Here is a 57,435-nt window from a genome sequence, read left to right as displayed (position 1 = left end):
TTTGCTGCTCAAGAACTCGTCAATTGTTCGGCCCCTGAGGGGTCGTAGTGGTGGCCCCGGCCTCACAGGACACGAGGTGCGCGTCTTCCGGTATAGGTTGGCGCTGCGTCAGTCGGTCTTGGTGACGCGGTAGAGGACTACCTGGTCGGGGTGGATCCTCGGGGATGCGACGCCGACCTTTGACAGGACGTTGCCGGGGAAGGTGGCTCCGGGGAAAGTCAGGTCATCCTGAGTGGTTCCCCGCAGGGACGTGCGTTCGATCGCCCGGCCGGAGGCCGCCGGCTGGCCCCACCATTCGGGCGGCAGAAGCCCGGAGGGTGTTGTCCCGGGGAAGACGGGTTCCACCCGGTACGTTGCGTCCGGGTCGAGTCCGCGGAGCTTCAGGCGGCCGGCAGGATCCGGGTAAAGGCTGTCGAGTGCCACAGCCGCGAAAATCGCGCGCGACCTGTCCCTGCTGACAACGCCGTGAAACAGGGCGTTGGAATCGTGACCGTCCATGCGGACGACGTCCCCGGTGAGCAGGAGGCTACGTTCCTGCTTGTAGAAGGCGATCCACCGGCGCAGGCCTGATATCTCCTCGGGTGAGGCCTTGGCAAGGTCCCACTCGACACCGAGGTGTCCGAAGATGGCGGTGCCTGCCCGGAACGCCAGGTCGTGCTGGCGGCCGGTGGTGTGGGAGCGCCCCGAAGCGATGTGGGAGCCCATGTACTCCGGCGGCAGCAGTTGCGTGGTCCAGCGCAGCATGGTCTGCCGGTCGTGGGGATCGATGTTGTCCGACACCCAGACCCGGTCCGTGTGTTCCAGGACGCCCAGGTCGACCCGGGCGCCGCCCGATGAGCACGATTCGATCTCCAACTCCGGGTGCAGTGACCGGATTTCCTCAAGCAGGGCGTAGAACGCGAGGGTCTGGGCGTGAACGCCCGGGCGGCCTGCTTCGAGCTGGTTTCCGGCTTCGATGAGGTCGCGGTTGTGGTCCCATTTGATGTAGTCGATCCGGTACTCCGCCAGGAGCGCGAGGATCTGCTTTTTGACGTGCTCGTAGGCTTCGGGGATGCCGAGGTTGAGGACCTGCTGGTGGCGTGACTCCACCGGCCATTCGGTGCGGGCGGCCATGATCCATTCCGGGTGGGCACGGGCGACGTCGCTGTCGGGGTTGACCATCTCGGGTTCGAACCACAGGCCGAACTGCATACCAAGAGCGTGGACGCGGTCCACCAGGGGGTGGAGTCCGGTCGGCCACACGTCCGGTGAGACCACCCAGTCGCCCAGCCCGGAGGTGTCGTCGCGGCGTGAACCGAACCATCCGTCGTCAAGGACGTAGCGTTCGACGCCGATGGCGGCGGCGCGCTCGGCCAGGTCGATGAGTTTGTCCTCGTCGTGGCCGAAGTAGACGGCTTCCCAGACGTTGAGCGTCACCGGCCGCTCAGCCGAGACCTGGGGGCTGCGGCTGCGCACGTGGGTGTGGAAGCGGTGCGCGACCTCGTCGAGTCCGGTCCCATAGGAGGCGTAGATCCAGGGGCTTGTGTAGCTGTCGCCGCGGCCCAGCCGGATTTCGCCGGGCAGGAGTAGTTCCCCGCCGCCGAGCAGTTGCTCGCCGGTGAAGACGCGTTCGGCGTAGTGCTGGTGATTTCCGCTCCAGGCCGTGTGGACGGCCCAGACTTCGCCGTGGCCGAATCCGAATCCGGGGGTTCCTGCGTGCAGGATGTACGCGCTGTCGGCGCCGGTGCGGCCCTTGCGGTTCTCGCGCAGGTGCGTGCCGGTCCGCAGCGTGCCCCGCTGGGGGATGCGTTCGTAGTTGTGGTTGCCTGCGAAGTCCAGCAGTTCCGTGGCTTCCGCGGGAATCGGGAAGGACAGTGCGAGGTCTTCGACCGTGTACTTTTCGTCGCAGAGGTTGGTCAGTTGTGCCCGGCTGCGCAGCAGGCCGCCGGGAAGCAGCTCCAGTGTCAGGTCCAGGCGCAGCCGTTCGGTGTCGTCGAGGGCGCTGATTTCAAGGAGTCCGGGACCGGAGGAGGTGGATGCTGTGACCGGGGTGCCGTTCAGCGCGACGGTTTGGGTGCGGAACTTGGGTGACCAGCCGATGCCATCGAAGGAGCCGCGCAATCCCGGACGTCCCGTCCAGCCGCTGTAGTGCCCGGGCAGCAGACCCGGCCGGGGCGGCAGGTCGACGGTGTTGGAGCTGGTCACCGGGACACTGGCCCCAACCAGGGTTTCGGCCTGTTGGGCGGTCAAGGCTGGAAGTCCGGCTCCCCAGTGGACGATGGCGGGCAGTTGGCCGCCCGTGGCGCCTATCAGCACGGACACTCCGGCGGCTGTCAGTTGCAGGATCGCGTCCCGGCTATCGGTTGGCATGGAACTCCTCATGCGTTGGTGCGGTCAGGTTCGTCACGGGCTAACGCCCGGTTTCGATGCTGGTTTGTGGTGCCATCGCGGTCAGGCCGCCGCGTTCCGGGTCCCGGTGGACCGGCAGTGGGTCCGAGATGACGCCTTCGAAGGAGCCGTCGCTGTTGGCGTCATGGCAGGCCATCATCATCCATTGGCCGGCCCGGTCCTGGATGAGGCGCCCGCTGTAGAGCGGCGCAGTGGTGACGATCGCCGCGGATGCGACTTCGTAAGGTCCGCTGGTTTGATCCGTTTCCAGGCTCCAGATCCCACCGCCGCCGAATCCTTCTGCCTTCTTGGCCGCGAGCGTGTCCACTCCGCAGGAGAACAACAGGACGGTCCGGTCGTCCATCACGGTGGTCTGGGGGACTTCGAGGTGTCCAAAGCCGGCTCCGGGCCGGCTCAGGGGCGGTCGTACCTCCCAGGTCTCCAGGTCCGGCGATACGGCATGGCCGATGACGCCGCGGTTGTCGACGTCACCGGTGTTGGCCCTGGCTGTGATCAGCATGTGCCACCCGTTGCCGGCCGGGTCGGCAAACACCCAGGGGTCCCGCCAGGCCTCTTCCGGCCAGGTCGAATCGCCGTATTTTTCGTACCAGCGTCCGTCGGCTTCGATCACGGTGGCCGGGTGTTTGGTCCAGGTGTGGAGGTCCGGGGAGGTTGCGACGCCGATGGCTTCGATGTTGTGGGTTTCGTAGAATCTGGCTCCGGTGTAGAACATCCGCCAGATGCCGTCAGGGCCCTGGAGCACGCTTCCGGTCCAGGTCGAGGTTGCATCAAAGGCACCGGGGTTATCGGGCTGAAGGACGACGCCGAGCGGGACCCAATTGATCAAGTCCTGCGAGGTTGCATGCCCGATCCGGGCGTTGCGGTGTCGGAGCGCCGGATCGCCCAGGCTCTTGGGAGCGTGGAGAAAGTACATGTGGAAGGTGGAGCCGTCGTCGGCAAGCCAGAAGTCCCACACCCATGAGTCCTTGAGACTGAAAACCAATTGAAATCACCTTTTCTGTTGGTGGCGGCCCGCCCGGGCGGGGCCGCGGTGGGGAAGCGCTAGCCCTTGACTGCGGAGCTGCTGATGCTGGCGACGAACCAGCGTTGGAAGATCAGGAAGACCGCCAGGACGGGGACGATGAACATCGTTCCGAAGGCCAGTACCTGGCCCCACTCGGGTGGCTGCTGGTTTTGGAAGATGCTGATTGCCAGCGGCAACGGCCGCACGGTCGGGTCCGAGACCATGAGGACCGGCCACAGGTACGAGCCCCACTGGGCCAGGAAGGTCAGGATGGCGACGGTGGCAAAGGCCGGCTTGGTGATGGGAACCACGACCTGGAAGAACGTTCGGAATGGCCCGGCGCCGTCAAGGCGTGCTGCCTCTTCGATCTCGCCGGGGACGTCGAGGAAGAAGGTGTAGAACAGGAAGATCGAGAACGCGTTGGCAATGAACGGGATCGCCTGGATGTAAACGGTGTCACGCTGGCTGGAGAACATGAAGTACAGGGGCAGGGCGACGGCTTCGAACGGGATGATGGTCAGGACAATCACCAGCAGGAAGAGGACCTTTTTTCCCCTCCATTGCATCCGGGCGAAGGAGTAGGCCGCCATCGAGTTCACGACCAGGCTACCGGCAACGACCACGGTGGTAACGATGATGGAGACGGCCGCGAACTGTCCGAAGTACCCGGTGGCCTCTGAACTGAGGTGCTCGAAGACACCTGTGTAGTTGTCGAAGGACAGGTTCGTGGGGACGAAGCCGCTGATACCGCTGAGGACCTCGGCGGAGGGGCGGAAGCTTCCGACGATCAGGTAGTAGACGGGCAGGAAGAAGAACAGCGAGACCGCGGTCAATATCAGGTAGTGAAGTGCGGTTTGCCAACGTCGTGTGCGTTTCATGCTGCCGCCCCGCCGCCCTGACTTCAAACTCTTTGAAATCGTCATCAGACGCCTCCTCGCTGGCGCACCGCGGCGCGTTGAATGATTGCGATCACGGTGATGATCAGCATGAATATGACGGTCATGGCGGCGGCCTGACCCACGTTGTTGTTGTCGAAGCCGGTATTGATGATTTGGGTCATCACCGTCTCGGTCGAGGCGCGGTCGACGCTCCCGGACCGGCTCAGGAGATACACCTGGTCGAAGAGCCGGAAGGAGAAGATCGTGGTGATGAGAGCGACGAAGATCAGGGTGTTTCTGATGCCAGGCACCGTGACATTGAGGAATTGAGCCCATTTGTTGGCACGGTCGAGCGATGCCGCCTCGTAGAGTTCGGTCGGTACGCTTTGCAGCGCCGCGAGAACGATGATCATCTGGAAGCTGACGCTTTGCCAGATCGACATGACGATGATCGATCCGAGTGCTGTCGAGGGATCGCCGAGCCAGTCGTGGCCGGTATATGAGCCGCCGCTGAAGAGACCCAGGATGGCGTTGAGGAGTCCTTGGTCTCCCCTGGAGTAGATGAGCCGCCAGATCACGGCTGTCAAGGCCAGCGGGAAGACCAGGGGCATGAAGATGAATGTCCGGAAGATCACCATGCCGCGCAGTTTGCGGTTGACGAGGACGGCCAGTGCCAGTGCCAAAACGGTCTGCACAGGTACGACGATGAGGGCGAATGTGAAGTTGTTCAGCAGCGCCTGGCCGAAAGCTGCAGCCAGGTCAGGATCAGTGAACAAGCGCGTGTACTGTTCGAATCCGACGAAACGCGCCGGACGCGGGCTGTTGAGCTGCACCCGGTAGAAGGACAGCACGAGTGCGAGTACGAAAGGTGCGACAAGGAAGATAGCGAGTCCGAGCAGGGCCGGGCTGGCGAAGAGCGGGCCCGCGAGCCGGTGCCCGGAAAGACCGGCGGCCGACCGGCGCCTTGCCGGCACCGTGGTGGCCTGGATCTGGTGCGTTCGAGTTTGAGTGGTCATGATGGAGGCTTTCGCTGGGAGCGAGTCCGGAGAGGCCCGGCCGGCCGCCTTGGATGCGGCGGCCGGACGACTGCCGGAGGTCTATTTCTTGTATCCGTCGTTATCGGCGAAGTTTTGGTCGATGGCGCGGGCGGCGGCGCTCAGGGCCGCTTTGGCGTCCTTGCCCGCGTAGATGGCTGCCTCGGCTTTGCCCACCTGATCCGTGACGACGGGGTAGCCTGCCGTCACCGGCCGGGTGACGCTGACGCAGGTGTCGCTGATCTGGTCCTCGGTGCCGCAGGCCTTGCTCAGCTGATCGCCGAGGAGCTGCAGCTGCTTTCCGGGGCCGTAGAGAGTGGATGCGGCCAGCGCGGTCTTGGTGGCGGGAGGGGCGCCATTGGCGTCGGTGTAGGTGCTGACGCTCTGGTCAGTCATCAGGAAGTCCAGGAACTTCCCGGCCGCGGCGCCGTTCTTGGTGGTGGCGCCCATGCCCCAGGCGAAGGTTCCGGATGCGGTCTTGGTGCCCTTGCCGAAGTTCGGCAGGGGGATGGAGACGAGATCGCTGCCCAGGGCTTTGTATGTCGGGTAGGTCCAGTGTCCGACCCAGCTCAAAGCGACGCGTCCGCTCGTGAAGGCGAGTCCGTCTGCGTTCGGGTCAGTGTATTTCTTCCAGCTGGCGAACTGTGTCAGGGACTTCACGTTGGCATCTGAGTCCAGCGCTCCGGATGCCTTGTTGTCCTTGAGCATGGTGCCGCCGCCGGACCAGATGACCGGGCCCGCCGAACAGCAGGTTCCCCATTCGCCGGCAAAGCCGTACTGCTCCGAAAGATCCAGCGGCTTGCCGCCCGGAACCACCGTGGCTAGCTTGTCCAGGACTCCCGTGAACTCGTCAGCGGTCCAGGCCTTTTCAGGAGTGGTGGGGTAGGCAACGCCGGCGGCGTCCAGGAGTTTCTTGTTGCCCCACAGTGCAAGGCCGGCATTCATCATGCCGACGCCGTAGACGGCATCATCGACAGTGTTCTGCGATTTGATGGAGTCGGTCTGGTTCGACAGCGTCGCGTCGGACACGGACCCTTTCAGCGGGGCCATCTTGCCGTTGTACACGAAGCTGGCCAAGGTGGGCCCGTCGAAGTCAAGAACATCCGGCAAATCACCCGGCGCTGCAGAGTTCACGGCTTTGGTGTACTGGTCGGAGGGAAAGAGTTTGAGATTCACTTTGATCTTGCTCTGGGAGCTCTCGAAGTTCGAGATAATCTTCTTCAACGCGTCGTTCTCGGCCGCCTGGCCGTCGACCGCCCAAACATTAATCGTGCCCTCGCCCGAGCCAGCCGTGACGGCGGCTCCGGTACTGCCGGTGCTGCTGGTTCCCGGCCCGCCGCAGCCGGTGAGCGCCAAGGCCGCGATAGAGACAGCGGCAGCCGCGGCGAGGATCCGCGCCCCGCTCGGTGATTTCGGAATGGTCATCATTGATCCCTTCGGAGAAGCTGAGATTTTCTGGAATGCGTGCAAAATGCCTGGATATCGTCAGGCGAGAAACGTGAGGAGGATCACTGCTCATGGGCTCAAAAGTGAGTCTACCCGGGTAGACTCAGTCCCGCAAGCGGTTCATTGAGGCCAGGAAATGCGGGTCAAGTTCGGCAAGAAAGCCGGTCAACGCGGGTAGACTACTGAGAACAAGGGAGTGGAAGGTGGTCTACATGGCAAATCCGCAGGTACAGGCCGGAACCGGACGGGTAACGCGAACCGATGTTGCCCGCTATGCGGGGGTCAGCACGGCAGTTGTCAGCTACGTCATCAACGGCGGACCCAAGCCGGTCGCGGCAACAACTGCGGCCCGGGTGCGCGAAGCTATCAAGGCGCTCCATTACCAGCCCAACGCGACCGCCCGCGCCCTGACCATCGGTTCCGCGCGGCTGTTGGGGATGATCGTCCCCGACAGCACCAACCCCTATTTCGCTGAGCTCACTGACGCCATCGCTCAGGCGGCCGGCTCCCGCGGGTACGCACTCCTGGCCGCCAACTCCCGCACGGACGCCGACACCGAGCGCCAAAATACCCTCAACCTGGTATCACGCCAGGTCGACGCGATCATCCTCGCCACCGTACTCAGCCCAAGCGAAGTCGCCGCCATGCCGGTCCAAGGAATTCGGAGGGTCCTGATTGACCAGTCCAGCGCCGCGCACGGTATCCCCACGATCAGTACCGACTTTGAACAGGGAGCCGCAATCGGCGTGCAGCACCTGATCGGCCACGGCTACAAGGACATTGCCATTCTGGTCGGCAAAGACATCGACCCCTCCCGCGTGGACCCACGACACAACGGCTGGAAGAAGGCGCTGCGCGAGGCAGGCCTGCCCGAGGGGCCCGCGGAATTCACCGACTTCACCAGGCAGGGCGGCTACGAAGCCACCCGTCGACTGCTTGATCTGCCGAAGCTGCCCACGGCCATCTTCGCTAGCTCCGACCTGCTGGCAGTAGGCGCACTGCGTGCCATCCACGAAGCCGGCCTGTCCATTCCAAATGACATCGCCGTCGTCTCGTTCGACGGAACCTCGGAATCCGAATTCAGCTGGCCCCAGCTCACGACCGTCCGGCAGCCCATCAACCGAATCGCCGATGCAGTCCTCGAAGCAGCCCTCTCGCCCAACGACACGGACGGGAAGATCCAACTCCTGCCCACGGAGCTCATCATCCGCCGCTCCTGTGGCTGCTGACGAGCCCGACGAGCGTCATCGCCGCTGCGCAGCACGGTGAGGATCAGCTGGGTCTCGTGCAGCACAAACACTCATCGCTCCGCAGCTTGGCGTTGGCATCACGGAGCACAAGCTGACCGGATCACCCCGTACGGGCTGGCCATAGTCCGTTGGCAACTGGACGGCGAAGACCTCACGGTCCACGCGGATGTTCCGGATGGATCCACCCCAGCGCTCCGCCTGCCCGGGATGCCCGATGCGACTACAGGTCCCGGGAACCACAAGCTGGCTTCAGCACTTGTCGGGTAGTAGCCCGGCGACAAGATCGTTGCTGAATAGTGCCTGCCGATCCACGACCGCAGGCGGCCGGCGGAAATCCGGACGTCGGTGCGAGCGCTTGCTGTTCGGGCGGACCGCCCGGGCCGGCGTCGGGTCGCTGTTCCGCAGAGGGGGCCCTTAAGCCGGCAAGCGCCCGGAGACTGCCTTGCCGACGGCGTCAGCGAGACAGCAGCACGCCGACCTGGGCCCGGATGTCCCGAACAATATCGTCGATGCTCAAGGCGGCGTTCACGCTCGCCGCCATGCTGAGGAACATGATCGCGGTGACGATGCGGGCCATCGTTGCGGCATCACCCGCACCGGCCTGCTCGTGCCTGCCCAGGACGGCAGCGGTGGCCTCCTCGGTCTGCGCGACGATGGACAGAGCTTCGCTGTGTCGAGGCTCCTCGGGATCGCCGAAGACCATCTCCCGCAGGTAAGTGCGTCCGTTGTCGACCTGGATGCGGTTGCATTCCACGATCGGCTGGACGATGGCCATCACCGCATTGAGGACATCCGATATGGTTTCGGCATCCGCCCGACCCCGCTGGAGTGCTTCGGCGTAGTGTGCGTTCTGCACGAGCAGCAGGAGTTCACCTTTGGACTTGGCGTAGAGAAACAGGGTCCCGGTGCCGATGTCCGCCTTGTCGGCGATCTGCTGGGTCGTGACATCCTCGATGCCGTGCTCGGCGAACAGCTCGCTGGCTGCCGCGGTGATGCGGTCCAGCTTTTGTTGCTTGTTCCGCTCACGCCGTCCGACCGGCTGGGAGGCGAGAGACATGATGGATCCTCCGGGAATATATTCTGACTGCACTCAGTTATGAGTATAGTCATTACTGTAACGGGTTGAACTCTTCGCTAATTCTCCCACGCCGTTGGCGGGCTACAACGATCCGCCCGGGTGGTAATGGCCGATTACCCATCAACGCAAAGGACTATGCACTCATGACCACGTCATCTACGCTCTGGCAGCCATTCACTCTCGGCGGGGTGGAACTTTCCCACCGGCTTGCCTTGGCCCCGCTGACCCGAAGCCGTGCGAACCCGGACGGCACCCCCGGGGAACTGGCCGCGGAGTACTATGGCCAGCGCGCCTCGCTCGGGCTGATCATCACCGAGGGCACACAGCCGTCCGAGGACGGCCAGGGCTATTTGAACACCCCCGGCATCTACACTCCCGAACACATCGAGGGATGGCGAAAGATCGCCGACACGGTGCATGCCGGCGGCGGAGCGCTGTTCATCCAACTGATGCACGTCGGCCGCATGTCGCACCCGGATAACACCCCGCACCACCGCCGGCCTGTAGGCCGTCGGCGATCTCGGCTGATCAGGACATGTTCACTCCAACGGGCCCGCAGAAGACGCCGGTGCCGCGTGAGTTGAGCGCCAACGACATCCAGGCCACCATCGCCGGGTTCCGCCACGCCGCAGCCTCCGCTATTGCAGCGGGAGCGGACGGCGTGGAGATCCACGGCGCGAACGGGTACCTGCTGCACCAGTTTCTCTCGCCGAACTCGAATCACCGCACGGACGAATACGGCGGATCGGTGGAGAACCGGTCCCGGTTCGTCGTCGCGGTCGCCCGCGCGGTGGCCGAGGAGATCGGGGCAGAGCGGACCGGCATCCGCATTTCACCGGCGTTCCCGCTGGGCGGAATCAACGAAGGGGACCCCGCGGACGTCCGGACACAGTACCGCCACCTGGTCGGCGAACTCGCCACCCTGGACCTTGCGTACCTGCACGTACATCACCTCGGTGACGACGAACTGCTTCGGTCCTTCCGCGACACGTGGCCTGCTGCCATCCTCGTCGTCCGGTATGGGCGCGAACGCGAGCAGATCGCCGACGACATCGACGCCGGGCTCGCGGACATCGCGCCGCTGGGCCGATTCGCCCTGGCGAACCCCGACATTGTTCAGCGCCTGCGCACCGGCGCACCGCTGAACGAGCTGGACCCGGGCACCCTGTACGGCGGCGGCGCGGCCGGGTACACCGACTACCCGGCCCTGGCACACGCCTAATCGTCTGCCGCGGGCCGTCCGCCACCGACCTCACCCAACCCACACCCCTCAGAAAGAAGAAAAAGCCATGCCATCACTCAACGGAGCAGTCGTCCTCATCACGGGAGCCAACGGCGGAATCGGCACGCAGTTCGTGCACGAAGCCCTCGCCCGGGGAGCTGCAAAGGTTTATGCCTCCGCCCGCACCCCCCGCACTTGGAACGACGAACGCATCGTTCCACTCGCCCTGGACGTCACCGACTCCGCCTCGATCCAGGCAGCGGTCGAGGCGGCACCGGACGTGACCGTGCTGATCAACAACGCCGGCGCGTCGGTTCCCAGTGCCGGGATCCTCACCCACACGGACGAGGAGATCCGCCGGAGCGTCGAGACGAACTTCCTCGGACCTCTCTTCGTCGCCCGCGCGTTCGCTCCGGTCCTGTCGGCGAAGGACGAAGCGACGATCATCGACATCCACTCGGCCCTGAGCTGGTACGCCGTCGCCGGCATCTACAGCGCCACCAAAGCCGCCCTCTGGTCAGCGACCAACTCCCTCCGCCTCGAACTCGCCCCCGCCGGCGTGCACGTCGTCGGCGTCCACGTCGCATACGTCGACACCGCGATGGCCGCGCACGCCACCAGCTCGAAGCTCGACCCGGCCGTGCTGGTGCGCACCGTGTTCGACGCCACCGAGGCAGGGGAGTACGAAGTCCTCGCCGACGACACGTCAGTCCAGCTCAAGGCCGGACTCAGCGCCCCCCTCGAAGCGGTCTACCCGCAGTTGGTGGACACGAACGCATAAGCGAACATCCGGCGCCACCGCGTTCACCAAAAGTGGGCGCGGTGGCACCACACCTGCCAGAGGATGCCGCGGTCCACGATGCCCCCAACAAGAGACGACAGAACGGGTGGGGAGTGTCTGAACGACGGTGGATCCGGGGTTGGCCTGACATCCCGGGGCAGCCACCAGCCAGAGGCCGCGTCAGGGGTGGCGATACTTTTGATCACCCTGCTGACGCGTTTGTGCGGCCCCTGTTCGAGCTGGCCAGCGCGACGAGGCCTCACGCCAATGGCTCTGCCCGCCCGTATTCACGGGCGGGCAGAGCCACGGTGCCTCTCTGCTCTGTTAGCGGGATCCTGTCAGGTGCGTGCTGTTCAGTGGGCGAGGAATTCTACGGCGACGGGGGAGAACCTGTCATGGAATTGGAAGATGCCGCCGTGGCCCGAGTCGGGGTAGATGATCAGCTCGGATCCCTTGATGCGCCGGTGCAGGTCCTCGGACAGGATCGACGGCACCATGCGGTCGTTGTCGCCGTTGGCGATGAGGGTGGGATGAGTGAGCTTCGACAGGTCCGACGGCGCGGAGCGGCCGAACTTCTGGATTGCCTTCAGCTGCGTCTGGAAGGCTTTGGTGCTGATCGGCTTGTCGCGGTCGACCGTGCGCTCCTGCAGGCGCTTGATGAACGCCTTCGCGGCCCGCTTGCCGGTGGCGTTGCGGTTAAAGAACAGGAACTCCTTCGGGTCCGCGCGCGTCAGGGTCGCGCGAAGGAGGTCCCAGTAGGTCGTGCTGACCACCTTGTCGATGTCCTTGCCGCCCCGCGGCCCGGTACCGGCCAGCACGAGCTTGCGGACAAGGTCGGGATGCTTGAGAACCAGGTCCTGGGCGATCATGCTGCCCATTGAGAAGGAGAAGATGTCGATCGTGTCGAACCCGAGGGCCTTGATGAAGGTATAGGCGTCATCGGCCATCGCCTCGATGCTGTCGGGAACCTTTCCGGTGGAGGCCCCGACACCGCGTTGGTCGAAGGTGATGACGTGGCGGTTCTTCGCGATGGGCTCGATGATGCGGGGGTCCCAGTTGTCCAGGGTCGCGGCAAGGTGCACGAAGAACACGACGGGGATGCCGGCCTTGGGCCCCAGCTCCCGGTAGGCGTAGGTGACGCCACCGGCGGTGATGGTGCGTGTGGCCGCCTTCGCGTACGAGGTGTCGACGGAGCCGTTCGGGGTGTCGGTGCTGCTCATGCTGGTTGTTCTCCTGGGTGGTCTGTGAGGGGTCTGGCTGCCGGTGGCTCAGGAGGGAAGGGTGACGACGGCTTTGCCGCGGAGGCCGCCCTTGGCCAGCGACTCGAGCGCCTGTGGGGTCTGGGCGAAGTCGAAGACCTGTCCCACGACCGGGCGCAGCACGCCGTCGTCAACCAGGGCGGTGATCTGGCGCAACTGGTCTCCGCTGGCACGCATGAAGAGGAACTCGTAGCTGACGCCGAGCTTCTTCGCCTGCCGCCGGATCCTGCTGCTGAGCCCCGCGATGGCCAGGCGCAGCACAGGGTTCAGGCTGGCTTTGCGCGCGAACGCCGGGTCCGGCGGACCGGCGATTCCGATCGCCTTCCCGCCGGGCTTCAGGATGCGCAGTGACTTCACGAGGTTCTCCCCGCCGAGGCTGTCGAGCACCAGATCGTACCCGGCGAGGACCTGCTCGAAGTCCTGCGTACGGTAGTCGATCACCGTGTCCGCGCCGAGGTCGCGCACGAAGTCGGCGTTGGAGGCGCTTGCAGTGGTCGCGACGGTGGCGCCGAGGTGCCTGGCGAGTTGGATCGCGATCGACCCGACCCCGCCGGCCCCGGCGTGAATGAGAACTTTCTGCCCCGGCCGCACGTTGCCTTGCTCAACGAGGGCCTGCCACGCCGTAAGTGCAACCAGCGGCAGCGAGCCGGCCTCCTCCATGCTGATCGATGCGGGTTTCAGTGCCAGATCGGCCTCGGTGATGGCGATGCGCTCGGCGAACGTGCCGATGCGGTCTTTGTCGGGGCGGGCGTAGACCTCGTCACCGGGCTTGAATCCGCGCACCTTCGCCCCGACACGGATCACTGTGCCGGCGACATCGTTGCCGAGGATCAGCTCGAGCTTGTACGGGAGGATCTGCTTGAACTCACCCAGGCGGATCTTTTCGTCCAATTGGTTGAGGCCAGCTGCCTGGACCTGGACCAGCACATCGCGGTCGCCGACGGTCGGCTCAGGGACGTCTGCTGCGCGCAGCGGCTCCTTGTACTTGGTGACGACGAATGCCCTCATGGCGTGCTGCTCCTCTATGACGTGCGAAAGGATAAAAGTGAGCTTACTCAATAGTGAGCATACTCAGAAACATTGTCAAGTAGGGCCGTTAGGTGCGCGCGTTCATCTAAATGTTCCCGAGGACGCGCGACAGGGTGTTTCTCCAGTCAAGCGTCCCTTCGCCCTCGCGGCCGTTGAATGGCCGGACCTGAATGCGCTCTTCCGGGGGCGCATAATTGTTGAAGACCGCATAGACGATGCAAATGTCCGTGTTCCCGACAAGCTTTCGGTGGCGGGTTTCGACAACATCTTTATTAGCTCCCTGGCGCCAATCTCCATGACCACAGTCGAACACTCCCGCCTCGACATGGGCGTCGCGGCCGGCTGGACAGAGCCGGTGCACATGGTGATTCAGCCAGCCCTAGTTTCGCGGAAGACCACCGCAGGACCGTGGCCTTCATTCGCTCAAGGAAACAGGAGCGCCTAGTCTGTCGAGGTGCTTCGGCGAGCACCGCCCTGGCGGCTGGCGCCGGTCGTGGTTCCAGAATTCCTTGCCCTGCGGTGGATATCGGTACCAGGTGGCCACTCGAGTCTGACTCCGCAAGGGCTCATGTCACGACGTCAGTCAAGCGTTCGTGCGTATCCCACGTATTTATCGGGAGACGCATTGATTTAGGGTCTTTGTATCTCCTGCGCGGCGGCGACGATCTGTAGGCGTATCGTCCCGTTGCTCACGTCGCATGCTAGCGATAGGCGCGCTGCGTGCGTGGAGGATTCAGGCCCGCGGAACCGGGTTGTGAGCTACCGCGGGGCTTGTTGCGGCAGCTGGTGCGGGCTTGTCAGGCTGCCAGGGCTAGTGATGGGGCCGCGGACGTCGCGTGGTCCGGCGTCAGGATGCTGATCCGATAGTCCTGCTGAAGCGGGTCGACGTGCACCGGCAGGTGATGCGACTTTGCGCACGCGTGAAGCTCTCCCATGGCGTCGGGTTCAATTTGTGCACGGGTCACGTCGAGTTCCAGCGCCAGTCCGGAGGCGAGTGAGCTGGCGCGCTTGACCACGTCATACAGGCCATGGACGCTCTGAACCGTCACGTGGCCCTGGACCCTGACGTGGGCCTTGGCGCCGTCGAGGTCCACGCGGACCAGCACCCGAAGCTTCTCGTTCACAAAGTTCTCCGCTCTAAATCGGGGCCACCACGCTGTGGCCCCCGACAACGATAGACGCAATGTGACTTGGATAACAACACCATCCCTGAGGTGGGGCGCAACAGTGCTGGCGCATGCCCACACGCAGGGCGATCATGCCTACTTCCAGACAGCCGATTTTTGTCGGTACTAAAAGGCAAGCGGCGCCCCTGCGATGTGGGGGCGGTAGTCGGGTGGAGGGGAGTTGGGACGGCGAAATTAGGGTGTGTACATTGTGCGCACCCTGGCCCGCGGATCGGGTTGTTGCGTCTTGTTCTTGACGGTCATGGCCGAATCGGCCATGGGAATGCTCTGGCGCATCCTCAGCCGTGGGTATCAATGGTGCTGGGCGGCGCGATTGACCGGAAGTCAGGGCTCCGGTCGCCGTCGTCGGTGATTCCCGGCGTCGGACGGCCCGAGCCTCGGAAAGGGTCGACATGCTGTCGGCGTTCTTCGAGTTTGATTGACGCCGACCCGGTGTTTGACGGGATGATGCTGATCGCTGAACCGTGGACCGCGGCCCTGGCGGCTACCAGACGATCCGCCTCGCCATGGCTTCCAGGGGCGCAGGAGGCGCCGGCCCTCGCTGGCATCCCTTCCGGACACGGTGCCGGGAACGGCGTGCCCGTTTGCCGTGCGGGTTGCCTCCGCGGACAAGTCGCCGGCATCACGCGGTGTTCTCTGCGCAAACCGAAGACAAGGTGTTCCGGCGGTGTCCTTCGGCTCGACGGGTCGCCCTGTTAGAATGCCGTCACGGTTGGTCGAGACCGGAAGGAGAGCCGGATGTCGCAGGCCGCGCAGTGGACACCAGGGGACCAATCGTGGGTCAGGGACAATCTGCGCCACGCCATAGACCATCTCGTTGAGCTCGGTTACTCGGTGCGCGGCGGACAGGGCGAGGACCCGGAACTGATCGATCCCGGCGGTTCGGCCGTGGAGACGTGGCGGGAGGGCTACCCTTACGAGGAACGGATGTCCCGTGAGGACTACGAGCTGGAGAAATACCGGCTGCAGGTTGAGCTGCTGAAATTCCAGTACTGGGGCCAGGACCAGGAGCACCGGCATGTGATCGTCTTCGAGGGCCGGGATGCGGCCGGCAAGGGCGGAACGATCAAGCGCTTCACCGAGCACTTGAATCCCCGCTCGGCCCGGGCGGTGGCGCTGGCCAAACCCTCCGACCGTGAACAGGGCCAGTGGTATTTCCAGCGCTACATCCAGCACCTGCCCTCGGCGGGGGAGATCGTGATGTTTGACCGCTCCTGGTACAACCGGGCGAATGTCGAACGGGTCATGGCATTCTGCTCGGAAGAGGAGTACGAGACGTTCATGGTTCAGGCACCTCTCTTCGAGAGGATGCTGGTGGACTCCGGCATTCACCTGACCAAGTTCTGGTTCTCGGTGACCCGGCATGAGCAGCGCACCCGCTTCGCGATCCGGCAGATCGATCCCGTGCGGCGCTGGAAGCTCTCGCCGATGGACCTGGCTTCTCTGGACCGGTGGGAGGAGTACACGGCGGCCAAGCAGGAGACGTTCCTGCGCACCGACACGGACCATGCTCCGTGGATCACGATCAAGTCCAACGACAAGAAGCGGGGGCGGATCAACGCCATGCGCTTCTTCCTCAACCAGTTCGACTACGACGGCAAAGACACCTCGGTGGTCCACGACGCCGACCCGCTCATCGTGCGACGCGGCCGCGAGGCCGTCGGCGACTGAGCCGGCCAGCTATTTGTGGGAACCCGCATAGCGTTTGCGAGGCTCCCAAACATCGCCCGCATAACGACCGGGCGGCGCGCACGTTGTCCAGACCGGAGTGAGTTACCTGCCGTTGCTGCCTTGTGGCTCGCTCCTTGCCTGCTTCCCACGAGACCGGCAGGAAGATCCCCGGAAACCCGGGGATCTTCCTGCCTCAACTCACGCAACTTCAGGTTAGGGGTTTGCTGGGTGCCGCGGGCCCATCCGCCGTGTCAATGTTGGTGAAATTGGCACCTTTTGATGATTGAGAAATTGAGCGATAACAAGACCTCCGCTACGGCGGCGTTACCGGTCAGTTGCCCGGGGGAAGCGAGGTGCCTCTGGCGCGGGTTGTCAGGTTGCTTCCCGATCCTCGGTCGATCATCCACGTCTCACGCAGGCAGTGCTGTCACACCGTGGGGGCGATGTTCTGGTTCAACCGGAATAGATTGGTGGGGTCGTATTCGTTCTTCAGTTCCACGAGCCGCCGGTATGTGTCCGCCGGGTACGACGCCCGGACGAGCGCCGTATTCGCTTCACCTGTGAAATTCACGTAGGCCGCCACATCCGGACCGAGCGCGGACGTCACACCCCGGGCCCATTCGACGACATCCGCGAAGCCTTCCGCCGTCGGCGTGCGCGCAATAACATTGATGACGAATTCCTGGTCGCGGAGTGCAAAGGCCGTTGCTTCGGCCGGAACCCGGCCGACCGCGCCGCCAAGGTGGTGCAGGTGAATCTCCGTCATGGCGTTGGGAAATGCGGCAAACGAGTCCAACAGCACGCGCACGGACGCGTCGTCGGCGGCGCGAAGAAATGCCGAGCGGAAATAGTTGTGCACGCCCCGCGGGTACAGCGGATCGAGCGCCTGTTGCCACCCCGCGTACGGGTTGGCCCCGAACACATCGGCGATGACCGTGCCCAATGACCGGAAGGGCGCGGTGGCGGCCTCGCCGGCATCGAGATCGCCGGACCAGCACCCTCCCACAGCGATGACTGGCTTGCCGTGCACCGATTCTGGCAGGAACGGGACCGGCGGTGCCGTGGTCATGTTGACCAGCGTGGTCAGCTCATCGGGGGCCGCCGCGCAGGCCGCCCGATAGCCGTGCAACACCTGCTCCGCTTCTTCTGCGGGGTAGAAAACCAGGCCGGAAAGGACGATGGGCCCCACTTCGTGCAATTGATAGTCGAAGGACGTCACCACACCGAAATTGCCGCCGCCGCCGCGCAGTCCCCAGAACAAATCGGGGTGCTCGTCGGCACTGGCGTGAATAAACTGCCCGTCAGCGGTGACGACGTCGGCGCCGACCATGTTGTCGCTGGCCAGCCCGTGCTTGCGCACGAGCCAGCCGATGCCGCCGCCGGTGGTGAAGCCGGCGATGCCGGTCGAGGACACCAGGCCACCGGTCACCGCAAGCCCGAATTGCTGGGTCTCTGCATCCACGTCTTTCCAGGTACACCCTGCCTGTGCCGCCACGCGGCGGCGGGCAGGGTCTACCTGGACCCCCTTCATCAGCGAAAGGTCCAGCACGATACCGTCGTCGACGGTGGAAAACCCGGGGATCGAATGGCCACCGCCGCGAACCGACAACGGCAACCCCTCGCTGCGCGCGAGATCGACCGTGCGGATCACATCTGCCACACCCGCACAGCGTGCGATGAGCGTCGGGCGGCGGTCGTGCGCCCCGTTCCAGATGCTGCGTTCGCGGTCGTAGTCCGCGTCCCCTGGCCGGACGACCTTGCCGCGCAGGCCGGCGGCGAACTCGGCGATGGTGGCCTCGCCGATGCGGGTCGGCCCAGTCTGCGTCGTTGTCACGATGCGTTCCTCCTGATTGCTGTTGGTTTGTCAGATCCATTTGCCAGATCCAGGAATAACGCTAGTGAACCGTCCTCAACGAGAACTCAACGCCGTCTCAACATCATCATCCGGGCCCCGCCTTCGCAGTGCGGCCAGCCGCTGACCGGCTATGACGCATCTCGTTCGGTCGAAAATCGCTCCAGCCCTGTCAATTTCGCGGGCCGCCCGATGCGGGTCGCCGAGCTCGTTGGATAGCTCTGCCACCATCAACCGTTGCCAGCCAGTGTGTCGCCGCCACGGGTCGAGCCTTTCCGCTGCCAGCCTGTACATTTCCCGCGCTGCCCGGACCTCCCCGGAGATCAGTTCGGCGGCACCGAGAATGGTCAGCGTGGCGCCCATCCCCACCTGATCTCCCGCGGACTCGAACCCCGAAAGGCAACGCCGAGCGTCTGTCAGGCCGCGGGCGATATCACCACCCATGGCGCGGAGCAGGGCGATATTAATCTCCGTCAGCAGCTCGCCGCGCCGGTCGCCCAGGCCGAGCCGAAGCTCCCGCGCCAAGGACAGGGCCTCATCGGCCGCGCTGTGGTCGCCACAGTCGCGCAGAATGCAGCCAAGTTGGTGAAGTGTTTGCGCCTTAGCCAGGTCATCTCCTAACTCGGCGAAATGTTCGGCTGCATCGGTGATGACGGATATCGCAGACTGCGTGTCCATCGAAAGCCTGGCCGCGTAGCCGATCGCGGACAGCACGTAGCCTTTGGCTTGGATGACGCCAACCCGCCGGCCCAACAGCAGGGTCTCCTCGACGCAGGGGACCAACCGTCCGGCGATCGGGACCAGTTGCAGGCTGGGCGTGATCACCGGCAGGAAGGGTGGAGTGCTGGTCTCAGACTGTGCGAGTTCGCTCAGGCAGGTGTTTAGGTGACGGGCTGCGAGTGGTCCGTCCTCCCGGGACAACGCGCACTGGCCGAGCAGCCAACTGCTGGCAGCGGCATGTTCGGGTCTGCCACCCTCGACTGCCTCGGTGTGGACGTCGGCTGCCAGCTGTTCGGCCTCGTCCAGGTCGAAAGTGCTCCAGGCGAGCGAGGTCTCAATGAGCCGGGCCATCGCCACCTCGTCGGGGTTGCCGATCTCCCGCATAATTGCCAGGGCCTCCGCGCCGAGCGCCCGATGCCGATCGCTGCGGCCCTGCCGGCTGTCCAGCCCGGTCAGGCCGATCAGAGCGGCCGCCCGAGGCCGGGTCGAGTCGGGAGCCACCGCCAAGGCACGCTCGACCCACCGTGCTCCCTCGACCGCGTGACCGCGGACGAACCAGAACCGCCACAGGCTGGCGGCGAGCCGGAGCGCGGTCTCGGGCTCGTGGGCGCATGACCAGCGCAACGCAGCGCGCAGGTTGTCGTGCTCGCGGTCGAGCACCTTCGGCTGTTCGATGACCACCCCGGTGGCCCGTTCGGGATTGTGGGATTCGGCGACGGCAAGGAAGTAGGCGCAATGCGCAGCCGCCAGTTGAGCGGCCTCACCTGCATGATCGAGATTCTCGTGGCCAAACTGGCGGACCGTCTCCAATTGCCGGTATCGGGTCCCGGCGCCCCTCCTTTCCGCGACCACCAAAGACTTGTCCACCAACTTGGCCAACAGGTCGAGCAGTTCGATTTGCTGGAGGGGCGCGTCAGCGCAGACCGATACCACAGCGTCGAGGGTGAAACCACCCGCGAACACAGACAGCCGGCGCAGCAGAACCTGCTCCGGTTTGGTGAGCAGTTCGTGGCTCCATTCCAAGGTGCCACGCAGCGTCTGGTGCCGCGTGACGCCGCTGGTTCCCCCGCCGAGCATGGACAAAGCATCGCCCAATCTCTGGACGATCTCGGCGGGTTCGAGTACGGCGGTTCTGGCCGCGGCCAATTCCAGGGCCAGCGGCATCCCGTCGAGCCGTCGGCACAACTCTGTCACCCCCTGCGCATTGTCGGCATCGAGCGCGAAACCCGGCCGGACCTGCGCTGCCCGCTCAACGAAAAGCCGGACAGAGGGCAGACGGCCCAGCACGGCCAGGTCGAGAGCGTCGGTCCGCATGGCCGAGGGCAGGGGCAATGACGGCACCCGGTAGGTGTACTCCCCGTCGGCATGGAGTGGCTCCCGGCTGGTGGCCAGCACTTTAACCCCAGGGCATCCGTCAAGCAGCACGACGACGAGTTGCGCACAGGCCGCGAGCAGGTGTTCGCAGTTGTCCAGCACGAGGAGCAGCGAGCGTCGCCGCAGTTGGTCGACCAGCGCTTGCACGCGGCTTGGTGCCGCGCCGGAATCCAACCCGAGGACCTCGGCTACGGCATCGGCCACCAGCAGCGACTCCCCAACGGCCGCGAGGTCGACGAACCAGACTCCATCCACGTACTCAGGACGAACTGTCTTCGCGGCCTCCAAGGCCAGCCTGGTCTTGCCGCTGCCGCCTGCCCCGGTGAGGGTGAGCAGGCGAGCATGGCCCATCAGCCGCTCGACGTCAACGAGCTCACGCTCGCGCCCGATGAAGCTTGTCAACGGGGATGGCAGATAACCGATGGCATCGTCTTCGCCGGTCACGCCGGCGGGCTGGTGGAGGCGCTCCTCGGGCGGCGAGCCGGTCAACAACTCGCGAAACAGTCCCATTGTCCGGGTGTCCGGGTCGGTCCCGAACGCGTCGAGGAGTTCGTCGACCAGCCGCTCATATCGTGCCAATGCTTCCGACCGCCGGCCCATTCCAGCCAGCACCACCATCTGCGCGCGCACGGCTCCCTCGTGGAGGGGATCGGATTCGAGGACATGGGTGAGGATGACCAACGCTTCCTCCGGTGCGCGCTGCGCGACCGTGGACGCCAGCTTCACCAGTACCTCGCGATGGATTTCCCGGAGCTCATCGCGGCGTGTCGTCAGCCAATCCGCATCCGGCAGATCCGGCAGAAGATCACCACTGTACAAGTCGGCCGCATCGCGCAGGCTTGCCTCGACACCTGTAGCCAACGCTGCCACGGCCGAACGCTCAAACTGCAGGACATCGACATCGACCGGGCCCGTGTCATCCAGCACGACCACTTCACCGCGGATGGCGAGCAGCCCGTCGCGGCCTGCTCCAGCCCCAGCGAGCGTACGGCGAGCGACGTACAGGGTCTGATGCAGATTCCGTGCGGCGGCCACCGGCTCCATGTCAGGCCACAGGTGGTCCAGTACCTGCTCGCGACGGCCACGCTGACCACGCGCCAGCGCCAGCATCGCCACCACGGCCTTTGCCTTCTGCAGCCGCCAGTGGCTGTTCTCGACGGCGTTCCCGTTGACGTACACGATGAACGAGCCGAGAAGCTGGATGCGCAACCCGCATTGGGTAGGCTTCATGGTTCTTCAGTATCCGCTCGCCAACCGGCGTTGTCGAACAAAGAAATTTCCCACACACTTGCTGCCTTGGCGCACTCTGTGAGCGGCCCATCACCAGCAAGCAAACCACCAGAACCACAGCAGCCAATCGCCCCCATCCGGCTCGATTCAGCAGTTTGGGTCGACTGTGATGAGACAACCTGGGAAAGTTTGTCAAGACAAACGCTGAGCGCATTCACGCGATCGTCATGGGGTCGCACCGTCGCTGGCCCCGAAGCTGCTCTCTGGGGCCCCGCCTATGCCAACTCGGACGGCAAGCCCGTGCTGTTCTTCCAGGAGCGCGCGAGGTTCAAGGCTCGCTAGGGCAACCTCACTGATCTGCGGAGCTCATTGAGTCCGCGGCGGGCATAACCGTGGGGACTTGCGGTACCGCGCAGGTTAGGGATTGGTTCGCAGCGCGTCCTGTCAGGTCAGGGTGAACGCCTGTGGTGTCGGGCTGGGATGGAGCGCAAAAAGAGGGTCCGTCAGTGGTTGTTGGCGGCACCATAGGGCGGTGGCGTCGGCCTATTCTTGGCGGCTGAAGACACTTTCTCCATCCACCCAGGTCGATTCGATCGGGAGGTCAATGAGGTCGTCGGCGGAAACCAGAAGGGGATCGTCGGCCCATATCGCGAGATCGGCCTTGTTCCCGGGCCGGATGGTTCCCTGGTCATAGTCTCCTTGGGCCTCGGCGGCCCAGACCGAGAAGCCCTTGAGCGCTTCGAGCGCCGTCAACCTTTGTGAAGATTCAAAGACAGGCGCATCGGTCTGGCCCGGGATGCGACGCAGGCGGGCCCATGCCATGCCGATGCGTGCGTCGTATTGAGCCACCGGCCAATCCGAGCCCAACGCGACGGGAGCACCTGAATCTATGACGTCACGGATCCTCCAGGCCCGTTTGGATCGCTCGGCCCCCAGGCGGCTGGACCATGAGTCGGATCCGTCCGGCTTTCGCCATTGCATGTGCAGGGGCTGCATCGATGCGGTGATTCCTGCCGTGGACAGGCGTGCGAGGTCCCTGTCCGCAAGGCACTCCAGATGCTCAATCCGGTGCGGGGCTCCCCGCCGGGACCGCACGCCGGCCGAGACGTATGCGTCTATCGCAGCACCAATGGCACGATCACCGATAGCGTGCGTCGCGATCTGAAATCCTGCGTCGCCATATTGTTTGACGGTTGCCGCATACTCAGCCGGATCGGGCCAGAATGATCTCAGTCCGCCGCCCAACGTGTCCGGTTCATAGAGCCAGCCGGTTCCCGTATCGATAACACCATCCAGGAAGAGTTTCACGAGCCCCCCGCGCCAACGGCGACCCCGTCGATCCCTTGACAGGAAGTAGGGCCGGGCTTCTTCAGCAGTCAGGCCGGGCCGATGCTCGAGTGCGGAAACCAGCCTGACCGGCAGCCCCGATCCGGTGCTATCGATCTCGTCGATGAAATCGAGCGAAGCAAGGTCACCATCCATGATCGTTCCTGAGGTAATCCCGGTTCTCGACAAGCAGGAGATCAGCTCCCGGGCCCTCTCAACGGCCTGCGCTGCAGAAAGAGCCGGCGCGACGGCTCCAACCAAGTCGTAGGCGGTGGCTTCCCGCAATTCCCCGGTGGGGTTCCCGGCGTCGTCAACAACTATCTCTGAATTGTCGCAAAACCGGCGACCTCCCGTGATGCCACTCAGTCTCAGAGCTTTTTTGCTCGCCAGTGCGGTGTGAAGGTCAAAGAGCAGAATGTACGTCGGGAGGCCGTAGACCGACTCCTCAATCAGGTCAGCGGATATTCGCCTGCCTTCAAAGACGCCGTAATCAAGGTTCCATCCGCGGACCCACCCCTTCGAATCCTCCGAAAGCACTCGAAGTGCTTCGGTGCGCAGGACGGCGAGGAAGCCCTCGAACGTTGACACTGGACCGAAATCGACGCCGACCGTGATTTCCGAACCCTGGATGGGGTGGATGTGCCCGTCGATGAGTCCCGGCGTGATGGTTTGGCCCTTGGCATCGTGCACTCGTGTTCGTGGACCCCGGTGCTCACCAAGAAGATGGTTGCCGCCAGAGGCGAGGATCCTGCCGTTCGCGATGGCGATTGTGCTAACAGATGGTTGTCGTGCATCGAGGGTGTGCACCCTGGCATTAACGATGACAGTGTCCGCGGATTTGAGGTTATTGGGCATCAGACTTCCCCTGATCTTGAATGTTGCGCACGCGCCTAGAACGTTGGCGGCAAGGGTCACACCGCTTGATAGCGGCCGACAGCTGGCGGGTGCGGATGAGATCGTGCCGGCGATGGTCGTTTCTGGCAACGAGGGCGTACCTCCGGGACCGGAGGTACGCACTCGTCGTGGTGGTGGGGCGCGGCCGTGGAAAAGCGGTCAGGCCGTTGAGGGGCTGAGCTGGTTCACGCGTGAACCGTCCGGGTCCGGGGTGCTCCACGCCGGGGGCTGGAAATGTGCGCCGCCGTACATGGGGAAGGCGAGGATTCCTTCCTGGTCGTGGAGCTGAGCCCAGGGCCGATTGATGCCGTGGGTTCCGTAGCGGCGGACCTGTGTGACCCGGTCGAGGTCCAGGACGCCGAAGAGGATTTCCTCGCCTCCTCTGGCCTGCTGCATGATGGTGCCCTCCGGGTCCACAATCACGCTCTCCCCGACGGCTGACGGGTCGGCGCCGTTGACGTTGACGACGTAGATCTGGTTTGCGAAGGCGTTGGCCTGTGACATCACGATTTCCATCGCCCTGTCCCGGGTTGTGGTGAGGGTGGGCTGGATGATGACCTCGGCTCCGAGCCATGCCAGTTGCCGAGCGACCTCGGGAAAGCTTCCATCGAAGCAGATGGCGAGGCCTACGCGTCCCCGGCCCGGGATGTCGAAGGTCACGAACGAGTCGCCCGGCGTCGTCGTTTCGAAGGGGCGCCAGGGAAAGAGCTTCCGGTACCGGGCCACGATCTCGCCGTCGGGGGAAACGGCGATTGCCGTGTTGTAGGTGTTCCCGCCGTCGGTTTCCAGCAGGGATCCGGGCACGAGCCAGACCCCCAGGCGGCGGGCCAGGTCCGCGATCCGGTCGGTGAGCGCGCTGGGGATGGGCCCGGCGGAGCGGGTTTCGGCCTCAGGGTCCGGGACCAGGAATTCTCCGGGCGCTGCGAGCAGAAGTTCGGGGGCGACGATGATGTCGACCTCGGGGCCAAGGTCCTTGGCCGTTTCGGCCTGGGCGGCGAAGCGTTGCCAGGTTGCTTCGACGTCGTAGGGTACGGGTTTGGTCTGGATTGCTGCAATGGACAGGACGCGCATTTATGCCTCGGTTTCGCTGCTCAGGATGGATGGCAGTTCGTGTCGGGTGGAGAAGGTTCCGCGGGGGATGGTTTGTCCGGCAAAGTAGGGCCGGAGACCGGGCCGGATGATGGCGATGACCAGGACGCCGAGGGCGAGGGCGCCGATGCCGATCCAGAACACGCTTCCGATGCCGAGCCAGGAGAGGCCGGCGTAGTCGGGGGACAGCATGTCGACGGCGGTGTACGCAAAGGCTCCAGTCATCAGGAGGGCGCCCATGCCCGGGAGGATGCCCTTGACCACAAGGGCGGAGGCAGAGGTGCGCATCTGGGGAGCGAAGTACACCACGCAGGCCAGCGCCGTCGCGGCGTAGTAGGCGGCGATCATCAGGCCGACGGAGAGAATGGCCAGGCCGATGAAGTCGGCGCTGATCGCTGTCAGGACGACCGTTACGGCAATGCTGAGGAGCGCCCACCAGATGATTGACGTGGTGGGTGTCCCCCTGGAGGGATGCATCTTCGTGGTGGCGGCGGGCAGCGCGCCGTACGTGCCCATGCTGAGCCAGGACCGGGGGTTGCTGATCGCGACGGTCATCAGCGCCGCCAATGCCGAGGTGCCCACGGCGAGGATGATGACCTGCCCGAAGAGGCCGCCGGTGGCTTGGGGGCCGAGCACGGACAGGACGTCCGAGACGGTTGCGGGATCCGTGATGCCGGCGGTTCCGGCAAATCCGACGGCTGCCGTCGCGGTCACGACGTAAAAGAACAGCAGGATCACCGTCGTGATGACCACGGCCCGCCCGGGTGTTCCCTTGCGGTCGGTTGTTTCCTCATTGACCGCTATCAGCGCGTCCCAGCCCCAGTAGATGAACAGGCACAGGATGACGCCGTGGACCAGGCCGGAGAGATCTCCGGAGGCAAAGGGGTTGAACCAGTCCAGCCGTGGCTGCTCGGCGCCCGCCGCCGCGGTGCCGGCGGCCATGGCGGTAAAGGCCCCAATGCAGAAACCGCCCAGGGCAACCAGTTGCAAGGCAATGAGCGCGTATTGAAGCCAAGCGGAGAGTTCGATTCCCCGCGCCGCCACGACGCCGCTCATGGCGATCAGCCCGCACGCGATGGCCGCGACGATGACCGGTTGCGAGGCGGCCCAGCCAAGCCCCAGAAAGGTCAGAAGATACGTCGTGGCAACCTGTGCCAGGGCCGCGCTGGAGATGAAGGTGGCAATCTGGGGGACCCAGCCTCCGAAGAACCAGCCCGACCACGGGCCGAAGACCCGTGAGATCCACACGAAAACCCCGCCGCAGTCTGGCATTTCCCGATTGAGGTCCCGGAATGCGAAGGCCGTGAAAAGGATAGGCACGAAGCCCAGAAGGAATGCGGCGGGAGTGCTTGACCCGACCGCCAGGACAACGAAACCCAGGGTGACGGCCAGGCTGTACGCGGGGGCCACGGCGGCTAGGCCCAGCGCCACGGTGGGGCCGATGCCGATCGAGCCGGCCTTCAGTCCCTTGCTCGCAGTGGCGGCCGGAAGGGTGGCGGGTGGAGCGGCGGGGGGTGGAAGGGGATGTGACACGGAGACTCCTCATCGAATCAAAGTTATTTGAATCACATTCAAATTTGAATGCCATTCAATACGGGTCTAGACTCGTTGTCAATAGGCATCGGGCCCGGGGGAGGAATGGCAATGGCAGATCTCAGCAAGAGGGAGGTGCGCCGCAGGGAGATTGCGGCAGCAGCACAGGCCGTTGCGGCCCGGGACGGCGCGGAGGCTGCGACACTGCGGGCGATTGCGGCGGAGGCGGGCATGGCCGCCAACGCGGTCCTGTATTACTACGGAAGCCTTGCGGAGATCACCGCTGCGGCCGTCCAGGCCTCATCCGACCGGTTCCTCGCGCGTCTGGCGGAGGCGGCGGACCCCGCCATGAGTCCCACCGTCAGGCTCGCCGCCGTCATCAGCGCAGGCACCACTGCGGGGCTGGACGACGACGCGTCCCGGATACTCTACGAATACTGGACCCATTCGCTCCGGGACCTGGAACACCGACGGATCCAAGCGGAACTCACCCGTACCCAGCAAGCGACGTATGAACGAATCATCGTCGATGGGATGCGGGCCGGTGAGTTCTTTCCGGTCCTGGAACCTGCCAAGATTGCGCGGACTTTGGTGGCCCAGGAGGACGGCCTGGTCATGGATGTACTGGCCGGCACCGCCAGCAGCGAGGACGTGCTTGATCTGGTCGCCAGTCTCGCCTCGGCCCTTCTGGGCCTCGACCGCGACACGCTCCTCGACCACATCGCAAGCCTTACCTTCTCCCATCCCGGCCAATAGCAGCCGGATCGGGTCGCCGGCACAAGCAGTCGAACTTCGTCCCATCGCTGGTGAATGAGACGAAGGCCCCTTCAGTCGCCGCCACGGGCTTCCAGGCATCCACCGCCCCGTCCAAGGATGCATCTAATGCCAATGCGGGTGATCGGCCCGGAATTTGCTGGAGGTGCCGTTCGCGCCCTGCCAATGGGGTTGTCGGGGCTGCACCGTTCACCACCAGCCCGCTCAGCGGCGATCATCTTCTTGTCCATTTACTGGCCCTTGGCGACGGACACAGGTTCACCAACCAGGCGCGGGTTCGGTCCCGCCAACAAGACTCCACCTAGCGTTTGCGGGACAGCGAGGACCGGTCTGGGGCCACGATCCCGGCCGCCCGGCTGCGGGACCGCTCGTGCCGGCCCGGGGTCTTCGCCGGGCGCACGAGTGCCGAACGTGAACTGGCGCATCCTCGACCGCGGCGGCTGGCGCGCCCACGGCCGTTCCGAGCAGGTCTAGGGACGCGGGGATCGGATACGACTACGTCCATTCGCATAGGGCGCCTGATTCGATCCCCCGGAAGACTGGGCCCTACACTAAGGCGGCGGCGGACCGGTCGGTCCTTGGACCTTTGGTAAGCGGTGTTCTCCGTGATGGACATTTGTATAGCACTGCGGGCGCGGGCGTGCGCTTACGGTGGCAACAGATGATTTCCATCGCCTCCCCACCGTAGAAAGAGAAGACTGTGTCTGATATCAACGAACTGCAGGTTGTCCCGCACTTTGTCGGCGGACAGGAGATGCCCTCGTCGGGCGACCGTACGGCCCCGGTGTTTGATCCGGCCCTCGGCAAGGAGACCAAAGTGGTCGGGCTCGGCTCCGCCGCGGACATCGAGGCGGCAATCTCCTCGGCCCACAAGGCATTCCCCGCATGGCGGGACCTGTCCATCACCAGGCGCCAGCAGATCATCTTCCGGTTCCGGGAGCTGCTCAATGAGCGAAAGGGCGAACTGGCCGGGATCATCACCTCGGAGCACGGCAAAGTGGTTTTCGACGCCCTCGGCGAAATCAGCCGCGGCCTGGAAGTCGTCGAGTTGGCCACCGGCTTCCCGCACCTGATCAAGGGCGAGCACTCCGAGAACGTCTCCAGCGGCGTAGATGTCTACTCCACCAAGTCACCGCTGGGCGTCGTGGGCATCATCAGCCCGTTCAACTTCCCGGCCATGGTGCCGCTCTGGTTCTTCCCCATCGCCATCGCGGCAGGCAACACTGTTGTCCTGAAGCCCAGCGAGAAAGACCCGTCCGCTGCCAACTGGCTCGCTGCGCTCTTCACCGAAGCCGGCCTTCCGGACGGTGTCTTCAACGTCCTGCACGGCGATAAGGAAGCCGTGGACGGACTGCTGCAGCACCCGGACGTCAAGGCGATCTCCTTCGTCGGTTCCACCCCCATCGCCCAGTACATCTACGAATCCGCGGCCCGCCACGGCAAGCGCGTCCAAGCCCTCGGCGGCGCCAAGAACCACATGCTCGTTCTCCCGGATGCCGATCTCGAGCTCACCGCGGACGCGGCCATCAACGCAGGATTCGGCTCGGCGGGGGAGCGGTGCATGGCCATCAGCGTCATTGTCGCCGTGGAACCGGTGGCGGACCAGCTGATCGAAAAGATCACCTCCCGCATGGCCACGCTCAAGGTCGGTGACGGACGCAGGAACTGCGACATGGGCCCCCTGGTCACCCGGCAACACCGGGACAAGGTCGCCTCCTACATTGACCTTGCCGAGACCGACGGCGCCAAAGTCGTGGTGGACGGCCGGAACATCAAGGTCGACGGCGACGAGAACGGCTTCTGGCTCGGCCCGACGTTGATTGACGACGTGCCGGTGACCTCGCGCGTCTACCAGGAGGAGATCTTCGGGCCGGTCCTGTCCGTGGTCCGCGTCAGCTCCTACGAAGAGGGCCTGGAACTGATCAACTCCGGCGCATTCGGCAACGGAACAGCGATCTTCACCAACGACGGCGGCGCGGCCCGCCGCTTCCAGAATGAAGTCCAGGTGGGCATGGTGGGCATTAACGTGCCCATCCCCGTCCCGGTGGCCTACTACTCCTTCGGAGGGTTCAAGGCCTCCATCTTTGGAAGCGCCAAAGCCTACGGCATCCAGGGCTTCCAGTTCTTCACCCAGGAAAAAGCCATCACGTCCCGCTGGCTCGACCCCAGCCACGGCGGAATCAACCTGGGCTTCCCCCAGAACTGAGTCCCGGCGTCACCGACTGAGGGGCACGCGGCGCGTTCAGCGCTCCGGGTGCCCCTCGTCCATCTCCAGGAACTGGAGCGCCGTGAACAGTTCCAGCCGGTCCCGCAGCCCGTCCAGGTTCAGACCCAGGATGCTGCCCGCAGCCGCAACCCTGTTCCGCAACGTGTGCCGGTGCACGCCCAACTGGCGCGCGGTACGGTCCCAGACACAGTTATTGGCCAGCCACGCAGCAACTGTCGGCAGCAGCTGTGACTGTTCCACGTCGTCGTGCTTCACCAGTGGATCCACGAGCCGGCGTGCCACCGATTCAGCTTCCTCCCGCGGGAGCAGCCCAAGCATGCCGCCACCTGCAATATCCGCGAAGGTGACCACCGCCCGTGACAACTCGGTCGCCCGGACCAGTGCCTTCTCGCCTTCCTTCACGCCCCGCAGCAGGCCATCAAAGGCAGTCTCTGCCGACGTCCCGGCCCTGGCGCCATATCTTCCCAGGACCGCCTCCACCTCCAGCTGGTGCACCGGATTGGCAAGCACGACGACCGTTTCACCCCGCTGTGCGTAGAAAACCGCGCCGCGGTGGTCATCGGAAAGCAGCTCCAGGGCCTCAAACAGGTTCTGTCCCTGCCGCGGCGGCTGGGCCACCGTCACGACTACCGGTTCGCCGGGCAGCTTTCCCCACACCTGCCGTGCCGTCCGCGCGGCCACCTCGGTGTTTCCGGAGAGCATCTGCTCAAACACACCCGATCGCAGGTGCCTGCGCGCCGTGTCCAGTGTCCGCGCCTGCTCCAGCGCGAGGCTGGCCAGCGCGATCACACTGTTGATGATGTCCGTGCGGGCCGGATCCAGCGGCTCGATGGCACCCAGGGCCAGGACCCCCCTGAGACTGTGCCGCCGGCCCAGGGTCTGCAGGGTGACCTGCTGGTCTTCCACCGTCAGCTGGGCCACGGACCTGTTGCCCTGCTCCAGTGCGCGCAGTACGGCTTCCCGGACCGCCGGCATCAGATCCGACGGCACCGGGCGGCTGTTGGGCATCAGGAGGTGGTTTCCCGCAGCATCAAACAGGGCAACCCAGCAATGAAGCTGCCGCTCCAGCTCCGCAAGGATCGACCGCAGCCCGTCCGGGCGCAGCGCCGCCCGGGCGATCGCCCGCTGCGCCTGGAGTGACCACTCGGACCTGGCGTTCTGCTCCTTCGCCAGCCAGTCCGCCACCGTGCGGATAACGGCAATGAACGGCGTGCGGTCCGGCACCTCCAGCAGAGGCAGGCCCTGCTCGCGGCAAGCCGCTACCAGTCCTTCCGGAAGCACTCCATGGATCACCTGGGTGGCAAAGCCCAGGCCACAGATTCCGTGGTCCACCAGGCGCCTGACGTAGCTGCCATATGCGTCGGCGGCCGCTTCGCTGACCGGGAACTGCGTCCCGTCGGTCAGCAGCAACTGTCCCGGGTCAAGAAACGGCGTCGGGTCATCCAGATCCGAGCTGTGCACCCAGGACACAGGCGCGTCCAATGCCGGACTGGCCGGGTCGGGGACCACGAGCCGCAGATTCAGGGCCCGGGTGTGCAGCAGGGCGTTAATGGTGGGCAGCACTTAGGCCACCCCTGCCGGATCGTCGAACCTCATAGCCACGAGTATACAAATGTACAAGGACATGACCGGGTGTTGCGGCGGACTATGAAGGGGAACGCACTACACCGTCCCCGAGAGGAACCATCATGGCCCACAGCCGGACCGCTCTAGCCGCACCTATCACCAACTCGGACGTGATCGCCCTGGACCGGGCGAACGTCTTCCACTCCTGGTCGGCACAGGGCGCCCTCAACCCCCTGGTCATTGCCGGCGGTTCGGGGAGCACTGTCTGGGACCATGACGGCCGGACCTACCTGGATTTCTCCAGCCAGCTGGTCAACACGAACATCGGGCACCAGCACCCCCGCGTGATCGAGGCAATCAAACAGCAGGCCGACGCCCTGGTCACCGTTGCCCCGGCCCACGCCAACCACACCCGCGGGCTGGCCGCTGAGCGGATCCTGGCCCACGCACCGGCAGGCATGAACAAGATCTTCTTCACCAACGGCGGCGCCGACGCCAACGAGAACGCCATCCGCATGGCACGCCTGCACACCGGACGGGACAAGGTGATCTCCCGGTACCGGTCCTACCACGGCAATACGGGAGCCGCGATCGTGGCCACCGGCGACTGGCGGAGGATCCCCAACGAGTACTCCCGCGGCCACGTCCACGTCTTCGGACCCTACCTGTACCGCTCTGAGTTCTGGGCGGAGACGCCGCAACAGGAGTCCGAGCGCGCGCTGCAGCACCTGCGCCGCACGATTGAACTCGAGGGACCGCAGTCCGTGGCGGCAGTGCTCCTGGAAACCATTCCCGGCACCGCCGGCATCCTGCTCCCGCCGCCCGGGTACCTGGAAGGCGTCCGCGCCCTCTGCGACCAGCACGGCATCATGCTGATCCTCGACGAAGTCATGGCAGGGTTCGGCCGCACCGGCGACTGGTTTGCCCTGGACGCCTACAACGTCAAGCCGGACCTGATCACCTTCGCCAAGGGCGTCAACTCAGGCTACGTCCCCGTCGGCGGTGTCATCATCTCCGAGGATATATCTGCCACGTTCGATGAGCGGGTGTTCCCCGGAGGACTGACCTACTCCGGCCACCCCCTCGCGGCCGCCTCCATCGTCGCCTCCATCGACGCCTTCGAAGAGGACAACATCGTGGAAAACGCCGCACACATCGGCCGCGACCACCTCACGCCAGGCCTGGCCGCCCTCGCCGCCCGCCACCCGGTCATCGGAGAAGTCCGCGGACGCGGCGTCTTCTGGGCCCTCGAGCTCGTCCAGGACCAGCAGACCCGCCAGCCCGTCACCCCCGCCTACATGGGGCGCGTCAAAGCTGAACTCCTGAACCGCGGGCTCCTGCCCTTCATCGCCGACAACCGCATCCACGTCGTCCCGCCGGCAGTCGTCACACCCGAGGAAGTCCGGAGGGCCCTGGACATCTACGACGAAGCACTCTCCGCAGTGAACTAGCCCCACAAACCGAGAAAGTGCAACGCCGGCCGGTCGCCTTAGGCGACGACCGGCCGGCGTCGTGGTTGCTTCCGGGCCGGGACGGTCAGTTACGACGAGCCGGGGGAAGCTCGGCAGCCGTGGCCATCACAAACGATTCGAGGATCCCAGTGCATGCTACGACGGCGTCCGCCTTGCCGACGCGGTCGAACATATTCGCGATGGTCGCTGAACTTGCCAGATCCACCTCGACTTCTCCGGACCGGGGGGCGGGAGAACCTCGTGGCGCCCTTCCAGCGCGCTGGCAGCGGCCGTTCCCGGAAGCCCGCTCGCTCCGATGACCAATATCCTCATACTGTTTTGTCGTCTCCGCTCAGCAGCGCAATCAGTTCCTCGGCGCTGTCCATGGTGTGCGTCGTGAAGGCCGCTTCTATGGCCGCCATATCGCCGGTTCGCAAGGTGGCGACGAGTTGTGCATGCACTTCATGTGCGCGGACCGGATCCGCGCGCGTGGCCTTGTCCTCGGCCAGGGCAATGGTCAAGTGCGCTTCAGTGACCGGCCACAGTCGAGGCAGCAAAGCATTCTCCGACGCTTCCCAGAAGCTGCGGTGGAAAGCAATGTGCGAATGCCGCCGGGGAATGGCCGACGACGTGGCGGAACGGTGGGACGCCGTGGTGCCTATGGAGCGTTTGGTGCCAGGTCCGCGTGGCCGGCCAAAGCACCCGCGACCGACCCGACGGCGTCCTTGCTCCGATGAGAACCGTTTCGTCAACCAGTCACGGAGTTTGGATGGTTTGATTAGTCCGTGCTCCGTCTAAAACGCCTTATGGTTTTCAGCCTGTTCGCGGTTTGCGTCATCACCGCGTTCTCGTTCTGGGCAACTCGGCAGGCCGGCGCAGACGTCCGCGGCGCCCTCTCTCCACCGCCGCGCGCGGGGGCGAAACTCGAAATGTTCTCCGCCGGCATCACCACCGCAGTGAACGTAACCCGGAGCCCGGATGCCCAGTGGCTCATCCGGGCTGCCGCGCAGACCGGGATCCCTGCCCGCGCGCTCCGGGCCTACGTTGCTGCGGCAGCCACGGCCAACGATTCCGCTCCGATGTGCGGGATCGGTTGGAACACCGTGGCAGCTGTCGGCTTTGTCGAATCCGCGCACGGAACCTACGGCGGCGGCAGCCTTAACACCGCAGGGCAGGCGAGCGGCCCAATTGTGGGCCCGAGCCTCAATGGTGCCGGATTCGCCACCATCGCCGATACGGATGCGGGTGCCCTGGACGGCGACGCCCGCTGGGACCACGCCGTCGGACCCATGCAGTTCATTCCCTCCACCTGGCATCTTGTAGGGCGGGACGGGAACGGGGACGGAAAAGCCGACCCGTTCAATATTGACGACGCCGCCCTCAGCGCGGCGACCTATCTGTGCGGCCACGGACGTGACCTCACAACCGCGCAAGGGTGGACGGACGCCATCTACTCCTACAACCAGTCCGATCCCTACATTCGCCAGGTGCGGGCCCAAGCCACTGCATACGCCGCGAAGACGGGCACCGCCGAATGAGTCCACGGGCTGAAGGCCCATGGCGGTGAATGCCAGGGGCGGGCGAATCCAGGTGTTTCAAGCGGCTGGCGAGTTTGGCCCTGTCTTCCACACCCAGATTCCTCTGGCGCGTCATCGGACGGGCGACCGGGCGCAACTGGTCTGAAGCGAAGGCGCCGGTCGCCGTCGTCGAGGATTCCCGGCGTCGGACGAGCTCGGTGCGCGCCAACGGGGCTGGGTGGATATTGGACCGCCAGGCGACAGGCACATGATATCGCGGCACTCGATGGCTTTGGCATGGTCGCGACCCCTTTCACCGTTCTTCCGTTCTGCTGCTGATTACTCGGCGATGTCCTGCGCCCACAGCTCAGGGTGTTCATCCTGGAAGGCGCGCATCATCTCGACGCATCGGGTATCGTTCAACACCACCACTTCGACGCCACGTGAGCGCAGGAGATCGAATTCGCCGGGGAACGTCTCGGCCTCGCCCACCACCACGCGCGGAATCTTGAACTGGATGATGGTCCCGGTACACATCGCACACGGTGCCAGAGTGGTGTAGAGGGTCGTGTCCCGGTAGCTCTTCTGGCGTCCGGCAGCCCGCAGCGCAGACATCTCGCCGTGGGCGATTGGATCACCATGCTGGACACGCTCGTTGTGGCCGCTGGCAACCACTTCCCCGCCGCGGGCCAAGGCAGCGCCGATCGGGATGCCGCCCTCTCGGAGACTCTTTTGTGCTGCCTCGTAGGCAGCTTCGAAAGCCGGGTCTGTGTTGGTTCTGTGAGTTTCGTTCATGGGTGCAGTCTAAATTGGCGTGCGTTCTAATTGTCGGTGGGCGCTCGTAGCGTGGCATCGAGGTTCAACCGCAGCAGCTAGTGGACCCTCCGCCTGCTGGGATGTGGGGTCATCCGGGTCTCCTTTCTGGCGTGGTCTGGTGTGCGTGATTGGTCTTGTACCTATTCATGCCGTGGGGTTGTGGTGTTGACATGACGTGCAGGAAATCTCCTTGAAGATGTTTCGCCCGGTTCGCCCTCTCAGTTGCTTTGGGGGAGCGGGCGGCGGACGTTTGTCCGGCCAAGAGGGGGTGTACAGGGTCCACACCCTTGTCCGTGTGATTCCGTGGCTCATCCGCGACCCTCGCGTTGCCTACTTCTGCTGACACGAGTTCATGCGCCCATGCAGTCTGTGTGACATGCCTCTCCGAAGAATCCGGCGGGACATCCGCATGTAGTGTGTCAGGACTGTTCGCGGCACTCATGAGAACCAGGGCAGCCGTGTTGTCCACACCGATTCGCAGTGTTGCGGCAGCTGACCTTGAGCGCTGCAGTGGATCGCCTTGCGGCGGCGAGCGGATCCGGCCAGGCGACATTGCTGACAGTGTCGCCCGTATCCTTAATAGATGAGTGACATCGCGCATTCAACCGTCACATTTGATGGCCGCTTCGCCCGGGAGTTCAGGGAGATGGCCATTCCGTGGCGCGCGCAGGAGGCTCCCGACCCGCACCTTCTGGTGCTCAACGAGCACCTTGCCACCGAGCTAGGTCTCGATCCGGCCTTTCTCAGGAGCCCTGAGGGTCTGCGTCTGCTGATCGGCAACGCCATCCCTGGGGAGTCCAGCCCGGTGGCACAGGCCTACGCCGGCCACCAGTTTGGCTGGTACGCACCCCGTCTCGGCGACGGGCGCGCACTGCTGCTCGGCGAGATCGGGCACGCGGACGGGCAGCTCCGCGACATCCATCTCAAGGGATCAGGACGCACGCCGTTTGCGCGAAACGGCGACGGCCAGGCAGCGGTCGGTCCTATGCTGCGCGAATACATCGTGAGCGAGTCAATGCACGCGCTGAACATCCCCACCACGCGATCCCTCGCCGTCGTCGCGACGGGGCGTTCGGTGCAGCGCGAGACGCTCCTGCCAGGCGCCGTTCTTACTCGGGTTGCCAGCAGCCACCTGCGTGTGGGGAGCTTCCAGTACGCCCGGGCCACGGGCGACGTAGGACTCCTTCGCCGCCTCGCCGAATACGCACTAACCCGTCATTACCGGGTCGCCGCGGACGCCGAGAACCGTTATCTCGCACTATTCCAGGCGGTCATATCAGCCCAGGCTTCACTGGTGGCCCGGTGGATGCTCGTAGGGTTCGTTCACGGGGTCATGAACACCGACAACATGACGATCTCGGGCGAAACCCTCGACTTCGGGCCGTGTGCCTTCATGGAAGGGTTCGACCCCGCCGCCGTCTACAGTTCGATCGACGAGACCGGACGGTATGCCTACCGCAATCAGCCGGTGGTGGCGGAGTGGAACCTTGCCCGGCTCGCAGAGTCTCTCCTGCCTCTGCTCCACGATGACCAGGAGCAGGCGGTGGAGCTCGCGATGGAAGCACTTAGGGGGTTCCGCCGGCAGTACAGTGAAGCCTGGTCGGCAGGAATGAAGGCCAAGCTGGGGTTCCGTGAAGGGCTCGACGATGAGGTGACCTCGCCTCTTGTGGACGAACTGGTGGCTCTGGTTCAGGAGTCAAGGGCGGACTACACAACGTTTTTCCGTCATCTCGGCCAAGCCGCCCGCGGCCAGGCCGAACCTGCACGCGGCCAGCTTCTGAACCCGGCAGGGTTCGATGCCTGGGCGAGGCGCTGGCGTGCCTTCGCGCCGGACGCTGACGCCATGGACCGGGTCAACCCCGTCTACATCCCGCGGAACCACCTGGTGGAGGAGGCCCTGGCTGCCGCTACCGGCGGGAATACGGGTCCGTTGGAACGGTTGATGGACGCAGTAGCCTCACCCTTTGACGAGCGGCCTGGTCTCGAGCACTACGCCGCCGCCGCCCCGGAAAGCTTCGGCCCTTACCGGACGTTCTGCGGAACCTGAACCGCTGAAGCAGGATGCGGCACGACCCCTGCAGCTGGGTCCGCAGGCACAATCTACGACAGAACGCTTTCTTCCAACACCGGGGAGCTCATCATGGACACCGAATTCGCTGAGGTCATCGATCATGACGTCACCACCATCACCTGCGTATGCGGCAATACCGTCAGCAACCAGGGATTGATTCAGGCCAACTCACAAGGCATTCCCGTTCACAACGACGCAAACACTCCCGTGCCCGCGGGGCTGGCTGCATGGCCTGAGGACGAGGATATCTACACCCTGTGTCCCTCATGCGGCCGCGTTTACCACGACGCTGTTATCGAAGAGACAGGGACCGCGCCCGTTGCTCTGCGAGTCGAAGTCACGGCCGGACCGATTGCAGAGGCAATCCGTGTCCACTGGGACCTCAACACGTAGCCCTGTGACCGTATCCAGGATCAGTAACGGTGTGCCGGGGACCGCCGGGTGAACCTAGAGACCACGGCCTCCTAGGATCTGTCCGCATTCACGATTCCGGCTGGCGGCCACGGCAAAGATCCCGGTCCGCTGCGGGATACGGTTGATCGCCACTTCTGCGAGAGTCCTGAACCCGGCAGACTCGTCGTCCTTGGGCGAGCGTTTGTTGATCGGCTTGGGTAACTTGGCTCCGGGCAATGTGTGCCTTGGAAGCCTACGGAAGGCGTTCCCGGAGGCCGGAATCAGCCACGGGTGAAGGTGCCCAGTCCGGTCGGATCGTAGAAGTCGAGCCTCACGCTCGACGCCGTGCCGCCGGCACCGGGCGCCGCACCTGCGGCAGAGGCGAAGATTGCCCCTGCGAGGCCGTTGGCGTTCTCCCCGATGGATTCAAAGCTGAAGGTATCGCCGTCGAAGTGGTTGAGGGGGAACCTGGTGGTGCTGCCAGCGGGGCCGAGCTCCATGAACAACCCGCCGTTCTCCACCGCGACGCTGAGCGGGCCGTAGTAGGGGTTCGCATATCTGCCTATGTAGAAGTCGCTGCCCCGCGCCGGTTTGGCCTGTGCGGGCGCCTGGGAGTAGTCGACTTTTGGCTTGTCCGCCTCGTCGATCTTCTGGAAGACGCCCGCGGTGAATCCGAACCAGTCAACTGTCGCGGCGCCGTTCTGGGCGGTGTCCAGGAATGCGGCGCAGATGGCTTCCGGAATGCCCTGCGGACGGCCGTTCGTCAGGGCCAAGATGCCCAGCTGCTCGCCCGGCAGCATGGAGACGGCAGTCGCGGCACCGAGGTTGAAGGCTCCTGAGTGCCCGAGTTGGAGCCGGGCGTGATCGTCGTAGGAGACGTTCCAGCCCAGGCCGTAGAAGCGGGTGCGGGCGGCCGGTGTCGCGGGAAGGCCCGACACCGCGTGCGGGACATGCGTGACGCCAAGCTCGTCAGGGTCTACAACGTCCTTGCCTTCAAAACTGCCGTTGGCGAGCTGCAGGCGGATCCAGCGGGCCAGGTCATTCACGGAGGAGCTGGCGCCGCCGGCGGGTGCTTCGGCGTCGGCGTCCCGGCTGTATTTGGCGACCCAGGTCTTGTTGCCGGCGGGCACATGGATGAGAGCCCTGTTAGTCGCTTTTTGGTAGTCGGCATGGCGGTAGCTGGTGGAGGTCATGCCAAGGGGTTTGAACAACACGTCTTCGGCGAGGTCTGCCCATGGCATTTTCATGGCATCGGCAGCGGCCTTGGCGCCGGAGGTGTAGCCGAAGTTGCTGTAGTTGTAGCTTGACCTGAATGTCTCGAGCGGTTGCTGGTTGAGGTGGCTGAGAATGTAGGACTGGTCGAATGCGAGGTCTTCCAGCAGATCACCCGCTCCCGTCCGCAGTCCGCTTTGATGGGACAAGAGGTCCGCCATCGTGGCGTTTGCCGTAACGAAAGGGTCTTTGAGGGCGAACCCCGGACTGTGCATGATCACCGGGTCAGTCCAGGAGATGGCCTTGCGGCCCACGGCTACGGCCGCCACCGTGGAAGCCAGCGGTTTGGACACCGAGGCCAGTTGAAAGACCGTGTCCGCGTCGACTGTCTCGGGCTTGCCCGACTCCCGCACGCCGAAGCCCTTGGCGTACAGCACCTGGTCCCGGTAGACCACTGCCACCGCGATTCCGGGGACTCCGGTGCTGTCCATGGCCCCTTGGACTATCCCGTCAAGCTTGGCAACGGCGTCATTGACCTTCTGTTGGTCCAGGAGCGGTTTGACTTGTGGTTCCGGTGCCGGCAGGAGCGAGGCCGACGGCGTGCCGGAGGCGCCAGATTGACTGGCTCTTTGGTCGGTGCAGGCGGCCAGCAGCGGCATCCCTGCCATGCCCGCAGCTCCGACGCCGACTGCCTTCAACAGCGAGCGGCGGTCAGCTGGCACCGAGCTGATCGGCAGCACGAATGAATTCCTGTGGTTCATGGACATACCCCCAACACGTCTGGAACGCCGAGCTGACGCCTTCTCCCCATGATGGACCCAAGCCGCCGTTCGAGACGAGTATTTCGGCTGATGGATCCGCGGGGCGGCCGGGCCGCCAAGTCCGAGAAGATCGCCACCACCACACTGTTTCCTGGCCAGCGACGACTCCTCCTCCTCAAGAAAAAGGAACAGGCCCAAGGCTTCCTCAAGCACTTCCACTAATCATCCAAGGCAGCACATCTCAGCCGTCCGCAACCGCCACAACGGCCAGGGGCAGGCGCTCCAAGCACTCGTGCAGACGGCGGTTCAGGTCATATGGTCGAAGTCTCCTCGCGCCCAAGCAGCGTGCCGTTGGGCTGAATCGTGAAGAATGGCCTTTGCGCCGGAGGCGATTACATTGTTGAAGTTGCCGTAGATCCGGTCGAACGTGAGCTCTCCCAGCTGCGCGGCGATTCGCAAAGCCACCGCGCCGGATAGCGGAAAATGATTCGGGTAGCTGCGCATGAAGGCGATGGAGCGGCGGTCCGGGTTCGGATACACGCTGTCACCGGTCAGCAGAACTCCTCTGCCGCCGGCCCCTGCGGCCCAGTTCACCACCGCGCTGCCCGGGAAGTGTCCGCCGGTCTGGTGCAGTGTCAACCCTTCGGCGATAGCTTGACTGCCGGACCAGCATTCGATGACCGGATCATCGCGTCCCAGCCATCCCCGGTCCGCGTCCACCACAAGTACGGGGACGCCACCGAGCCGATGCGACCATTCGACCTGCACACCAAACATGTGTGGATGGCTAGCGGCGATCGCCAGGACCGGGCCCCGCTCGAGGACTGCCTGCACAGCGCTGTCATCGACATATCCGACCGGATCCCACAGCAGCGAACCCTCGTGTGTCACCACAAGCTGGGCGGTCTGGCCGATCCCGACTTTGGGCTCCGTCGTGATCCCGGTCAGTCCCGGCTCGTTCTCCTTCAACACTGTCTGCTGGCCCTCCTGCGCCAGGCCGTCCAGCGTGAGCCATTTTTGGCCGTCCTCGGGCACGTACTGCCGCTCATCGGCGCAAATCGGGCAGACCCCCGGGGTAGGTTCGTCGCGTTCGACGGCGCAGGTTGCACAGATCAGCATGGTTGGTCCCTTCTACGCGTCTTCTGTCCTGCTTTCCGCCTTTTCACCTTCGGCCGCAGGCTGGCGTGCCCAGACTATGGCACGCGAAAGTCTCCTAGGAAGAGAGATCAGGACCTCATTCCGTCTCATCCAGGTTGTGGGCGGGGAAGTGTGAACAACGTACACACTTTGAGCTCCGGACGTGGTCGTACTGGAGTTGGATCGGACCGAATTCCGCGTGTTTCCGGGGGAGTCCAGTGTTTGCAGGGGAGGAAATGCAGTTTCGAGTCCCACCTCGGGCACAGCACTCCTCGTCCGAGGGGCTTTTGCTTTAAAGTGTGGACATTGCCCCTTCCACCCTGCGCGGAGGAACCCGCGTTCCTACTTGGATCCTCGTACCGCACGGCGAATGCGGCGACAGGAACAGCCGCCTAACCGGGGACTACGGGGGCCGAACCTTCAAGCGTCGGGGCCGAGGTTGATCCCGCGCGGGGGCAGCTAGGCCCCGGCTTCATTCGGCGTCGGGCACGTCATCCCCTGACGCCTGCGCTGACTTGAGCTTCCGGCGTCTGCGCCGGCGCCAGAAGATCACCAGGCCAAGTACGACGATGGGGACCAGCACCCAGCCGCCGATGTCGAGAGCGTCACCGATGGCATGGGCCAGCGCCCCGGCCAGATAGGCGAGAACGCTGAGGCTCGCGACCCACGCAATGGACCCCGTGATGTTCCACAGCAGGAACTTGGGCCACGGCATCTTGGCAGCCCCCGCGGCAATGGCACCCCAGAGCCGGACGACAATGACCCAGCGGCCGAAGAACAAAGCTGTTCCGCCGTGCCGATCGAAGAACGACTCCAGCTGGACGATGCGATTCTCGTCGGCGTGGAAGCGCCGTGCAAGTCGCAGCATCAACGGACGGCCTCCCACCCGCCCAAGTACGTAGCCAATAGTGCTCCCGAGCATGGCGCCCAGGCTGCCGACCGCGATAACGGCAGCAAGGTTCAGATCGCCGTGGCGCGCCGAGGCGTAGGCACCAAGCAGTACGGCCACGGCGGGAAGCGGTACACCGGCGCACTGGGCCAGCACAATCACGAAGACGCCGAAGTAGTACGCCCATTCGTCCGCAATCCCTGCTTCCGCGGCGACGAAGCCTGCCGAGCCGAGTGCCACGAAGCGGAGGGCGGCTAATCCGGTCATCGCTCACACCTCACTTCGCTGCTCCGCCACGGTTCATAATGACGGTCCCCGCGCCGCCTGAGTTTGTTCCACGGTCATAACCCCCGCGACGACACCGGGATGGCCCTTGTATACGCTTGTGGCCCGCGCCGCGTCAAGACCACGCTGCGGTCCCGGCCCGGCCCGGCGGCGGCACAGCGCCCCCTGACCTCACCGTGCAACAGATTTAGAAGGATCAACGCGTCAATGAGGCATTTCGGGAGCCAGTGAGCTCGGCGAGTAGGCCGTCCGCGCCGCCTCAGCGCTCAGCTGTGTGAGTGAGACATCCGATGATCCCCGCACATGCTGTTCGGCGCTTTGCGGGACACCGCTTGAAAAGCGCGCCGCGGCCAGGTCAGGTGCCCACCTGGCAGGCAGCCCGGTTCGCCGGATAAAACCGGGCCGGGTATTCCTGCGCCGGCCTCAAGTCCGACCATGAGCCAAGGCATTGCGGCCCTGATGCCTGCCAGAGGGTTCTTCGCTGAACCAGTGACTTAGGGCCCTGCCGGTGCGAGCCTGTCGGGGCAAGAGTTGGACCTACCCGACGACCGGTGTGCGTACGGCGCCGGTCTGGGCGCGACAGGCCGCTTGCAGTCGGGGGGAGGTGGTTCTGTCTGAGACCGTCCGGAGACAGCATCCAGTAGGAAGCGGGGTGGCCGCTACGCCGGCCAGACCCAAGTGGAGGGCACACCATGGCAGAGCACAACTACATCTTGTTCGTTTCGTCGTACGCCGACACGGGCTCGGCGGCAGACGATTTCAAGGCGATCAAGAGCATGGACGACGCGGCTGTGGCGGCTGCGGTCGTACTGTCGCGTGACGCCTCGGGCAAGACCGAGGTCAAGGAGCATGGGGGCGGACTAGTCGCCGGCGGCACCAAGGCCGGCGCCATCGGCGGGCTGGTGGTCGGACTGTTCGCTCCGCCACTTCTGCTGTCCGGCGTGATCGGTGCTGGGATCGGCGCAGGTGTTGGCGCCATCGCGAAGCGTCACGAGGAGAAGTCCATCGGCGTCAACGCGGACGAGTGGCTGCCGCCGGGCTCCTCGGCGATCGTTGCCGTCGTCGACGACCTCTACCTCGACCGCGTCGACAAGGCGGTCGACAAGGCCACCAAGAAGGTCAGCAAAGCCATCGAAACTGGTGACTACGACGCCGTGGTCAAGGCCGTGAACGAGGGCGACGAGAAGATCATCGAAGCCGCTTCGTCCTGATCGGCCGACGCAACCACCCGTGAGCGGGCCGCTCAATATCGACGATCACCTACCGCGTGGGCGCCGGAGCATCGAACCGGGGGACGTCGAAATCCACCCTCGACATCATCATCCTGGTCCTCCCGCTGGCCGTAGCGGTGCGTAAGTACGAGACACCAACGCCGTCCACGCCCCTAAATGGATGGGCAGGCTTGAAGAGGTCCAACCGGAAGACTCGTTCCGGCTCGGTTTCCTGCTCGGTTTCCTGCTCTTGGGGGTGTTCCCGTCGGACATCCTCACCTCGATCGCCGTCGGCGGTTCGGCATCGGCCCACCAAGTTTGGTGGTGGGCGGTGATGTCTTTCGTGCTGACGCCCCTGCTGGTCGTCGCACTGTTCATCGCCCTCGCCATGAGCAACCTCGTTTCAAGTTAGGACTCCTCCACGCCGACGCTTCCGATGCCACACACGGCAGGGCGATGACGGGACACGGGTCCGACCGTACGTGGCGATGAACAAGGTGACCGGCCCTGACACGTCTTGGGAGCGCTGATCAGCTGCGGCCGTATTGGACGATCCTCGCGGCCACGAGAGACGCGCGAACCCGAAGCCGTGAATGCTCATGTCACCATCAGCGTAAAGACCAAATTGCTTCCCGATGCCGTGTCGTATGAGCCTCGGATCGTACTAGGCTCCACTTTGTGATCTCGAGCCCTGTCCCCAGACTGTCGGCGGCCGCCCGACGGCGCGTCCGGGTGGGGGCCGTGGCGGGCATGGCGGGCGCCGTTCTATTTGTATCCGTCTTCACCGTTTACGGGTGGCTGTACCCCGGCTACTCCTGGACGGGTATGTTCGTCAGCGAGCTGTCTCTTGGCTCCTATGGGTGGGTCCAGGTCCTCAACTTCGTGCTGACGGGCGCCTTGGTGTTGATGTTCGGCCGCGGTCTGGCCGCATATTTCAGCGCCGGCGCGGCTTCCCTTGCCGGGCCGTTTCTTGTGCAGGGCATCGGCGTCAGCCTGATTGCCTCGGGGCCGTTCGTCACCGACCCGTCGGCGATGTTCGGCCAAACCAGTCCGCATGGCATGGTGCACGGTATCTTCGGCGCCATCGTCTTCACGTTCGCGCCGTTCAGTTGCTTCGTTTTCTACCGGCGCTTCCGCAGGGACCCGGCCTGGCGCCCCATGGCGGGGTGGACACTTCTCAGCGGCGTGGTCCTTACTCTCGGGATCGTTCTGCTCAAGATCAGCCAGCAGCCCGGGAACGGCCTGTTCGAATGGAAAGGTCTCGTGCAGCGGGTCATTCTGGTCACGTTCATGGCCTGGATCTTCGCGATCGGATTCCGGCTGCGCCGCCTCTGCCGCTTGCGGGAGCACAGCCCATTAACGAGGGCGTAGGTCTGGGCTCGAGGACGCGGCGGAGCACACAGTGGCCCCGCGGCCCCGTTTATACCGGGCCGGTCGGACCTGCCACGGCCGGCCCGAAGGGTTTGGTCTAGCGACAGCCGAAGGTTTCGAGGCCGCGCGGCAGGGGAGCAGGGCCACCCTCCGGCCCTACCGGGATGACGCGGTACGGCCTATCGTGGTCCTCACACAGCCCGAGGGAAAGGAACGACGATGTTCACCCTGCAGATTAGCTATCCGGTCCGGGACTACGAGGCATGGAAGAAAGTCTTCGACACCGATCCCGCAGGCCGCGCCGCCTCGGGCGCCCGGTCTATCCGGGTGTTCCGGGACACGGAGGACCAGAACAGCGTGGCCGTGCTCCTCGACTTCGACACCAAGGACGCCGCGACCGGCTTTCTGGAAACGTTGCGCAGCCAGGTGTGGGACAAACCCGAGGTGATAGGGCAACTGATGACGGCAGCGCCGACGGCCAGGATTCTGGAAGAGGTGGCCCGCGAGGGCCAGGGCGCGGGCTGACCGCTGAGGGGCTTAGTCGGTCGTCTTTAGCAGTGTTTCGCTGCGTACTGTTGTGGCTCAGCTGGGGAGCAGGTTGAGTGCGTCGTGGCCCGTGGTGCACGCTTGAGCGCTATTTGCAGAGTCCCTTCATCCGTGCCTGCCCTCATTGCAGGAACTGGATTTGCTCAGAGGCCGCGGAGGAATGCCGACCGGCGGCCATACAGGGTGAGCAGGAGGGCTGCGATCCCGAGGGCGATCATGACTACCGGTAGCGCCAGCCCGTCGAATGGCGTCAGGAGGAGTGCGCCGAGGATGCCGGCGCCGAAGATTGCCAGATTGAAGGCGACCGGGAGGAACGCGTTGGCGACGTCGGCGTTTTCGCCTCCCGCGGTGGTCAGCGGGCCCTGCAGCTGGGCTGACGCGCCGCCGAAGGCGACGCCCCAGAGGGCGGCGGCGATCACAATGGCCAGGGCCGATGCGTGCCCCATGAGCAGGATGACTCCGGATGCGACGAACGCGGTGACGCTCAGGTGCAGGAGGGGCCGGGGGCGGCGGTCCAGCAGCGCTCCGGTGATGGCCACGCCGATGACCGATGCGATGCCGTAGATCAGTAGGACGAGGTCGGCGGAGAGGCCGGTTTCTGTGGCGCGGAGGTAGGGGGCAACGTAGGTGTAGATGGTGCTGTGGGCGAGCATCCAGACGACGATGACGGTGAGGATGAGAGCGACTCCGGGGATCCGGAACACGCGCCCCAGGGGAAGCCGCAACGTGGCCGGTTGCCCGGGGGCATCAGGGACGAATGCGATGATCAGTGCGCCGACGACGAGTGCGAGGACGGAGAGCGCGCCGAAGGACCATCTCCAGTCGAAGGTCGTTCCGATCCAGGCGCCGAGGGGGGTGCCGAAAGCGAACCCGAGGGGAGCGCCCGTGGAAACGATGGCCAGGGACAGCCCGGCGTTTTGGGGCGGGCTGATGCGGCGGCCGTAGGCAGCGAGCATTCCCCAAATGGTTCCCGAGAACGCGCCGGCGAGGAATCGTGAGACGAGAGACAGTGTCGCCTCAGGAGAGAACGTGGTGAGCGTGTTGGCCATCAGGAGTCCAGCGATACTCGCGAGCAGCAGCGGCTTTCGTCGCATGCCGCGGGTGAGGGTGATCGCGGGAATGGTGGCGAGGACCGTCCCGAGGGCGTAGGCGCTGACGAGCAGACCGACAGTTCCTTCGCTTGTGTGGAGGCCTGCTGCGATGACGGGGAGCAGGCCGGCTGGCATGGTTTCGGTAGCGACGAGGATGAACCCCATTGCGGCCAGGACGACGAGAGCGACCAAAGGCAGTTTTTGCTGTTCCCTGACTTCTGGCGCAGGTGTTCGTGTGGGGACGGTTGTCATGTGGCTCCTTTCGTGCGGGGCGGTGATGCCGGGGATCGGGCTTGGAGATCGGACGCGGCGGGAGGTCGATCCCACGGATCAGACTGTGAGCAGCACTGTGGTGGCGCGGCGCTCGTCCATGGCTTTGTAGCCGTATCCGCCGGTCATCTCCTTGATATTTGCGGCTCTCTTGTCGCCCCGTTCTTCGACGATGTCGGTTGCGCCGAACTCACGGGCCAGCGCCTGGCGCTCCGGGTGCCGGCTGAAAGCGATGACGCGCTTGGCGCCGAGCTGCTTGGCGGCGAGGATCGCCGAGAGTCCGACGGCGCCGTACATGACAACACCACGCATAATTTGCTCTCCTGTTCATCGGGTCCAACCAGTCCAACTTTCTTTCCGTGCGCGGGGGAGTCTCTGTTGAGGGGTGTACCGAGAGGGAACCCCTCGTTCCTCCCTGCCGATTTACCCTTGAACCATGGATAACCGGGCTGAAGTGCGAGAGTTCCTGATGTCGCGGCGCGCACGACTCACACCGGAAGACGCCGGCATTGCCGCAGGGTCGAATCGTCGGGTGGCCGGGCTGAGGCGCAGCGAAGTCGCGCTACTCGCCGACGTCAGCGTGGAGTACTACGCGAAGCTCGAGCGCGGTTCCATCGCGGGCGCGTCCGCGTCCGTGCTCGAATCCGTCGCCCGCGCCCTTCGTCTCGATGAAACCGAGCGGGCGCACTTGTTCGACCTGGCCCGGGCGGCAGATGGCATCCCGACCTCCGGGAGGCTCCGCAAACGCGCCACCGCCCAAGCCGGGGCCCGCTTGAGCCTGCAGTGGGCGCTGGAAGCGATCACCGAGGGTGTCGCATTCGTCCGCGACCCGTACCAGAACCTGCTTGCGACAAACGCCTTGGGGCGCGCCTTCTACTCGCCGGTGATCGGAGACAGTGGCCGCACCCCGAACCTCGCGCGGTTTCAGTTCCTGGACCCGGCTTCGCGCGACTTCTACCCCGACTGGGAGCTGTTTGGCGAGATGTGCGTGGGCATCATGCGTGCCGAAGCGGGCCGGGACCCTCACGACCGCACAATGCAGGACCTTGTCGGAGAGCTCTCGACACGAAGCGAGACCTTCCGTGCACTATGGGGCGCGCACAACGTACGCACCCATGGCTCCGGAACAAAACGCTTCCATCACCCCGTGGCCGGGGAACTTACCCTGGCGTACGAGGAACTCGCGATCACCGCCGAGCCAGGCCTCGTGCTTATGGTTTACACCGCAGAGCCAGGCTCCCCTTCAGCGGAACGTCTCCGCCTCCTCGCAAGCTGGGGAGCGAGCGAGCACACACCCACTGAAAGGCACCGAACCACGAGCTGACAAAAGTTTCACCCGCTCTGGCTCCTGAAAGCGTAAGGATTTTCCCTTCTCAAGCTATTTGTGAGCAGCCCTTCGGCCAGACGCTCATGAACTCGTTCCCGGAATTCGCTCCAAACATTTCCGGGATTTCACCCGCAGCGGGTGAGGTCTATGCCGGGCTTAACGCCAACAATAGTCATACCCTCCACGGGTAGGGCTGAGGGCCAGGCCGTCCCGGAAACGAGACCGCATCTTTGAGAGCAGGTAACACAAATGAGTTTCTGGGAAAACTCGTGGGATATTTTCTGGTGGTTCTTCGCTGCGTCCGTATTCTTTGCCTACTTGTTTTGTGTATTTGCGATCATCGGTGACCTTTTTCGCGATCAGTTTGAAAGAATCAAAAGCCGGGTGCTGGTTTGACGGCCTTCGCGGCATCGAAGTAGGCAGCCGTGCGCGGATTCTTCCAGGACGCTGAAACGTTTGCGTTGCTCCTGCTCGCGGCCCACATATTGCTCGTGACCGTCGCAGCTGTCCTCGTGTCGATGAATCGCCGTCCGTCCTCTGCAATTGCCTGGGTGCTCGCCATAATTTTCATACCGGTCCTTGGTGCCGTCGCGTATTTCTTTGTGGGCTACTCGAAACTGCCCAAGGCGCGCCGGGACAAACAGCGCGAAGTCAACGCTCTGGTCCTGGCGCGGACTGAAGGCAGCCCGCTGATTAGCCGCGGCCTTGACTGGCCGGAGTGGCTACATTCGGCGGTAGTGTTGAACAGCAACCTTGGGGCGCTCCCTATGGTCGCGGGCAACAGTGCGACCCTGTTGGGCGACTACAACGGCACTTTCGATGCCATGATCGCTGAGATCGATTCGGCCACCAGTTATGTGCACGTGGAGTTTTACATCCTGGTGTTGGACGCAACGACGGCGCCGTATTTTCAAGCGTTGGCCCGAGCAAGATCACGCGGCGTTGACGTCCGGGTTCTGTCCGATCATCTGGCTGGCCTCAAGTTCCCCGGCCGGAAAGAAACCTTGGACTTCCTCCAGAAGATAGGGGCGGAATATCGCCCCATGCTGCCGGTGCGGCCGTGGCGCGGCGAATGGCAGAGGCCGGACCTGCGCAATCACCGGAAGATCTTCGTCGTCGATGGCCGCGTGGGGTTCACTGGGTCCCAGAACGTCATCGACGCGAGCTACGACACGAAGGGCAACCTGAAGCGCGGGCTCCAGTGGCACGAGCTGATGATGCGCGTCGAGGGACCTGTGGTCCGGGAGCTGGATGCGGTCTTCGCAACGGACTGGTACAGCGAAACGGGTGTGATACTGCCACTGGATTCGAGCCCCCTAGGAGTCAGCCAACGTTCCGCGCTCGTTGACGCACAGGTCCTGCCCAGTGGTCCCAGCTTCGACAACGACAACAATTTGAAGCTCTACGCGACACTAATCCACAAAGCTGAGCGTCGCGTCAGCATCACCAGTCCATACTTTGTCCCGGACGAATCCATCCTGATGGCTATTGTCACGGCAGCCGCGCGGGGGCTAAGCGTCGAGCTCTTTGTTTCCGAGGTCGGGGACCAGAGCATGGTTTATCACGCGCAGCGTTCCTACTACGAAGCACTGCTCCGCGCCGGCGTCAGGATTTACCTTTACCGGGCGCCAAAGGTACTGCACTCTAAGCACTTCACCATCGATGAGGAGGTTGCGGTGATTGGGTCCAGCAACATGGATGTCCGTTCTTTTAGCCTCAACATGGAAGTTTCCGTCCTTGTGCACGGGCGCGGTTTTGTGGACGCAATTCGCCGGATCGAAGACGGGTACCGCGTGGAAAGCCGTGAGCTGCAGCTCGAGGACTGGATCCGGCGGCCCATAGCCCAAAAAGTATTCGACAACCTGGCGCGCCTGACGGCGTCCCTCCAATAGGGAAAATGGTCCAGACCCGACGGCGCTGAAAACACCGAAGCCCTTGGGGGGAAAGCCGCGGTTAGCGGCCGTTGTACTCGTCGTCTGTTATGTGCTCGCGCCACGTGGTGGTCTTGAACGGGTCTTCGCCGTTTTGGATCATGGCAATGTGTTCCATGAAGCAGCCCGGGGCGGCGGCGTGCCAATGCTCCTCGCCGGGCGGGGTGTAGAGCGTCTGGCCGGGATGGACTTCGATGATCTTTCCGTCTCGGGTACCGAAACGGCCTACACCTTGGGTGACGCGCAGATACTGACCGTGCTGGTGCGAGTGCCAGGCTGTGCGTGCTCCGGGCGCGAAGCGGACGGTCGCGACAACCATCGTCTGGTCAGACTCGTGGGGCAGCGCGATTGGGTCGAGCCAGACGTCCCCGGCGAACTGGGCCGCCGGGTTTTTCGTGGTGGGCACGGAGGGTTCGATGTTCATGATGTTCCTTACTTGTTGTCTGTGAAGAGCTGCTTGGCGCGACGCCCATGGCAGACATGCCCTGGGGCCAGCCCGCGTAGAGCGTGACGTGGGTGATGGCTTCGATGAGCTCCTCTTGGGTCACGCCGTTCTCGATGGCGCGGCCGAGGTGGAAGCCCAGCTGGGCGGTGTTTCCGCCAGCGGTGAGCACGGCCACGGTGATGAGGCTGCGGTCCCGTGCGGAGAGTTCAGGCCGGTTCCAGACGTCCTCGAAGAGCACGTCGTCGGTGAGCTCGGCAAGCTTCGGCGCGAAGTCGCCGAACATCTTTCGGCCGCCACCGAGCTGCTTGGGTTGGTCAGTCATGATGATCCTTCTTTCGGTTTGGAATCTTTCGTGCGTCAAATGGACGGGCTGCGCGGGAATTACCAGGTGGATGCGACGGTGCGTGCTATGACCCAGTCGTCTCCGTGGGGTTCGAACCAGGAACGCAGCGTCAGGTGCCAGGTGGACCTGGATCCCCAGATCGTGGCGTCGGTGAGTGTGCGGGCGGTCAAACCGGACATAAGGGACTGACCTGCACGCCGGTGCGGCCAAGTGGGCGATATTCCATGGTGGTGTCTACTCTCTGTCTCAGGCTTCGGGGATGACCATGGCGAAGCGCTCTTCGCGGGCCTCGTCGGGGTCCGGTCCGTTGCGCACGCCCGTATCGAGCGCGTCGACGGCGGCGAGTTCGTCGGCACTGAGTTCAAAGTCGAAGACGTCGAAGTTCTCGGCGATGCGTGCGGGGTTGGTCGACTTCGGGATGGCTGAACGGCCCTGCTGCAAGTGCCAGCGGAGCATGACCTGGGCTGGGCTCTTGCCGTGCGTTTGTCCGATGCTGGTGATCGTCGGGTCTTCCATCACGTTCCTGCGGTCCTCGCCCCATCCCGGGTAGAAGGTGATGCCGCCGATCGGTGACCATGCCTGGGTGAGGATCCCGTGTTCGGTGTCGGCTGCCTGGACGTCCGGCTGGGTGAAGTACGGGTGCAGTTCGATCTGGTTCACGGCCGGGACGATCTCGGTGGTGGACAGCAGCTGCTCGAGGTGGTGCGGCATGAAGTTGCTGACGCCGATGGCCCGCACGCGCCCGTCAGCGAGCAGGCGCTCAAGTGCTTTGTACGCGGCAATGGTTTTCTCGAACCGGTCCGGGGCGGGCTGGTGCAGGATGAGCAGGTCCAAGTAGTCAACGCCGAGCTTGCCCGTCGCTTTGTCCCAAGCATGAAGCGTCTCGGCGTGGCCGTAGTCGCTGACCCAGACTTTGGTCTCGATGAACACCTCTGGACGGTCCAGGCCCGAGTTGCGGATGCCCTCACCGACCTCCCGCTCGTTGCCGTACGCGGCGGCGGTATCGATATGCCGGTAGCCGGCAGCAAGCGCGGCCTCGACGGCGGCCGTGGTCTTCTCGGGGGCGCTTTGGAAGACGCCCAGACCGAGGGCGGGCATCGTGATGCCGTTGTTGAGAGTAAGTTTCATGTCCATGCCTTTCACGGTATTCAGAGGTGGGGAGTTGCGGGAGGGCACATCATTACCTCCATCGAGCGGGAGGCGGCACCGCGAGGGGTGCCGCTCGTTGGTGTTGCCCTGGGCTTGCCGGGCCGGCCAGCTCAGCGGACGCGCTCGGCCTCCGGTACGGGCACGGCAATCCGGGGTGCCCTGGTGCGGCGGGCAGCCAAGTCTGCTGGCAGGATGAGGGTAGCGGTGACGGCCAGGGCAAGGAACAGTAGGACGCTGCCCGTGGTCAGCGCAACGCTGACCTGCGCGGCCAGGTGGGCTACGGCAGAACCCGTGGTCGGGACGGTCGCTGCGGCAGCGACCGCGATACCAAGCCCGAGGCAGGTGCCGACCTGGTGGAAGGTGTTCACCAGTCCGGATGCGGCGCCGGCGTCGGACGCGGGGGCGCCGGTGATGCCGAACGAGGTCAGTGGAGCAAAAGCGAGGCCCTGACCGGCCCCGATGAGGATCATCGGCAGAGCCACCCCTGTCAGGTATGCGGAGTCGACTCCGGCTCGGCTGAGCCAGAACATCCCCGTCAACGTGAGCAGGATCCCGGTCAGGAGTGGGACCGAGCCCGGCATCCGGCCTACGAGCCGGGGGATGCTCATCGCGACGGCGAAGTTGACCGCCGTCATGGGTAGGAATCCGATGCCGGCCTGCAGCGGGTCGAAGCCGAGCACTTCCTGCAGGAACTGGGTGGTGAAGAAGAAGAACCCGATCATTGCGCCCAGATACAGGAAACGTGCCAGGTACGCGCCGGTGCGGCGGCGGCTCGCGAACAGCCGCAAGGGCATGATCGGCTGGGCCGCCCTGCGCTCGATTAGCACGAACACGACCAGGAGCACGACGCCGGCACTGACGGCCGTGATTGTGACCGGTGAGGTCCAGCCGGCGTCGGTGGTGTTGATGATGCCGAACACGAGAGCGCCGACACCCAGTGTGGCGCTGAGCGCCCCGAGCACGTCGAAGCGGCCGCGGGCCCGGCCTGTTTCCGGGATGAACCGCGGCGCGAGCGCGATCATCGCGGCGCCAATGGGTACGTTGACGAAGAACCCGGCGCGCCAGGAGATCCAGTGGGCCAGCGCGCCGCCGATGACCAGCCCCAGGCTTGCGCCGATCCCCGCGGTAGCACCGTACAAAGCGACGGCACGGGTGCGTTCACGGCCCTCCGGGAAGCTCGCGGTGAGTAAGGACAGTGATGCGGGCGCGACGATCGCGGCTCCGATACCCTGGACGGCGCGGCCGGCGATCGCCCACCACCCAGCCGGGGCGACGCCGATCAGCAGGGACGCGATCGAGAACACCACCAGCCCGAAGACGAAGACACGCCGCCGTCCGAGCAGATCGCCTGCACGGGCGCCAAGGAGGAGCAGGCCGCCGAAGACCAGCGTGTACGCATCCTGAACCCAGGAAAGCTCGCTGGTCGTCAGCCGCAGATCGGCCTGCAGGCTCGGCAGCGCGGTGAAGATGACCGAGTTGTCCAGCAGGATCATAAAGTAGCTGACGAGGATGATCGCTAGGATCGCCGCCGGGTGGGGAGCGGTTGCGGGTGCAGGTTTCATGCTTTCAATGCAACCTTGATTCCTTACGGGCCGGGAGTCACTGTCGTTCCGGGTAATGCCAGTCCCTCCCTCGTCCCATCGACCGCGCGTAGCGTGGATGCCATGACACACAGCGACGACGTGCGGAAATTCCTGACCTCCCGCCGTGCCAGGATCACGCCCGAGGAGGCCGGCCTGCCGGCCTATGGCGGCAACCGGCGCGTTGCCGGCCTGCGCCGCGAGGAAGTCGCCATGCTCGCCGGAATGAGCATCGATTACTACATACGCCTTGAGCGGGGAAACCTCTCCGGCGCCTCGGACAGTGTCCTTGAAGCCCTCGGGCGTGCCCTGAAGCTCGACGACGCCGAAACGGCCCACCTTTTTGACCTTGCCCGCGCCGCGACCGCCTCCCCCCGGGTGCGGCGCAAGCGCAGCCCCCAGACGGTGCGGCCGAGCGTGCAGCGCGTCATCGATGCGATCACGACGGCGCCGGCCTGGGTCCGCAACGACCGAGGGGATGTCCTCGCCTCCAACGAACTGGGGCGTGCCCTTTATCTGGACATGATGGCAGAGGGGCCCACTCCGCCGAACAGCGCACGCTTCACCTTCCTGAATCCGAAAGCGCGGGAGTTCTTCGCTGATTGGGAACGCGCAGCGGACGACGTCGTCGCAGTCCTGCGCTCCACGGCCGGGAAAAACCCGTACGACAAGGACCTCACGGATCTGATCGGTGAACTCTCAACCCGCAGCGAGGAGTTCCGCACCCGGTGGGCCCGTCACGATGTGAAGTACCACCGCGCCGGCCGGAAGCGGCTCCACCACCCGATCGTTGGCGACTTGGACTTGAGCTTTGAAGCACTCGAGCTGCCCGCAGACCCGGGACTGCGCATCAACGTGTACACAGCAGATCCCGGGACACCCTCCGAAGACGCTCTGAAAGTCCTCGCCAGTTGGGCCGCGACCCAGCAGCCCACCCCGAGGATCCCCCTCAAGGAGAAGAAGTGATCGACCGTCCCTCCACCGTGCTCATCGTTGGCGCCACCGGCAGCATCGGCCGCCACGCAGTGGCCGAGACGCTGCGACGGGGTTACGCGGTCCGGGCTCTCGTGCGCGACCAGACCCGCGCCGCCCGCCTACTCCCCGAAAGTGTGGACCTGGTGATCGGGGATCTGACTCGTCCCGAAACCCTCGGGCCGGCCGTCGACGGAGTCGACGCAATCGTCTTCACCCACGGATCCACGACCAGCGAACGCGACGTGCGGGATAACGACTACGCCGGCGTCGCCAACGTCCTGAAAGCCTTGGGCGGCCGCCGGCCACGCATCGCGCTCATGACCGCCATCGGGATAACACGACCAGGCGTCGCCTACGCCCAGTGGAAGCTGCGCAGTGAGCGCCTCATCCGCGGCAGCGGTAACCCGTACACGATCGTGCGCCCCGGCTGGTTTGACTACAATCAACCCGACCAGCGGAAGGTCGTCATGCTCCAGGGCGACAAGCGACAGTCCGGCTCACCCTCCGACGGCGTTATCGCCAGGGACCAGATCGCCCGCGTCCTCATCGACAGTCTTGATATTGATGCCGCCGACCACAAGACTCTCGAACTCGTCGCCGACCACGGACCCGAACAAGACGACCTCACCGCCGTCTTCACCTCCCTGAGACCAGACTCAGTCGAATCTCTCGACGCAGCCGAAGACATTGTGGACCTCCCTGTCGCCAACGAGCCCGAAATGTTCCGTGACGACCTCGCCACCATCACAGCAGGAAGCCTCAAAGCCGGGGACTAAATCGGGGCTTCGACTCCGCATGACGGCCAAAGTTTGCCGATGCAGCAAAGAATCCGGTCATCGATCCCAATTCTCCGGAGGTGGGTGGATTTGCTCCCTGCCGGGAGCAAGTGATCGCAGCGGCTCTGTTCGCGTATGCGGCCAAGGCGATCAGTTCGTCCGGGCCAAGGTCTTGCATGCGTGATCTGGATGCGGCTCCGAGTAAGTCCATTTGCGCGAGTCCGGAGATCAGTGCGGCCATGAAGGAGTCCCCTGCCCCGACGGTGTCGGTCACGGTGACGGACTCTCCCGGCATCTCCACACGGCAGCGCCGGGTGAGGATCACCGGGCCCTGGGCGCCACGGGTCAGTGCCACTAACGATGGTCCGAGCTCCAGCCACGCTGCCATCGATTCGTCCTGGGTCCTGCCGGGGTAGAGCCAGCGGAGGTCTTCGTCGCTGGCTTTGACGATGTCGGCGACGGCAACGAAGTCCTCTGCCCGTTGGCGGGCGGCAGCCGTTTCGGGGCTGATGGCGGGCCGGCAGTTGGGGTCGAAGCTGATGGTGGCGTGGGGCCGTGCCGCCTCGATCAGTCCCCGTACCGACGTGCCGCCCGGGGAGAGCGCCGTCGCGATGGAGCCGGTGTGGACATGGAGTGAGCTCTCCACTGCAGCCAGGGCCGGGATGGAGGCCGCGTTAATATCCCAAGTGACGGAGAACGAATATTGCGCGACTCCGGTGGCGTCCAGGGATGCCAGCGCGGTTGACGTCGGCAGGGAACCGCCGACGATGGCCCGGACGCCGTTGCTGTCCAGATGCTCGGCGATCAACCGCCCATGGCGGTCTTCGGCGAAGTGCGTGATGAGGCTGGTTCGGAGGTCCAGGCGGGCGCAGCCGACTGCAACGTTCAGGGGGCTGCCTCCGGGGTGGGTTTCGGGCGTGGTGGTTCCTCGGCGCGGGTCATCGATGATGTCGACGAGTGATTCGCCGACGACGGTGACCAGGGGGACGTTGTCAGAGAGGTCTGGGTGGGGACCGTTCTCGGGTGGTGGCATGTCTGCTTCCTTGCAGGTTGGTGCTGAGAGTGGTTGCTGATGTCCCGGAGCCGCGGAGCCTAGCGGCCCGGGTAGACGACGGCTTTGAGCTGGCCGGTCTGCTTTCCCGCCTTCAGGGCTTCTTCGGATTCGGCGAGGGTGAACTTGCCGGTGACCAGGATGTCCAGGTCCACCTTGCCGTCGGCGATGAGTTGGATGGCAAGGGGCCAGGTGTTGGTGTAGCGGAAGACGCCGGAGAGCCAGATTTCGTGGTTCTGGATGTAGGAGACGGGGAGTTCGACGTCGTCGGCTCCGAGCCCGACCAGGATGACCCTGCCGGCGGGGCCCACGGCTTTGATACCCGAGCGGACGGCCTGCGGGGCGCCGGAGGCGTCGATGAAGGCATCGACGTCGAGCCCTTCGACGCTGTCGGTCCTGGCGTTGAGGGCGTGCGTGGCGCCGTGTTTCAGGGCGAAGGCCAAGCGGTCTTCGGCGATGTCGCTGATGTAGATTTCGGCGGCGCCGTAGGCGCGGGCGGCCTGGGCGGCGATGATGCCGATGGGCCCGGCGCCGGCGATCAGGACGCGGCTGCCGGGCTTGATACCGGCGCGTTCGCAGGCCCAGAGGCCGACGGAGAGCGGTTCGATGAGGGCGGCTGCCTCGTCGCTGACGCTGTCCGGGATCTCGTAGGCAAAGTCGCCCTGGATGGTCACGTATTCGGCGAAGGCCCCGTCGACCGGCGGGGTGGCATAGAACTCGATGTCGGGGCACAGGTTGTACCGTCCTGCTTTGCACTGCCTGCATTTCCGGCAGGGCCGCTGCGGTTCGACGGCGACCCTCTGGCCGATGCGGCCCGCGTCAACATCGCTTCCGACGGCGGCGATCCGGCCGGAGAGCTCGTGGCCGAGGATCAGCGGGTGGTCCACGACGTAGTCCCCGATCCGGCCGTGCTCGTAGTAGTGGACGTCGCTGCCGCAGACGCCGACGGCGGCGACCCTCACCAGGACCTGGTCCGCTTCCAGCTTCGGGACGGGCAGGGTTTCCATGGCCATGTCGCCCTGGCGTTTGAGGACGGCGGCGCGCATGGTGGCCGGTACTTCAGAATGCCCCGAGGTGCGGGACTGTGCGGTTGACGTTGTCATCGAAGTATTCCTTTGAGAATCGAAGGGGGCCGGTTACTTGACGGCGCTATTTGACGGCGCCGAGGGAGAGTCCCTGGACGAGTTTGTCCTGGGCGGCAAAACCGGCGAAGAGTACGGGCAGGGAGATCACGACGGCGGCGGCGCAGACCTTGGCGAGGAACAGTCCTTGTCCTGAGACGAAGCCGGTAAGGAAGACCGGGGCGGTGCCGGCCACGACGCCGGTGAGGACCCGGGCGAGGAGGAGTTCGTTCCAGCTGAAGATGAAGCAGATCAGCGCGGTGGCGGCGATGCCGGGCATCGCGACGGGGGCGACGACCTTCCGGATCGTCAGCAACAGGCCCGCACCGTCGATTTGGGAGGCCTCGAGCATTTCAACGGGCACTTCGTCGAGGAAGGAGCGCATCATCCACACAGCGATGGGCAGGTTCATCGACGTGTACATCAGGCCCAGGAACCAGATGTTGTCCAGCGCCCCGGCGGTTTTGGCGAAAAGGTAGAGCGGCAGGACGGCCGCGACGACGGGCATCATCTTGGTGGAGAGGAAGAAGAACATGACGTCGGTCCACTTCTTCACCGGCCGGATGGACAGCGCGTAGGCGGCCGGGATGGCCAGCAACAGGACGAGGACGGTGGAGAAGATCGAGGCGGTGGCGGAGTTGACCAGCGACGGCCACGGGCTGACGCCGGAAGTTGCCCCGAAGAATTCCTTGTAGGCGTCCAGGTTAAGGTCGGCGGCGATGGAGGGCGGGTTCGTCGCGGCGTCCGTTTCCGAGTGGAACGAAGTCAGGATCATCCACAGGACCGGTACCGCGAACAGCAGGGCCAGCAGCCAGGCGGCGATGCCGGCGGCCGTGTTGTTGCGTGTGGGGTCCATGCGTGACTTGCCCCGGCGTCGGGAACCGGTGGTGCGGGCGGGCGGGGCG

51 protein-coding genes and 3 pseudogenes are annotated in these 57,435 nt (G+C 64.7%); 23 read left to right on the top strand and 31 right to left on the bottom strand.

The window, feature by feature from the left end; all coding sequences use genetic code 11:
• Positions 1-108 precede the first annotated feature (108 nt).
• The 5 genes from C9424_RS14030 to C9424_RS14010 all read right to left on the bottom strand — a co-directional run bounded on the left by C9424_RS14030 (position 109) and on the right by C9424_RS14010 (position 6,728).
• Complete coding sequence (locus C9424_RS14030; RefSeq protein WP_116767426.1) at positions 109-2,349, bottom strand: alpha-galactosidase; 2,241 nt, start codon at positions 2,347-2,349, stop codon at positions 109-111.
• A gap of 40 nt (positions 2,350-2,389) precedes the next feature.
• A complete protein-coding gene (locus C9424_RS14025; RefSeq protein ID WP_116767425.1) occupies positions 2,390-3,370 on the bottom strand; it encodes a glycoside hydrolase family 68 protein in 981 nt (326 codons plus the stop codon).
• Between the two features lie 59 nt (positions 3,371-3,429).
• A complete protein-coding gene (locus tag C9424_RS14020; RefSeq protein ID WP_237563463.1) occupies positions 3,430-4,269 on the bottom strand; it encodes a carbohydrate ABC transporter permease in 840 nt (279 codons plus the stop codon).
• 44 nt (positions 4,270-4,313) lie between these two features.
• On the bottom strand, positions 4,314-5,285 hold the full coding sequence (locus tag C9424_RS14015; RefSeq protein ID WP_116767423.1) for a carbohydrate ABC transporter permease: 972 nt from the start codon (positions 5,283-5,285) through the stop codon (positions 4,314-4,316).
• A gap of 81 nt (positions 5,286-5,366) precedes the next feature.
• Positions 5,367-6,728, bottom strand: coding sequence for an ABC transporter substrate-binding protein (locus C9424_RS14010; RefSeq protein ID WP_237563462.1), 1,362 nt, complete (start codon positions 6,726-6,728; stop codon positions 5,367-5,369).
• Between the two features lie 293 nt (positions 6,729-7,021).
• Here C9424_RS14010 and C9424_RS22225 point away from each other — a divergent pair.
• From C9424_RS22225 to C9424_RS22220, 3 genes and pseudogenes are all read left to right on the top strand, one after another.
• A pseudogene (locus tag C9424_RS22225) lies at positions 7,022-7,129 on the top strand (LacI family DNA-binding transcriptional regulator); the annotation flags it as partial.
• A 57-nt stretch (positions 7,130-7,186) separates the two neighbouring features.
• Positions 7,187-7,978, top strand: coding sequence for a substrate-binding domain-containing protein (locus C9424_RS14005; protein ID WP_442862044.1), 792 nt, complete (start codon positions 7,187-7,189; stop codon positions 7,976-7,978).
• A 36-nt stretch (positions 7,979-8,014) separates the two neighbouring features.
• Positions 8,015-8,266, top strand: a complete 252-nt coding sequence (locus C9424_RS22220; RefSeq protein ID WP_442862042.1) for an alpha-L-rhamnosidase C-terminal domain-containing protein — start codon at positions 8,015-8,017, stop codon at positions 8,264-8,266.
• Between the two features lie 187 nt (positions 8,267-8,453).
• Here the strand turns inward: C9424_RS22220 and C9424_RS14000 are convergent, their stop codons facing one another.
• Complete coding sequence (locus tag C9424_RS14000) at positions 8,454-9,056, bottom strand: TetR/AcrR family transcriptional regulator (protein WP_116767421.1); 603 nt, start codon at positions 9,054-9,056, stop codon at positions 8,454-8,456.
• 164 nt (positions 9,057-9,220) lie between these two features.
• On the opposite strand from C9424_RS14000, the pseudogene C9424_RS13995 reads away from it, so the two are divergent.
• Positions 9,221-10,299, top strand: a pseudogene (locus C9424_RS13995) (alkene reductase).
• Between the two features lie 67 nt (positions 10,300-10,366).
• Positions 10,367-11,080: an SDR family oxidoreductase gene (locus C9424_RS13990; RefSeq protein WP_116767420.1), complete on the top strand. Its 714-nt coding sequence runs from the start codon at positions 10,367-10,369 to the stop codon at positions 11,078-11,080.
• A 353-nt stretch (positions 11,081-11,433) separates the two neighbouring features.
• Here the strand turns inward: C9424_RS13990 and C9424_RS13985 are convergent, their stop codons facing one another.
• Together C9424_RS13985 and C9424_RS13980 are read right to left on the bottom strand one after the other, a co-directional pair.
• Entirely contained in the window at positions 11,434-12,300 is an 867-nt protein-coding gene (locus tag C9424_RS13985; RefSeq protein WP_116767419.1) for an alpha/beta fold hydrolase, read from the bottom strand.
• 48 nt (positions 12,301-12,348) lie between these two features.
• Complete coding sequence (locus C9424_RS13980; RefSeq protein WP_116767418.1) at positions 12,349-13,347, bottom strand: NADP-dependent oxidoreductase; 999 nt, start codon at positions 13,345-13,347, stop codon at positions 12,349-12,351.
• Between the two features lie 37 nt (positions 13,348-13,384).
• Between C9424_RS13980 and C9424_RS21305 the strand changes: the two genes are divergently transcribed.
• The gene (locus C9424_RS21305) at positions 13,385-13,813 is read left to right on the top strand and encodes a substrate-binding domain-containing protein (RefSeq protein WP_133247522.1); all 429 of its coding nucleotides are present in this window, start codon (positions 13,385-13,387) and stop codon (positions 13,811-13,813) included.
• A 352-nt stretch (positions 13,814-14,165) separates the two neighbouring features.
• Here C9424_RS21305 and C9424_RS13975 read toward each other — a convergent pair whose 3' ends face one another.
• Positions 14,166-14,492, bottom strand: coding sequence for a hypothetical protein (locus tag C9424_RS13975; RefSeq protein WP_116767417.1), 327 nt, complete (start codon positions 14,490-14,492; stop codon positions 14,166-14,168).
• A gap of 801 nt (positions 14,493-15,293) precedes the next feature.
• Here C9424_RS13975 and ppk2 point away from each other — a divergent pair.
• Positions 15,294-16,226, top strand: a complete 933-nt coding sequence (gene ppk2, locus C9424_RS13970; RefSeq protein WP_116767416.1) for a polyphosphate kinase 2 — start codon at positions 15,294-15,296, stop codon at positions 16,224-16,226.
• A gap of 427 nt (positions 16,227-16,653) precedes the next feature.
• On the opposite strand, the gene C9424_RS13965 is transcribed toward ppk2, so the two are convergent.
• From C9424_RS13965 to C9424_RS13945, 5 genes are all read right to left on the bottom strand, one after another.
• Entirely contained in the window at positions 16,654-18,060 is a 1,407-nt protein-coding gene (locus C9424_RS13965; RefSeq protein WP_116767415.1) for an FAD-binding oxidoreductase, read from the bottom strand.
• A gap of 75 nt (positions 18,061-18,135) precedes the next feature.
• The gene (locus C9424_RS13960; protein ID WP_116767414.1) at positions 18,136-21,402 is read right to left on the bottom strand and encodes an ATP-binding protein; all 3,267 of its coding nucleotides are present in this window, start codon (positions 21,400-21,402) and stop codon (positions 18,136-18,138) included.
• A gap of 543 nt (positions 21,403-21,945) precedes the next feature.
• Entirely contained in the window at positions 21,946-23,583 is a 1,638-nt protein-coding gene (locus C9424_RS13955) for an amidohydrolase (RefSeq protein WP_116767413.1), read from the bottom strand.
• A gap of 198 nt (positions 23,584-23,781) precedes the next feature.
• A complete protein-coding gene (locus C9424_RS13950; protein WP_116767412.1) occupies positions 23,782-24,693 on the bottom strand; it encodes a carbon-nitrogen hydrolase family protein in 912 nt (303 codons plus the stop codon).
• A complete protein-coding gene (locus C9424_RS13945) occupies positions 24,694-26,244 on the bottom strand; it encodes an APC family permease (protein WP_116767411.1) in 1,551 nt (516 codons plus the stop codon). It abuts the gene before it with no gap.
• Positions 26,245-26,355: 111 nt separating this feature from the next.
• Here C9424_RS13945 and C9424_RS13940 point away from each other — a divergent pair, with 111 nt between their 5' ends.
• Together C9424_RS13940 and C9424_RS13935 are read left to right on the top strand one after the other, a co-directional pair.
• Positions 26,356-27,000 carry a TetR family transcriptional regulator C-terminal domain-containing protein gene (locus C9424_RS13940; RefSeq protein ID WP_116767410.1) on the top strand — a complete coding sequence of 215 codons (645 nt, stop codon included), beginning with the start codon at positions 26,356-26,358 and terminating at the stop codon, positions 26,998-27,000.
• A 727-nt stretch (positions 27,001-27,727) separates the two neighbouring features.
• Entirely contained in the window at positions 27,728-29,224 is a 1,497-nt protein-coding gene (locus tag C9424_RS13935) for a CoA-acylating methylmalonate-semialdehyde dehydrogenase (protein ID WP_442862043.1), read from the top strand.
• A 36-nt stretch (positions 29,225-29,260) separates the two neighbouring features.
• Here the strand turns inward: C9424_RS13935 and C9424_RS13930 are convergent, their stop codons facing one another.
• A complete protein-coding gene (locus C9424_RS13930; protein WP_116767408.1) occupies positions 29,261-30,808 on the bottom strand; it encodes a PucR family transcriptional regulator in 1,548 nt (515 codons plus the stop codon).
• A 125-nt stretch (positions 30,809-30,933) separates the two neighbouring features.
• Between C9424_RS13930 and C9424_RS13925 the strand changes: the two genes are divergently transcribed.
• Positions 30,934-32,262, top strand: a complete 1,329-nt coding sequence (locus C9424_RS13925; RefSeq protein WP_116767407.1) for an aspartate aminotransferase family protein — start codon at positions 30,934-30,936, stop codon at positions 32,260-32,262.
• Between the two features lie 85 nt (positions 32,263-32,347).
• On the opposite strand, the gene C9424_RS21460 is transcribed toward C9424_RS13925, so the two are convergent.
• Together C9424_RS21460 and C9424_RS22085 are read right to left on the bottom strand one after the other, a co-directional pair.
• The gene (locus C9424_RS21460; protein WP_161958234.1) at positions 32,348-32,488 is read right to left on the bottom strand and encodes a hypothetical protein; all 141 of its coding nucleotides are present in this window, start codon (positions 32,486-32,488) and stop codon (positions 32,348-32,350) included.
• 103 nt (positions 32,489-32,591) lie between these two features.
• The gene (locus C9424_RS22085) at positions 32,592-33,014 is read right to left on the bottom strand and encodes an FCD domain-containing protein (protein WP_202615878.1); all 423 of its coding nucleotides are present in this window, start codon (positions 33,012-33,014) and stop codon (positions 32,592-32,594) included.
• 54 nt (positions 33,015-33,068) lie between these two features.
• Between C9424_RS22085 and C9424_RS13915 the strand changes: the two genes are divergently transcribed.
• On the top strand, positions 33,069-33,800 hold the full coding sequence (locus C9424_RS13915) for a lytic transglycosylase domain-containing protein (protein WP_237563460.1): 732 nt from the start codon (positions 33,069-33,071) through the stop codon (positions 33,798-33,800).
• 318 nt (positions 33,801-34,118) lie between these two features.
• Here C9424_RS13915 and C9424_RS13910 read toward each other — a convergent pair whose 3' ends face one another.
• Entirely contained in the window at positions 34,119-34,574 is a 456-nt protein-coding gene (locus C9424_RS13910) for a nucleoside deaminase (protein ID WP_116767404.1), read from the bottom strand.
• A 604-nt stretch (positions 34,575-35,178) separates the two neighbouring features.
• Between C9424_RS13910 and C9424_RS13905 the strand changes: the two genes are divergently transcribed.
• Together C9424_RS13905 and C9424_RS13900 are read left to right on the top strand one after the other, a co-directional pair.
• A complete protein-coding gene (locus C9424_RS13905) occupies positions 35,179-36,642 on the top strand; it encodes a protein adenylyltransferase SelO (RefSeq protein ID WP_116767403.1) in 1,464 nt (487 codons plus the stop codon).
• 93 nt (positions 36,643-36,735) lie between these two features.
• Positions 36,736-37,059, top strand: coding sequence for a hypothetical protein (locus tag C9424_RS13900; protein ID WP_116767402.1), 324 nt, complete (start codon positions 36,736-36,738; stop codon positions 37,057-37,059).
• 281 nt (positions 37,060-37,340) lie between these two features.
• Here the strand turns inward: C9424_RS13900 and C9424_RS13895 are convergent, their stop codons facing one another.
• Entirely contained in the window at positions 37,341-39,011 is a 1,671-nt protein-coding gene (locus C9424_RS13895; RefSeq protein ID WP_237563459.1) for a serine hydrolase, read from the bottom strand.
• Positions 39,012-39,122: 111 nt separating this feature from the next.
• Here C9424_RS13895 and C9424_RS22080 point away from each other — a divergent pair, with 111 nt between their 5' ends.
• The gene (locus C9424_RS22080) at positions 39,123-39,254 is read left to right on the top strand and encodes a hypothetical protein (protein ID WP_272914149.1); all 132 of its coding nucleotides are present in this window, start codon (positions 39,123-39,125) and stop codon (positions 39,252-39,254) included.
• Between the two features lie 84 nt (positions 39,255-39,338).
• Here the strand turns inward: C9424_RS22080 and C9424_RS13890 are convergent, their stop codons facing one another.
• Both C9424_RS13890 and C9424_RS13885 read right to left on the bottom strand, forming a co-directional pair.
• A complete protein-coding gene (locus tag C9424_RS13890) occupies positions 39,339-40,151 on the bottom strand; it encodes an MBL fold metallo-hydrolase (RefSeq protein ID WP_116767401.1) in 813 nt (270 codons plus the stop codon).
• Positions 40,152-40,641: 490 nt separating this feature from the next.
• Positions 40,642-41,325 carry a DedA family protein gene (locus tag C9424_RS13885; RefSeq protein WP_116767400.1) on the bottom strand — a complete coding sequence of 228 codons (684 nt, stop codon included), beginning with the start codon at positions 41,323-41,325 and terminating at the stop codon, positions 40,642-40,644.
• Between the two features lie 710 nt (positions 41,326-42,035).
• Between C9424_RS13885 and C9424_RS13880 the strand changes: the two genes are divergently transcribed.
• From C9424_RS13880 to C9424_RS13865, 4 genes are all read left to right on the top strand, one after another.
• The gene (locus C9424_RS13880) at positions 42,036-42,554 is read left to right on the top strand and encodes a DUF1269 domain-containing protein (protein ID WP_116767399.1); all 519 of its coding nucleotides are present in this window, start codon (positions 42,036-42,038) and stop codon (positions 42,552-42,554) included.
• Between the two features lie 181 nt (positions 42,555-42,735).
• Positions 42,736-42,966, top strand: a complete 231-nt coding sequence (locus C9424_RS13875; RefSeq protein ID WP_116767398.1) for a hypothetical protein — start codon at positions 42,736-42,738, stop codon at positions 42,964-42,966.
• Between the two features lie 266 nt (positions 42,967-43,232).
• Positions 43,233-43,925, top strand: coding sequence for a DUF998 domain-containing protein (locus C9424_RS13870; protein WP_133247521.1), 693 nt, complete (start codon positions 43,233-43,235; stop codon positions 43,923-43,925).
• Positions 43,926-44,144: 219 nt separating this feature from the next.
• Positions 44,145-44,450, top strand: a complete 306-nt coding sequence (locus tag C9424_RS13865) for a hypothetical protein (protein WP_116767396.1) — start codon at positions 44,145-44,147, stop codon at positions 44,448-44,450.
• Positions 44,451-44,614: 164 nt separating this feature from the next.
• On the opposite strand, the gene C9424_RS13860 is transcribed toward C9424_RS13865, so the two are convergent.
• Positions 44,615-45,814 carry an MFS transporter gene (locus C9424_RS13860; protein ID WP_116767395.1) on the bottom strand — a complete coding sequence of 400 codons (1,200 nt, stop codon included), beginning with the start codon at positions 45,812-45,814 and terminating at the stop codon, positions 44,615-44,617.
• Positions 45,815-45,913: 99 nt separating this feature from the next.
• Positions 45,914-46,135 (bottom strand): annotated as a pseudogene (locus C9424_RS13855) (zinc-binding dehydrogenase); the annotation flags it as partial.
• Positions 46,136-46,268: 133 nt separating this feature from the next.
• Between C9424_RS13855 and C9424_RS13850 the strand changes: the two are divergent.
• The 3 genes from C9424_RS13850 to cls all read left to right on the top strand — a co-directional run bounded on the left by C9424_RS13850 (position 46,269) and on the right by cls (position 49,051).
• Positions 46,269-47,156 carry a helix-turn-helix transcriptional regulator gene (locus C9424_RS13850; protein ID WP_116767394.1) on the top strand — a complete coding sequence of 296 codons (888 nt, stop codon included), beginning with the start codon at positions 46,269-46,271 and terminating at the stop codon, positions 47,154-47,156.
• A 252-nt stretch (positions 47,157-47,408) separates the two neighbouring features.
• Entirely contained in the window at positions 47,409-47,555 is a 147-nt protein-coding gene (locus C9424_RS21455) for a hypothetical protein (protein WP_161958233.1), read from the top strand.
• A gap of 29 nt (positions 47,556-47,584) precedes the next feature.
• Positions 47,585-49,051, top strand: a complete 1,467-nt coding sequence (cls, locus tag C9424_RS13845; protein ID WP_202615877.1) for a cardiolipin synthase — start codon at positions 47,585-47,587, stop codon at positions 49,049-49,051.
• Between the two features lie 61 nt (positions 49,052-49,112).
• Here the strand turns inward: cls and C9424_RS13840 are convergent, their stop codons facing one another.
• The 5 genes from C9424_RS13840 to C9424_RS13825 form a co-directional block, all read right to left on the bottom strand.
• Positions 49,113-49,514: a (R)-mandelonitrile lyase gene (locus C9424_RS13840; RefSeq protein ID WP_116767393.1), complete on the bottom strand. Its 402-nt coding sequence runs from the start codon at positions 49,512-49,514 to the stop codon at positions 49,113-49,115.
• Positions 49,417-49,857 (bottom strand): carboxymuconolactone decarboxylase family protein, encoded by a 441-nt coding sequence (locus tag C9424_RS13835; RefSeq protein WP_116767392.1) that lies wholly within the window; start codon positions 49,855-49,857, stop codon positions 49,417-49,419. The genes C9424_RS13840 and C9424_RS13835 overlap by 98 nt, the downstream gene beginning before the upstream one ends.
• A gap of 59 nt (positions 49,858-49,916) precedes the next feature.
• The gene (locus C9424_RS21450; RefSeq protein WP_161958232.1) at positions 49,917-50,057 is read right to left on the bottom strand and encodes a hypothetical protein; all 141 of its coding nucleotides are present in this window, start codon (positions 50,055-50,057) and stop codon (positions 49,917-49,919) included.
• A 67-nt stretch (positions 50,058-50,124) separates the two neighbouring features.
• The gene (locus tag C9424_RS13830; RefSeq protein ID WP_116767476.1) at positions 50,125-51,006 is read right to left on the bottom strand and encodes an aldo/keto reductase; all 882 of its coding nucleotides are present in this window, start codon (positions 51,004-51,006) and stop codon (positions 50,125-50,127) included.
• A 131-nt stretch (positions 51,007-51,137) separates the two neighbouring features.
• Positions 51,138-52,589 (bottom strand): MFS transporter, encoded by a 1,452-nt coding sequence (locus C9424_RS13825; RefSeq protein ID WP_116767391.1) that lies wholly within the window; start codon positions 52,587-52,589, stop codon positions 51,138-51,140.
• 102 nt (positions 52,590-52,691) lie between these two features.
• On the opposite strand from C9424_RS13825, the gene C9424_RS13820 reads away from it, so the two are divergent.
• Both C9424_RS13820 and C9424_RS13815 read left to right on the top strand, forming a co-directional pair.
• Entirely contained in the window at positions 52,692-53,573 is an 882-nt protein-coding gene (locus tag C9424_RS13820) for a helix-turn-helix transcriptional regulator (protein WP_116767390.1), read from the top strand.
• A complete protein-coding gene (locus C9424_RS13815) occupies positions 53,570-54,358 on the top strand; it encodes an SDR family oxidoreductase (RefSeq protein ID WP_116767389.1) in 789 nt (262 codons plus the stop codon). The genes C9424_RS13820 and C9424_RS13815 overlap by 4 nt, the downstream gene beginning before the upstream one ends.
• Here C9424_RS13815 and C9424_RS13810 read toward each other — a convergent pair.
• The 3 genes from C9424_RS13810 to C9424_RS13800 all read right to left on the bottom strand — a co-directional run.
• Positions 54,342-55,391: a carbohydrate kinase family protein gene (locus tag C9424_RS13810; protein WP_116767388.1), complete on the bottom strand. Its 1,050-nt coding sequence runs from the start codon at positions 55,389-55,391 to the stop codon at positions 54,342-54,344. The genes C9424_RS13815 and C9424_RS13810 overlap by 17 nt on opposite strands.
• Before the next feature lie 59 nt (positions 55,392-55,450).
• On the bottom strand, positions 55,451-56,512 hold the full coding sequence (locus C9424_RS13805; RefSeq protein WP_116767387.1) for an NAD(P)-dependent alcohol dehydrogenase: 1,062 nt from the start codon (positions 56,510-56,512) through the stop codon (positions 55,451-55,453).
• 46 nt (positions 56,513-56,558) lie between these two features.
• On the bottom strand, positions 56,559-57,435 hold an 877-nt coding region (locus tag C9424_RS13800; RefSeq protein WP_202615876.1), incomplete at its 5' end, for a carbohydrate ABC transporter permease.

Origin of the sequence: Arthrobacter sp. H-02-3 (assembly GCF_003097355.1) — a bacterium.
Taxonomy (GTDB): domain Bacteria; phylum Actinomycetota; class Actinomycetes; order Actinomycetales; family Micrococcaceae; genus Arthrobacter; species Arthrobacter humicola.
The sequence above is the reverse complement of the archived record's forward strand: the minus strand, read 5'-3'. Positions and strand labels throughout refer to the sequence as shown.

Excerpts from the sequence above, each read along its gene's own strand:
- C9424_RS14030 (WP_116767426.1), bottom strand. The coding sequence starts at position 2,349 with ATGCCAACCGATAGCCGGGACGCGATCCTGCAACTGACAGCCGCCGGA.
- C9424_RS14020 (WP_237563463.1), bottom strand. The coding sequence starts at position 4,269 with ATGAAACGCACACGACGTTGGCAAACCGCACTTCACTACCTGATATTG.
- C9424_RS14015 (WP_116767423.1), bottom strand. The coding sequence starts at position 5,285 with ATGACCACTCAAACTCGAACGCACCAGATCCAGGCCACCACGGTGCCG.
- C9424_RS14010 (WP_237563462.1), bottom strand. The coding sequence starts at position 6,728 with ATGACCATTCCGAAATCACCGAGCGGGGCGCGGATCCTCGCCGCGGCT.
- C9424_RS14005 (WP_442862044.1), top strand. The coding sequence starts at position 7,187 with ATGATCGTCCCCGACAGCACCAACCCCTATTTCGCTGAGCTCACTGAC.
- C9424_RS14000 (WP_116767421.1), bottom strand. The coding sequence starts at position 9,056 with ATGTCTCTCGCCTCCCAGCCGGTCGGACGGCGTGAGCGGAACAAGCAA.
- C9424_RS13990 (WP_116767420.1), top strand. The coding sequence starts at position 10,367 with ATGCCATCACTCAACGGAGCAGTCGTCCTCATCACGGGAGCCAACGGC.
- C9424_RS13985 (WP_116767419.1), bottom strand. The coding sequence starts at position 12,300 with ATGAGCAGCACCGACACCCCGAACGGCTCCGTCGACACCTCGTACGCG.
- C9424_RS13980 (WP_116767418.1), bottom strand. The coding sequence starts at position 13,347 with ATGAGGGCATTCGTCGTCACCAAGTACAAGGAGCCGCTGCGCGCAGCA.
- ppk2 (WP_116767416.1), top strand. The coding sequence starts at position 15,294 with ATGTCGCAGGCCGCGCAGTGGACACCAGGGGACCAATCGTGGGTCAGG.
- C9424_RS13960 (WP_116767414.1), bottom strand. The coding sequence starts at position 21,402 with ATGAAGCCTACCCAATGCGGGTTGCGCATCCAGCTTCTCGGCTCGTTC.
- C9424_RS13955 (WP_116767413.1), bottom strand. The coding sequence starts at position 23,583 with ATGCCCAATAACCTCAAATCCGCGGACACTGTCATCGTTAATGCCAGG.
- C9424_RS13950 (WP_116767412.1), bottom strand. The coding sequence starts at position 24,693 with ATGCGCGTCCTGTCCATTGCAGCAATCCAGACCAAACCCGTACCCTAC.
- C9424_RS13940 (WP_116767410.1), top strand. The coding sequence starts at position 26,356 with ATGGCAGATCTCAGCAAGAGGGAGGTGCGCCGCAGGGAGATTGCGGCA.
- C9424_RS13925 (WP_116767407.1), top strand. The coding sequence starts at position 30,934 with ATGGCCCACAGCCGGACCGCTCTAGCCGCACCTATCACCAACTCGGAC.
- C9424_RS13915 (WP_237563460.1), top strand. The coding sequence starts at position 33,069 with ATGGTTTTCAGCCTGTTCGCGGTTTGCGTCATCACCGCGTTCTCGTTC.
- C9424_RS13910 (WP_116767404.1), bottom strand. The coding sequence starts at position 34,574 with ATGAACGAAACTCACAGAACCAACACAGACCCGGCTTTCGAAGCTGCC.
- C9424_RS13905 (WP_116767403.1), top strand. The coding sequence starts at position 35,179 with ATGAGTGACATCGCGCATTCAACCGTCACATTTGATGGCCGCTTCGCC.
- C9424_RS13900 (WP_116767402.1), top strand. The coding sequence starts at position 36,736 with ATGGACACCGAATTCGCTGAGGTCATCGATCATGACGTCACCACCATC.
- C9424_RS22080 (WP_272914149.1), top strand. The coding sequence starts at position 39,123 with ATGGATCCGCGGGGCGGCCGGGCCGCCAAGTCCGAGAAGATCGCCACC.
- C9424_RS13890 (WP_116767401.1), bottom strand. The coding sequence starts at position 40,151 with ATGCTGATCTGTGCAACCTGCGCCGTCGAACGCGACGAACCTACCCCG.
- C9424_RS13885 (WP_116767400.1), bottom strand. The coding sequence starts at position 41,325 with ATGACCGGATTAGCCGCCCTCCGCTTCGTGGCACTCGGCTCGGCAGGC.
- C9424_RS13880 (WP_116767399.1), top strand. The coding sequence starts at position 42,036 with ATGGCAGAGCACAACTACATCTTGTTCGTTTCGTCGTACGCCGACACG.
- C9424_RS13875 (WP_116767398.1), top strand. The coding sequence starts at position 42,736 with ATGGGCAGGCTTGAAGAGGTCCAACCGGAAGACTCGTTCCGGCTCGGT.
- C9424_RS13865 (WP_116767396.1), top strand. The coding sequence starts at position 44,145 with ATGTTCACCCTGCAGATTAGCTATCCGGTCCGGGACTACGAGGCATGG.
- C9424_RS13860 (WP_116767395.1), bottom strand. The coding sequence starts at position 45,814 with ATGACAACCGTCCCCACACGAACACCTGCGCCAGAAGTCAGGGAACAG.
- C9424_RS13850 (WP_116767394.1), top strand. The coding sequence starts at position 46,269 with ATGGATAACCGGGCTGAAGTGCGAGAGTTCCTGATGTCGCGGCGCGCA.
- C9424_RS21455 (WP_161958233.1), top strand. The coding sequence starts at position 47,409 with ATGAGTTTCTGGGAAAACTCGTGGGATATTTTCTGGTGGTTCTTCGCT.
- C9424_RS13840 (WP_116767393.1), bottom strand. The coding sequence starts at position 49,514 with ATGAACATCGAACCCTCCGTGCCCACCACGAAAAACCCGGCGGCCCAG.
- C9424_RS13835 (WP_116767392.1), bottom strand. The coding sequence starts at position 49,857 with ATGACTGACCAACCCAAGCAGCTCGGTGGCGGCCGAAAGATGTTCGGC.
- C9424_RS21450 (WP_161958232.1), bottom strand. The coding sequence starts at position 50,057 with ATGTCCGGTTTGACCGCCCGCACACTCACCGACGCCACGATCTGGGGA.
- C9424_RS13830 (WP_116767476.1), bottom strand. The coding sequence starts at position 51,006 with ATGAAACTTACTCTCAACAACGGCATCACGATGCCCGCCCTCGGTCTG.
- C9424_RS13825 (WP_116767391.1), bottom strand. The coding sequence starts at position 52,589 with ATGAAACCTGCACCCGCAACCGCTCCCCACCCGGCGGCGATCCTAGCG.
- C9424_RS13820 (WP_116767390.1), top strand. The coding sequence starts at position 52,692 with ATGACACACAGCGACGACGTGCGGAAATTCCTGACCTCCCGCCGTGCC.
- C9424_RS13810 (WP_116767388.1), bottom strand. The coding sequence starts at position 55,391 with ATGCCACCACCCGAGAACGGTCCCCACCCAGACCTCTCTGACAACGTC.
- C9424_RS13805 (WP_116767387.1), bottom strand. The coding sequence starts at position 56,512 with ATGACAACGTCAACCGCACAGTCCCGCACCTCGGGGCATTCTGAAGTA.